General features: G+C 43.6%; 39 protein-coding genes and 1 tRNA gene. 16 read left to right on the top strand and 24 right to left on the bottom strand.

Annotated elements, in window-relative coordinates; genetic code table 11:
- From AB5542_RS03895 to AB5542_RS03860, 8 genes are all read right to left on the bottom strand, one after another.
- Positions 1 to 447, bottom strand: a 447-nt coding sequence (locus AB5542_RS03895) for a peroxiredoxin family protein (protein ID WP_368242985.1), incomplete at its 3' end; no start/stop codon positions are given.
- 37 nt (positions 448 to 484) lie between these two features.
- Complete coding sequence (locus tag AB5542_RS03890) at positions 485 to 2,437, bottom strand: protein-disulfide reductase DsbD domain-containing protein (protein ID WP_279037408.1); 1,953 nt, start codon at positions 2,435 to 2,437, stop codon at positions 485 to 487.
- Positions 2,438 to 2,443: 6 nt separating this feature from the next.
- Positions 2,444 to 4,774: a zinc-dependent metalloprotease gene (locus AB5542_RS03885; RefSeq protein WP_279037411.1), complete on the bottom strand. Its 2,331-nt coding sequence runs from the start codon at positions 4,772 to 4,774 to the stop codon at positions 2,444 to 2,446.
- A gap of 60 nt (positions 4,775 to 4,834) precedes the next feature.
- Complete coding sequence (locus tag AB5542_RS03880) at positions 4,835 to 7,234, bottom strand: zinc-dependent metalloprotease (protein ID WP_279037413.1); 2,400 nt, start codon at positions 7,232 to 7,234, stop codon at positions 4,835 to 4,837.
- A gap of 111 nt (positions 7,235 to 7,345) precedes the next feature.
- On the bottom strand, positions 7,346 to 8,320 hold the full coding sequence (locus AB5542_RS03875) for a hypothetical protein (protein WP_279037415.1): 975 nt from the start codon (positions 8,318 to 8,320) through the stop codon (positions 7,346 to 7,348).
- A gap of 33 nt (positions 8,321 to 8,353) precedes the next feature.
- Complete coding sequence (locus AB5542_RS03870) at positions 8,354 to 9,940, bottom strand: RagB/SusD family nutrient uptake outer membrane protein (RefSeq protein WP_279037417.1); 1,587 nt, start codon at positions 9,938 to 9,940, stop codon at positions 8,354 to 8,356.
- An 11-nt stretch (positions 9,941 to 9,951) separates the two neighbouring features.
- Complete coding sequence (locus AB5542_RS03865; protein ID WP_279037418.1) at positions 9,952 to 13,677, bottom strand: SusC/RagA family TonB-linked outer membrane protein; 3,726 nt, start codon at positions 13,675 to 13,677, stop codon at positions 9,952 to 9,954.
- Between the two features lie 84 nt (positions 13,678 to 13,761).
- Positions 13,762 to 14,931 carry a FecR domain-containing protein gene (locus tag AB5542_RS03860; protein ID WP_279037419.1) on the bottom strand — a complete coding sequence of 390 codons (1,170 nt, stop codon included), beginning with the start codon at positions 14,929 to 14,931 and terminating at the stop codon, positions 13,762 to 13,764.
- Between the two features lie 419 nt (positions 14,932 to 15,350).
- Between AB5542_RS03860 and AB5542_RS03855 the strand changes: the two genes are divergently transcribed.
- Positions 15,351 to 15,995 (top strand): hypothetical protein, encoded by a 645-nt coding sequence (locus tag AB5542_RS03855; RefSeq protein ID WP_279037421.1) that lies wholly within the window; start codon positions 15,351 to 15,353, stop codon positions 15,993 to 15,995.
- 47 nt (positions 15,996 to 16,042) lie between these two features.
- A complete protein-coding gene (locus AB5542_RS03850; protein WP_279037423.1) occupies positions 16,043 to 16,681 on the top strand; it encodes a hypothetical protein in 639 nt (212 codons plus the stop codon).
- On the opposite strand, the gene AB5542_RS03845 is transcribed toward AB5542_RS03850, so the two are convergent.
- From AB5542_RS03845 to AB5542_RS03830, 4 genes are all read right to left on the bottom strand, one after another.
- Entirely contained in the window at positions 16,682 to 17,257 is a 576-nt protein-coding gene (locus AB5542_RS03845) for an RNA polymerase sigma-70 factor (protein ID WP_279037424.1), read from the bottom strand. It abuts the gene before it with no gap.
- A gap of 135 nt (positions 17,258 to 17,392) precedes the next feature.
- Entirely contained in the window at positions 17,393 to 17,764 is a 372-nt protein-coding gene (locus AB5542_RS03840) for a hypothetical protein (protein ID WP_087420486.1), read from the bottom strand.
- 35 nt (positions 17,765 to 17,799) lie between these two features.
- Positions 17,800 to 19,086: a DUF4261 domain-containing protein gene (locus tag AB5542_RS03835; RefSeq protein WP_279037426.1), complete on the bottom strand. Its 1,287-nt coding sequence runs from the start codon at positions 19,084 to 19,086 to the stop codon at positions 17,800 to 17,802.
- A gap of 22 nt (positions 19,087 to 19,108) precedes the next feature.
- On the bottom strand, positions 19,109 to 19,360 hold the full coding sequence (locus tag AB5542_RS03830) for an Imm17 family immunity protein (protein ID WP_118258263.1): 252 nt from the start codon (positions 19,358 to 19,360) through the stop codon (positions 19,109 to 19,111).
- Between the two features lie 134 nt (positions 19,361 to 19,494).
- Here AB5542_RS03830 and AB5542_RS03825 point away from each other — a divergent pair, with 134 nt between their 5' ends.
- The 4 genes from AB5542_RS03825 to AB5542_RS03810 all read left to right on the top strand — a co-directional run bounded on the left by AB5542_RS03825 (position 19,495) and on the right by AB5542_RS03810 (position 23,396).
- Positions 19,495 to 20,181 (top strand): response regulator transcription factor, encoded by a 687-nt coding sequence (locus tag AB5542_RS03825; protein WP_087420487.1) that lies wholly within the window; start codon positions 19,495 to 19,497, stop codon positions 20,179 to 20,181.
- Positions 20,178 to 21,446 (top strand): sensor histidine kinase, encoded by a 1,269-nt coding sequence (locus AB5542_RS03820; protein WP_118302138.1) that lies wholly within the window; start codon positions 20,178 to 20,180, stop codon positions 21,444 to 21,446. Before AB5542_RS03825 ends, AB5542_RS03820 begins: the two co-directional genes overlap by 4 nt.
- 214 nt (positions 21,447 to 21,660) lie before the next feature.
- Positions 21,661 to 22,491 (top strand): PepSY-like domain-containing protein, encoded by an 831-nt coding sequence (locus AB5542_RS03815; protein WP_279037431.1) that lies wholly within the window; start codon positions 21,661 to 21,663, stop codon positions 22,489 to 22,491.
- A 59-nt stretch (positions 22,492 to 22,550) separates the two neighbouring features.
- Positions 22,551 to 23,396, top strand: a complete 846-nt coding sequence (locus tag AB5542_RS03810) for a PepSY-like domain-containing protein (RefSeq protein ID WP_118302136.1) — start codon at positions 22,551 to 22,553, stop codon at positions 23,394 to 23,396.
- Between the two features lie 202 nt (positions 23,397 to 23,598).
- Here the strand turns inward: AB5542_RS03810 and AB5542_RS03805 are convergent, their stop codons facing one another.
- Genes AB5542_RS03805 through AB5542_RS03795 form a run of 3 tightly spaced genes read right to left on the bottom strand, consistent with a single transcriptional unit; the run spans position 23,599 to position 26,498 of the window.
- Positions 23,599 to 24,780 (bottom strand): transglutaminase-like domain-containing protein, encoded by a 1,182-nt coding sequence (locus AB5542_RS03805; protein WP_087420491.1) that lies wholly within the window; start codon positions 24,778 to 24,780, stop codon positions 23,599 to 23,601.
- 3 nt (positions 24,781 to 24,783) lie between these two features.
- Entirely contained in the window at positions 24,784 to 25,779 is a 996-nt protein-coding gene (locus tag AB5542_RS03800; protein ID WP_087420492.1) for a dihydroorotate dehydrogenase-like protein, read from the bottom strand.
- A gap of 38 nt (positions 25,780 to 25,817) precedes the next feature.
- Positions 25,818 to 26,498: a YggS family pyridoxal phosphate-dependent enzyme gene (locus AB5542_RS03795; RefSeq protein ID WP_279037433.1), complete on the bottom strand. Its 681-nt coding sequence runs from the start codon at positions 26,496 to 26,498 to the stop codon at positions 25,818 to 25,820.
- 265 nt (positions 26,499 to 26,763) lie between these two features.
- On the opposite strand from AB5542_RS03795, the gene truA reads away from it, so the two are divergent.
- From truA to AB5542_RS03765, 6 genes are all read left to right on the top strand, one after another.
- Positions 26,764 to 27,510, top strand: a complete 747-nt coding sequence (truA, locus tag AB5542_RS03790) for a tRNA pseudouridine(38-40) synthase TruA (RefSeq protein WP_279037434.1) — start codon at positions 26,764 to 26,766, stop codon at positions 27,508 to 27,510.
- Positions 27,511 to 27,521: 11 nt separating this feature from the next.
- Complete coding sequence (locus AB5542_RS03785) at positions 27,522 to 28,676, top strand: DUF4105 domain-containing protein (protein WP_279037435.1); 1,155 nt, start codon at positions 27,522 to 27,524, stop codon at positions 28,674 to 28,676.
- A gap of 76 nt (positions 28,677 to 28,752) precedes the next feature.
- Positions 28,753 to 28,825, top strand: a tRNA-Phe gene (locus AB5542_RS03780).
- 520 nt (positions 28,826 to 29,345) lie between these two features.
- Positions 29,346 to 29,861, top strand: a complete 516-nt coding sequence (locus tag AB5542_RS03775; RefSeq protein ID WP_279037437.1) for a hypothetical protein — start codon at positions 29,346 to 29,348, stop codon at positions 29,859 to 29,861.
- A 196-nt stretch (positions 29,862 to 30,057) separates the two neighbouring features.
- Positions 30,058 to 30,975, top strand: a complete 918-nt coding sequence (locus tag AB5542_RS03770; RefSeq protein WP_279037439.1) for a DMT family transporter — start codon at positions 30,058 to 30,060, stop codon at positions 30,973 to 30,975.
- Positions 30,972 to 31,514 carry a DUF2500 family protein gene (locus AB5542_RS03765; RefSeq protein ID WP_117722522.1) on the top strand — a complete coding sequence of 181 codons (543 nt, stop codon included), beginning with the start codon at positions 30,972 to 30,974 and terminating at the stop codon, positions 31,512 to 31,514. Before AB5542_RS03770 ends, AB5542_RS03765 begins: the two co-directional genes overlap by 4 nt.
- A gap of 2 nt (positions 31,515 to 31,516) precedes the next feature.
- Here AB5542_RS03765 and AB5542_RS03760 read toward each other — a convergent pair whose 3' ends face one another.
- Entirely contained in the window at positions 31,517 to 32,536 is a 1,020-nt protein-coding gene (locus AB5542_RS03760; protein WP_279037441.1) for a helix-turn-helix transcriptional regulator, read from the bottom strand.
- A gap of 113 nt (positions 32,537 to 32,649) precedes the next feature.
- On the opposite strand from AB5542_RS03760, the gene AB5542_RS03755 reads away from it, so the two are divergent.
- The 3 genes from AB5542_RS03755 (at position 32,650) to ung (ending at position 36,734) form a co-directional block, all read left to right on the top strand.
- On the top strand, positions 32,650 to 34,230 hold the full coding sequence (locus tag AB5542_RS03755) for a TROVE domain-containing protein (RefSeq protein WP_279037445.1): 1,581 nt from the start codon (positions 32,650 to 32,652) through the stop codon (positions 34,228 to 34,230).
- Positions 34,231 to 34,678: 448 nt separating this feature from the next.
- A complete protein-coding gene (locus AB5542_RS03750; protein ID WP_279037448.1) occupies positions 34,679 to 35,989 on the top strand; it encodes an RtcB family protein in 1,311 nt (436 codons plus the stop codon).
- A gap of 82 nt (positions 35,990 to 36,071) precedes the next feature.
- Positions 36,072 to 36,734 (top strand): uracil-DNA glycosylase, encoded by a 663-nt coding sequence (gene ung / locus AB5542_RS03745; RefSeq protein WP_279037452.1) that lies wholly within the window; start codon positions 36,072 to 36,074, stop codon positions 36,732 to 36,734.
- 46 nt (positions 36,735 to 36,780) lie between these two features.
- On the opposite strand, the gene AB5542_RS03740 is transcribed toward ung, so the two are convergent.
- From AB5542_RS03740 to AB5542_RS03705, 8 genes are all read right to left on the bottom strand, one after another.
- The gene (locus AB5542_RS03740; RefSeq protein ID WP_229128240.1) at positions 36,781 to 37,383 is read right to left on the bottom strand and encodes a GNAT family N-acetyltransferase; all 603 of its coding nucleotides are present in this window, start codon (positions 37,381 to 37,383) and stop codon (positions 36,781 to 36,783) included.
- A gap of 250 nt (positions 37,384 to 37,633) precedes the next feature.
- Positions 37,634 to 38,158 (bottom strand): hypothetical protein, encoded by a 525-nt coding sequence (locus AB5542_RS03735; RefSeq protein WP_279037456.1) that lies wholly within the window; start codon positions 38,156 to 38,158, stop codon positions 37,634 to 37,636.
- 10 nt (positions 38,159 to 38,168) lie between these two features.
- On the bottom strand, positions 38,169 to 38,810 hold the full coding sequence (locus AB5542_RS03730) for a hypothetical protein (protein ID WP_279037457.1): 642 nt from the start codon (positions 38,808 to 38,810) through the stop codon (positions 38,169 to 38,171).
- A gap of 24 nt (positions 38,811 to 38,834) precedes the next feature.
- A complete protein-coding gene (locus AB5542_RS03725; protein WP_279037459.1) occupies positions 38,835 to 40,379 on the bottom strand; it encodes a RagB/SusD family nutrient uptake outer membrane protein in 1,545 nt (514 codons plus the stop codon).
- 4 nt (positions 40,380 to 40,383) lie between these two features.
- A complete protein-coding gene (locus tag AB5542_RS03720) occupies positions 40,384 to 43,944 on the bottom strand; it encodes a SusC/RagA family TonB-linked outer membrane protein (protein ID WP_279037461.1) in 3,561 nt (1,186 codons plus the stop codon).
- A 109-nt stretch (positions 43,945 to 44,053) separates the two neighbouring features.
- Positions 44,054 to 45,199 (bottom strand): FecR family protein, encoded by a 1,146-nt coding sequence (locus AB5542_RS03715; RefSeq protein WP_279037463.1) that lies wholly within the window; start codon positions 45,197 to 45,199, stop codon positions 44,054 to 44,056.
- 300 nt (positions 45,200 to 45,499) lie between these two features.
- Positions 45,500 to 46,090, bottom strand: coding sequence for an RNA polymerase sigma-70 factor (locus tag AB5542_RS03710; RefSeq protein ID WP_279037464.1), 591 nt, complete (start codon positions 46,088 to 46,090; stop codon positions 45,500 to 45,502).
- 126 nt (positions 46,091 to 46,216) lie between these two features.
- A complete protein-coding gene (locus tag AB5542_RS03705) occupies positions 46,217 to 47,053 on the bottom strand; it encodes a PepSY-like domain-containing protein (RefSeq protein ID WP_279037466.1) in 837 nt (278 codons plus the stop codon).
- Between the two features lie 151 nt (positions 47,054 to 47,204).
- Here AB5542_RS03705 and AB5542_RS03700 point away from each other — a divergent pair, with 151 nt between their 5' ends.
- Positions 47,205 to 48,404, top strand: a complete 1,200-nt coding sequence (locus AB5542_RS03700; RefSeq protein ID WP_118302117.1) for an MFS transporter — start codon at positions 47,205 to 47,207, stop codon at positions 48,402 to 48,404.
- Positions 48,405 to 48,817 lie beyond the last annotated feature (413 nt).

Here is a 48,817-nt window from a genome sequence, read left to right as displayed (position 1 = left end):
CCCTTTCCTGTCAATCACGAAATAACGGGGTATTCCCCCCTCGAAAAACAAATTGGCAATCTTTCTATCTTTATCCTTTCCAAAAGGAAAATCAAATCCGAAACGTTCCTGAAACTTTTTTATATCCTCCTCATTTTTATACTTCACGATAACAGGAACAACCACCAAATCTTTCCCTTTAAAACGTTCGAATATTTCCTTCTTGAATTTTTTCAACCCCGCGATACAAGGCGTACACTGCGTACCCACAAAATCCAACAACACCACTTTTCCCCGCAATTTTTTCATTTTAATAGCCTTACCATTCGTCATCATCACCTCGAAATCAGGTACATCATTTCCCGTCCATACTTTAAAACCATACTTCTCCGGTTCCGTTTCAATCTGTCCGTTTGCCAAATTCATTCCGGCGAACAACACGACCAATACTAAAATAATTTGTTTCATCAGATTCATTTTTTATTATCAAATATCATTACACTCACTAAAGATTCATCACCTCAATCTCTTCCGTCACCGGTGGCATACAAATCATATCATCACAAGCCTGGTAAGTCACCGTACAAATAATCACACCTTTATTATCGGCCGGGGTAACCTTCACGGGCTGAACAAGCGTTACTTTCTTCTCGTAAATTTTCACCTTGGGATCTGCCTCATACGCTTTCCCTTCCGGCACTTTCAATTTACCATCCGGCTCAATACCTCTAGGGTATTCAAACTTAACATCTGTCAACACGTAAGCTCCTTCCTCTCCCGAATTGGCATAAATATGGAAACCCTCCTTCATTGTAAATTGCACTTGAATCTCCTTCCCAATCCTCATGGCAAGCACGCTCACGGGGTTATCCTGCTGTACACCCCCTTGTGTCTTATCGATCCGATTGATAGCCATCCCCTTAACTTTATCAACAAATTTATACCCGCACGCCTCCGAAAAGATCAAACGGTCCCTCACCTCATCCAACCATGTTTTCCATTCCGCCACGGTCGAAAAATTTTCCGTAGAATAGCGAGCCAACAAACGTTCTCCCTTTTCCCGTTCTTCCGGAGAACCCTCCAACAACTCGATAGCCCTCTCCAATCCTTTCACGTCCCCCACGGCAATCCCCAATTGTTTCAAATCCCGATCTACCCGGAAAGAAAAATTACCCGTCCCCCCGTAGAAATAATCCATATTCTCCTTCAAATACACACGATACTCTTCCGCATCCGAACATCCGGCTCTTTCCCGATCTCTTTTCAAATAGCTATTCAGATACTCCTCGTACTCCATCACCTTCTGAGGCTGAGGCCACGCCTGTCCCATCAAATCACCCGGCACCTCTTTTCCCGCGGCATTCAGATCCTCGACTTCCCGTTTCAACTCCATCAATTTCTCGTTATAAGCCTTTCTTGCCTCCCGGTAATGTTCAAATGTATCTCGTTCGAATAAGGCCAGTTGCTGCCGTAACTTTTCCCTCGTCACATAACCACTCTCGTACTTTCTCGTCACAGGAACTTTTCCATCGAACTTACTGATATAACATATCGCATTAATAAACACCCTTTGTGCCGTTTCCGTCATATAATTCGGGTCTGCCGCAAATCCCCACATGAAAAAATTACCATGTCGTCCGATTGCCACCGCATTTCGGTATTTATCACTCACCCCTCCGGCAATCCGTTCCCCGTCACCATTCTCTTCAAAACCATCTCCGAAAGCCACCAATCCCTGCCGGTAACGTTCCCGTCCTCCTTCACGATACCCCTCCGTTTGCACCCGCCACATATCCATCACTCCCGGTGTAGTCACACCTTCCACCCCTGAAATAGCCGACGAGGGGGCTATTCGTCTCTCGTACTTCATATCCACGGACAGTGGTCCTTGAAAAATCGGGTGATCCACCCGAACATCATAAGCATGGGCATCCAGACAACGGCAATACCAGTTCAGTTTCAACCCCAGTGCAGCCCCTAAAATTCCTGTTTTATCACCAACCAACAAAGTCGGTTTACTATACTGATCCGAAAAATAATGTGCAGCAAACAAAGCTTTCGTGTCCACCACGTCTGCCAACTTTTTTGCAACAGGAGCAAGCTCGGTTTCTACTTCTTCCTGTTTCGGGTAGACAGGCTCCGGTAGCCCGTCAAACACGATCACATCAAACTCTTCCGTCATACTCTCTTCATAATCCCGGGCATCCACCGTTTGCACCTTTACGAAATACTGCTTCAGCAATTTTTCAAATGCAGGCATTCTCTCCCTCATATCTTTCTCGTAACGACTTTTCGCGATTCCCGCCCCGTGAGCAAAATTCCTAGGAGGTAACTCCCGGTCTGGATTAAAACCCACATACAAAACCTTCAACCCCTGTTTCCCGTCCGTGCCCCGGTGGCATCCTCCTGCCACCAGAAACAACGTCACGAACATCAAACATAAAACAATTCCTTTCATAACAGATCACAATTTAAGTTTTGCCGCCAAACTTCTGAAATACGCTCTTTCCCCCTTATCTCGATGAGATTCACCCAATTGTTCCAATTTCTCCTTCATTTCCCGGGCGTGCATTTTCATCACCATCATATACTCTTCGGACTTGGGCTTTCCCTGCACTTCCACCATACCATCCGCCATACCCTTCACGTAGCTATACTGTACATTTTTCCGATGTACACTCGTCACTTCGGTAACTCGATAATCATTAAAAATCATACGATCCAAATCGTTAAAGAAATTCTCTACCGTGTACGCATTCTTCCCATCAGCTATTTCCCCTTGCAACAAAATACCGATACATCCCTCGTCCAATTTCTCTTTCATCCAAGAACCCACGAACCGCCTAACCATCTCTTCAATCGTCAGCCACCCATTCTTCAAGTTTAAACTACTGTCAAACCATGCCGGAATCCCCGCGAACAAATAACGATTCATAAACTCCATTGCCTCCTTCTGCTCTTCCCGGGAAACAAACGTAACCGGTCTTTCATCACTTTCCTTTATCACGGGAGCGGTATACCGCCCGCCAATCAATCCCCCGACCTGTTTCAAATAATCGCAATACAAAGATTGAGCCTTAGAATACATTTTTTCCAACTCACCCCATCCCTCTCCATCTATTTTTGCCGTAATCTCTTCCAATTTCGGGTACATTCTCTCCAAATTCTTCATTCCCAATTCTGTCACTACAACCCGGTCTTTCCCCAAATCACCCCGTACACCCATTGAATTATTACTATCAAAACCTCTATAACACAACACTTTTGCCTTTTTCACAGAACCGCATAATCGATTCAAGATCAATCTATCCTTCTCCGCATCGGTCACCGCTGAATATTGTTTGTAACCCCACATAATCGCCCACCGATCATAAGATCCCACCCGCGGGATCAAATCTTTCACGTTTACGCCATCTCCCGGTTGAACCGCATAATTAAAAGGCAATTCATCCGTCACGGAAACCGTGTACCCGTTCTCGGCAACCCATTTCGGATTTCTCATCTGCTTGGCTGAAAACGCCATACTAGCCGCATAATTCGGGAGCATCCCGAAAACATTCGCCACTTCCGAAGACACCTTATAACGCAACAAATCCATCACCAGCTCCTCGTCAGCCAAATCCTTTATCACACGCTCATCCACATTCCCACATTGTAACAAATACTCTCTCATATCATCCGACATGAAATAATACGGAACATTCACCCGACACTTCAAAATCTCCCCCGTCCTCGGATGTACCAAAATAGAAGAACTCACATTTCCACTCCCCGGATAACAACACACAACAGCATCCGCTAACGCTAAATCCACATTCTGATCCGCATCCTTCACCTGTATTGCATCCTTAAAACCAGCCTGCTCAAAAGCCGCCTGCCAAGCCAAAATTCCTTTCCGAATAGCCGGACGAAAACGTTCCGGTACCTCCGGGGCAATGTAAAACACAATCGGCTTCTCCGGTTCAACCAACTGATTTCGCTGCAGCAACTCCTGATCTTTCGGGTTTACCGAAAGATTCCATTTATAAATCAACGACTCTTTCTTCACCCCCTGCGGGTTACTCCCGTAATCCAAATAACTCAACGTCCGGTAACCGACACGAGGATCAGCGTAACGTACCACCATCGACTTTTCCGGCAACACCCGTATAATACATTCCATTTCAATCGGCACGATTCCCTCTTTTCCCGGCACTCCTAAGAATCCTTGTTTCGCGAACGAATGAACTCGTACCACAGAAAATTTCACCCCGTCCTCCAACTTCTTCACTCCCGTAATCTCTGAACTAGATGCATCAGCGGCACCTCTCTCGGCACTACCAAACCATTCCGGACTCGTTTTCACCAGTGAGGTAATCTCAATAATCGGACTCGCCCCATCCGTTCCTCTTGCCACAACGGGATACATGACATGAACTGGCTCCAGCATCCGTTCCGCCATCAACTTATACATCCCAGAAGTCGTATCGGAAACCCGTTCCCCCAAGATCCCTTTCGACAATGACACCCGGTTTCCCGGTTCTGCCTTGAACACGGCAACCCCCATTCCTTCCGTCATCGCGTAAGGAATCCCCGTTCCCCTCATCACTACCCCGGAAAAAAACATCTCCCGTCCCAACAAATTCACAGGAATCTCCAAATAATACTTATCTGCCCCCTTGTAAACCGGTAGAATCCCTTCCGCCTTCTCCATCCCGTTCTTAAAAAAGGCAGTAAACGCCATCGGTTCCTTCCCCTGTGCGAAACCACCAATCGCAACCAGCAACAATACTATACTAATCAAATATCTTTTCATCATCAATCATTTAATCTAAAAATCAACAATCACTCAATCGGCAATTCTTCAATCGTAAATCTAAAATTTAAAATTATTCCAGTACGCCCTCGTCATAAAATCCCTGCTCTTCTTTCCGGCCTTCCGGGCATCCGCCTTTATCCTTTCCAACTGTTCAAAAATCAAAGAAGTAATTGCCGGGTTATCCACAAAATCCCGTTCCATCACGCCTCTCAAACTCGCCACGTACATCCGTTGTAACTCCCTGCGGCACGGTGTCACCGGTTGATTATTCAAGGCCTCTGTAAAAATCATTCCATACAAATCGTCCAAACACTCCCGCAAAGTATATGTACACTCTTCCATCTGTTCCTGTTCCGACATTTTTAAGAAAGAACCGGTCAACTGCTTGCATATCATCCCGTACAACATCCGCATCACCCGTACTTTATTCATTCGAGCAATATCCGTCAAATGCTCTTCAAACAACCACTCCGGGGCATGGAAAAAATGCTTGTCCAAAAAAGCCAATGCCTCCTTCTGTTGTTCCCTGCCGATAGGCATATCCATACCTGCCCCCTCCAAACGTGATTTATCATACACGAAATGTCCTCCGATATTATTCACCACATGAGTGATATATTTCAAATACTGATCACATACCCCCTTGTACATCTCTGCCTGAATGGAACCAAATGTATCATCTCCTTCCGTCCAGACCGTTATATTTTTCACGATCTGTTTCAGATTTTCCATTCCCAGCTCATTCGCTTTCATATTATTATTTCCCAAATCCTCACTCTGGCAACGGGGATTACGAGCATCATACTCCGTACCAAAGAAACGACGCTCGTTCTCAGTCCTTTGCCGAGTAGTCCACGCCCGCAAATAAGCTTTTTCCTCCTGCTCGTCCTTCATCTCCGGGAAATAACGGTATCCCCACTCAATAGCAAACAAATCATACTCGCCCAACCTCGGAACCAAATCTTCCAACGCAATTCCATCACCGGGTTGCGCCACGTAATTAAAGCGGGCATAATCCATGATCGATGCCGTGTGTCCATGTTCTTTTACGTAATCCTTATCCCGGATCTGTTCGACAGAATAAGTACTGCTACTATAAAAATTATGTCGTAATCCCAACGTGTGCCCCACCTCATGAGAAACAAGGTAACGTACCAGTCTCCCCATCACCTCTTCCGGGAAAGGGAAATGATGCACTCGTTCATCCACCGCACCCGCTTGGGCAAAATACCATTTCTGCAACAAATCGCGTACACAATGGAACAAGGAAATACGGGCTCCTAGAATCTCCCCGGTTCTCGGATCACTTGTTTGCAACCCGAAAGCATTCCCAATCGGTGAGGCCTTGTACGAAATAATTGAATTCCGTGCATCCTCCGGTCGGAAATCCGGATCTTCTTCAGGTTGGGGCATCCGTTTCGCCACGATCGCATTCTTGAACCCCGCCCGTTCAAACGCCTTCTCCCAATCCCGTACTCCCTCGATCAAATGAGGGATCATAAATTCCGGAATATCATAATCTATATAAAAAACAATCGGTTTCCGGGGTTCCACCAATTCCCCCCGTTTATATTTCTCCACCTCTTCCGGCCTAGGTTCCATCCTCCACCGGCAGGCGTATGTCGCTTGTTTCATCTTCAACGAATCCCCGTACTCCGTACCCTTCACCACGAAATACCCAACCCGTTTATCCTCGTATCTCGGACGCATCGGCTCTTCTGGCAACAAACGTAAAGACACCGCCAATTCCCACACCGTCGGATTCTGTTCCACCTTCTCCTCCCGGGCGAAAGGTGACAATTGTGGTGCGGCTCCCGCCCCGTAACATTTAATCATCCGAAAAACCACATTATCCGAAAACACACTACATCCGGCCACGCTCGCCCGATCGGCTTGATAACCACCCAGACCAAGCGTTGCTTTCATATCTTTTAATGAAAATATATTATTGTCCGTCAACAAGACCTCCGTCATATCAATCAACACACTCTCATCCCCCGTTGCCTTCACGTCAAAAATCATGGCAACAGGCTTACGTTCCGTCGTTTTCATCAACCGGACAATCTCGCTTGTCGTATCCTTTACCCATTTATCAGTTTCCGGCTCCACCAGCCACACCTCATTCTCTCTCCCAACCTCGAAACGAATTAACCGGGTAGACAAAGGATCTCCCGCATACCCCAGCAATTGAGTATCCGCCCTTTTATTTTGGGCAGATCCCTTCGCCAACACCTGCATCGCTGCAATATCCCGTCCCAATAACCGTTTGGGAATCTCCACGAAATACCGCCCCTCCTGCACGTAAACATTAAACATTCCCTTATATCGTTGCGCCGTCGGCTGCACGAACTCCCCGATAGTAAGTCCTTGGTGCTCCCGTACCTGTCCGATCCCCTCCTCCACGCATAGCCCCCAACAACACACGCACAACCCGATAATTCTTAAAATCTTTCTCATACACCTGTAATTTTTATACAATAAACTCCCGTAGTATCGGCTAACCGACACTAAACATACATACAAGCAAGGGAGCCGGAAGATATTTTCGGCTCCCTGTATTACAAACAACTATTCTATATCGTACTTATTTTTAAAATAAGACAGAATATTTTTCATAACCATATACTTTTCCACACATTTATGATAACTTCCGTACTTTATCCGAAACTCCTCTTCTGAATAAGCATATATGGCCGCAATATACATCGTCACATCCACCGTTTTCGAAGGAGTATTCTTGTACAACAACTGCATCGTGGTATACCGATCTGGTCCAGTAAGCATCCAATCTAAAAAGCCCAAATCCTTTGGATCAGCATTGTATAAAGGTTGAATAAGTCCATTTTGAGTATTCCAATAATACTTTTGCGAGTAAAAAGAATTTGCTGCTGTATCCGTTATCACGTAAAAATCTTCCAGCTCTTCAGCACACAAACTCGTAATCCTTTCCACTAAATTAGTACCTAAAACCATTCCTGCCCAATAAGATTTTTCATCTGTACTCATACTTAATATGTCTGCAAGTCGACCAACAGTAATGCCCAACATACTCTTGTAAGCATAATCGGGTCTATAATTAGGCATCCGTCCCGCTGTCGAATTCCAACCATACGTGGGCGTGGAAAGAGTGTCAACCAACAGAATAGCATAAGGCCTATATTCACGCTTTCTGGGTAAATTCGGGATCACCTTCTCCTCTATCACACGAGCAGCCTCAACCATTGCATTCGTGTCTGCAGATAACGCTATAGCTGTAGGCGAAGTTGTAAAAATATTATAACCAACAGCGAAGATTTCATAATGATAACGTGGATTTCCATACGCATCAACCCCTTGCTCCACTTTCGCAACCGTATCGTTCACAAAGATCGAAACACCTGTTTCCTGGTATATCTGATACGCCAGCTCGTTAAACCGTCCTGTCTTATTCTGAATAGCAAACAAATTAGTATCCATGCCCGACGGATTCAAATCATCTTCTTTCTGACAAGACATCAAAAAGAACTGCAACAAAACACTATATACAAACAAAAATTTTCTCATCTCTATATTCTATTAAATTAGAACTCAATCAACTTACAACGATGGAATCGGTCTATCTGGACGTTCTTCATTGTCCACCATATTTCCCTTGTTAAAGTCTATCTCGTACGTCGGAATTGGCATAACCCAAGCCGCATCCTTTCCATACTCCTTCAGTACCGCATCCCCCATTAGCACACCTTCCGCAATGCCGGGACCCAATAACTTATGCGTGATCTCCTTCATTTCCGGGTATTTCTCACATACGGCATAACGACGTAAATCAAACCAACGATGACATTCAAAACACAACTCTCTCCGACGTTCTTCCCGTATAAAACGAACCAGTTCCTTACCATTCAAACCGTCAATCACGTTAGGAGTTTTGCCATTCTGAAAACGATTTTCAAGCAATATCTTTATAGTCCCAACTGCTTCCGGTCTTTCTAGCATTGCTTCCGCTTCCGCTTTATTCAAATACGCCTCAGCAGTACGAACAACAAAACAATCGAACACGTCAATCTCCTGTGCCAAAGATCCATTCTTGCGAGAGTAACGATAAGCAGTATTTGATATTGCAGGGGTAAAATAACAAGTATCACGCAAATCCCGAACTTGTTCTAGCTCGTTGTATTTACGATACAAGGCAAACAACTCATCCGACACCCGGTATCGCCCCTTGTCACTATTATCATTTGTCAGTAAATTCATTGCGTTCGTACCTTGTGTGAATAAAACCTCAGGGGAACCTGTCGAGTTCATATAGTTCGCTTTCGTGTAAGGGGCAGACGAACTTCCTCCTTTAATATCTGTCGCATTAAAATCATTCAAATCCCACAAAGGACATCCCAAGGCTATCGCCTTCTCACTCTCTGCAATTGCAAGCTCCCATTCTCCCATGTACAAGTACACACGACTCAACAAGATATGGGCTGTTTTGGCATTCACACGATAGATCGTAGATTGCTGAATCCCTTCCAAATGCTCCGTTGCATTTTTTAAATCTCGTACAATCTGCTCATACACATCCGCCACTTTATCACGACTAAAATACTTATCCTCAATTTTTTCAGTTACATTTAAAGGCACACCCAAATCATCCTTTGCAGAAGCCTTCACATACGGTTTTGCATACATATTTACCAACAAATAATAACATGCCCCTCGCAAAAATTCCGCTTCCCCTTGCACTCGATTCCGGTCTTCTTCCGGTTCATGAGTAAACTCCTTCACTTGAGCAATAATTACATTTAAATAGCCTATATGTTCATAAAGCTTTTTCCAAGTCGGATCATCAAAGGGAAGTCCTTTCGGATCCTGAAAAGGAACTTGCTGCCAAGCATAAAAGGGACGTAAATTATACAATGCTGTTCCCGTACCAAACTCGCCAAAACTATATTCTTCCAAATCATCATCCATAACTTGTAACCAAGGGTAATAAAAAGTCCCTTTTTGAAAAGAAGATGCGGTAAACGTTGAACTTACCCCGGATGTAAAATACCCATTACCGATTAATATCTCATCCAAATCCTTGCACGATTGTGCGTAAGTCAATTCTTTAGAATACTCTTTCAGGAAATCCCCACATGCCCCTAGCAATAAACATCCTGTAATCACTAATAATAAATTAAATGTTCTCATCCTTGCAACTATTAGAAAGTAAGATTCAATTGAAAAGAATATTGAGGACGAATAGACAAATTCACCAAATCCGATGTTCCGGACTGAGAAGGATCTTGTCCTTTTAACTTTTTACTACAAAACGTATATAAATTAGTACCACTCAAACTTACGTAAGCTGATTTTAATAACAATTTATTACATATTCTCGTTGGAATATTATACCGCAACGACACATTCTGAATCCGCAGGTAGTCCCCAGATGCCACACGCAAATCCGAATTATCATACATTTTCCATATATTTTCAGCAAACTTATTGACACTCATCTTTTGGAACCACTCTTTATTGAGCGTTTCCCCATATGCAGTAGCATCCAAGAATCCCGGAACTGTTGTTACACGTTCATCTCCCGGAGATCTCCATCGGTTCACGAATTCCTTTCTCATATTCGTTTCCGGACCAGGAGCGAAAGTATTTGCACTACCATACATCTTCATCAACCGAATTTTAGATCCGATACTATAAGACAAATTAATGTTCAATCCGATATTCCTCCAACCAAAATAGTTCCTGATTCCTCCCTGCAAGAAAGGCTCTCGACAACCAGAACGAGTCAATACTTGCTCGTACACCTCTTCTTGAGTCATTTTCTCATATACATCCTTTGTGTCCACTTCCTGTCCATCAACCATCATTTTCTCGTCCGCCCCATAGAACATTGGGCGACCATCCACGGGACTTAATCCCTTGAAACGGTAAGAATAAAATGTATTCACGGGACGTCCCACGATTTGCACCGAACCATCTAGATAATTCGTATAAGTAATTTCGTCCTGCAACACTTTATCCTTGGACTTCAATTTATCAATCAATTGATTGAACACCGAACCGAAATTGGGATCAAACCGCCAAACAAAACCACGTGTTTCTCCACCAACAGAAGTAACCGTATTTATCGGAACAAAATTCAATGTAAACTCATATCCTTGGTTCGTTAAAGTTCCTTTATTAACTGTATATTTTCCAACACCGTTCACAAATGAAACAGTCTTACTTAAAAAAGCATCTGAAGTATGCCGATAATAATACCCGACAGAACCGTTCAACTTATTGTTAAAGAAAGAAAACTCAACATCAAGATTAAATGTAGACGTTTTCTCCCATTTCAAATCCGGATTAGGATACTGCTTGATTGTCGAGAAATACTCGTTAAAATATTTATTCGTCGTTCCTTTTTGAATGATCAATTTCGGAGAATCCTGTGCGGACATATTTCCTTGCCAACCATAAGACATCTTCAATGCCAAGACATTCACCTTCGCCGAATTCTTCAATACATTCTCGTGCAGATTCCAACGTCCGGAAACAGACCAAATCGGCAATAAACGGTCGTTACTAGCATCCCCAAATTTATTGGATCCGTCAATACGCATATTAGCATTCAATATATAAGAATCCTTATAACTATACGATGCTGTCAAGATTAATCCCACTTTCCTTGTCAAATTATCTTTCAACATCCCGCGAGCATCATCTGACTCCATCCATTCATAATACTTCGGGTAACGCAATTTTTTATAAGTCGTCGTCCCGATATTGACCATCTCGATAGGAACCTTATCAAAAAATAATCCTCGGTCCGGAATATATCCCCGATGTACAATTTTTGATCCCCCATACAAGCCGGAACTTAACTCCCCAATCGCAGAAGCCGTCACTTGATGTACGTTATCCTTATCTAAAAAACGATTAAACGTTAATTGACCTCGCAAATTATAATTATCATTTTTCGTATAATCCAAACGTAATTCACCACCACTTATCAATTCCGTATTATCCTCATTAATACTCTCTGTGACTAAAGAGTATTTTCTTAATCTAGCAGCATACCAGGAATCAGCCCCAAAGTAAGTTTCCTTGTCCGTACGGGAAATATTATACGAAAACTGCAAATCAGCTTTTAACCATGAAGTAAGCCGGTATCCCAAAGCCACAACCAGATTCAATTGATTCGTTTCAATTTGATCGTAGGTATTATTCCTCTCATTAATAATACTGAACGGTTGGTCATAATTTTTACTATCACTTCCCTCGTGACGTTGATAAAACCACAAATCTCCCGTTTCATCATAAGCTCGAATCGTACGACTCGTATTATAAGCATACTCCATCAAATTTACTTCAGAGGGCGTGTATTCCTTTTTTTGCACGTTTCCTGTCATCGAGAATTGCATGGTAAATTTGTCATAATTCACGTTAATTTTCGCCATACCCGTATAACGCTTATTACTCTCTTCCCGAATATTACCATTTTCATCACTGTATCCCAAGGATGTATAATACCTAATATGATCCGTTCCTCCTGAAAGACTCAAAGAATGATTATGCGAAAAACTATTTTGTAATAAAATTCCAAACCAATCCGTATTACAAGTTTCCATATCAGTCACTCTTCGAGAAAATTCATCACGATCAATCACACCATTATAATAATCCTGAGCCGCCGCTTCATAACCGACCCAACTATTTAAACTTCCTATATTCAAACGTCTGTTAACAAGTTCCCTTGACACGTCTATTCGTTCCTTTGAATTCATCACATTCACGGCCTTATCCGTATAATACGGACGACGACGATACGTTCCACTTACAGAATAAGACACCGAAGGAGCTCCAATCTTACCCTTCTTCGTCGTGATCACGATCACGCCGTTAGAAGCCTGTGGCCCGTAAATAGCTGTCGCTGATGCATCCTTCAACACGTCAATTTGCTCTATATCATCCGGATTTAAGCCGGAAATAGCGTTACCCAACAGATTCACGAAATCCAAATCATTAATCTGTTGCGGATCGACATTCACCGGATCAGTCAAAATAACTCCATCCAGTACCCATAACGGAGCGGTTGACCCTAACACTGTTGTTGTCCCCCGGATTTTCAACTTCGGTGCAGCACCCACCTGTCCCGAATTTTGCATGAAAATCATTCCGGGAACGTTCCCTTCCAGCATCTGGTCGATCGTGCTTACTCCCGGCATCATGATATCGTCCATTTTCAGCGAGGTCACGGAACTTGTCAAGTGACGCTTGTCCACGTTATAATACCCCGTGGAAATCACGTTCACCTCGTCCAGTTCCGTGGCATCCTCCTCCAACGTCACCTTCATCGGCTCCCCGAATTGGGCGGGCACCTCCAAACGCTTCATCCCGATAAACGAGAACACCAGCACCGTATTCTTATCCTGAGGCACCAAAAACTTAAAATTCCCGTTCACGTCCGTGGCCGTTCCCACCGTCGTTCCCTTCAACAACACGGCCACACCGGGCAGCGGACCGCCACTTTTGTCCGTCACCTGACCGGACAACATGGATTTCTTGCTCTCCGCCTGTTCCGTCTTCTTCTTGATCACGATCGACTGCATCTCGAACTTGTACTCGAAAGCCGACCCCTCGAACAATTTCGTCAACGCGGCATCCACCGTAACCTCCTTCACGTTCAGCGTCACCTTCTGCATCGTTTTCAACTGATCCGCGTTGTACACGAAATTCAGGTTCGTCTGTTCCTTTATCTGTTTAAACACCACCTGCACGTCAACGTCCTTCACGTTGATCGTCACCTTTTGGTTTTGAGCTGAAACCACGAAAGGCAGTCCCAGCAACATCAGCGCCATTAATCCCCACCTTCCCAATAGTAGTCTCATCTTCAACGAGCATAAAAAACTCGAAAAATCAAACGACTTTCTGATTTTTTTCATAGATTTGTTGATTAATATTAAACATTATGGATGTACACACAACATCCGTTATCAAACCGCGACTCGCGCCAACGATTCGCGGTTTTATCTTGAATCACTTACCGTGATTGTATTTCCTTTCAAATTAAACTGTACCGTTGCCGTCTCCCCGATCAGGTGCAACACGTCCGCCACGTCCGTGAAACGAACGATAACCCCCGTGAAACGCTTCCCTCTCACGTCGTCATTCGCGTAGAAAACCTCCGTGTCATACCAGCGACACAAACGATCCATGATCTCCTCGATCGTCTCGTTCTGGAACACGAACTCCCCCGCCCGCCAAGCCGTGTAGTAGTAAGTATCCACGTCCGTCACCTCGACTTCTTCCTTTTCGCGATCAAACTCGGCCATCTGGTTCGGTCGCAGGATACATTCCGCCCCCGTCGATTTCACCCGAATACCCACCTTCCCTTCCACCAGTGTGGTCAGGATCTTCCCTTGATAATGCGTGTTCACGTTAAACGATGTCCCGTACACCTTCACCTCCATACCGTCCAACACCACGTAGAACGGGCGTTCTGCATCCTTCTCCACCTCAAAATAGGCCTCCCCGGATAAAAAGACCGTTCTCCGGTCCTTCCCGAAAGCCACGGGATAACGAATCTCCGAATCGGAATTCAACCATACCCGCGTCCCATCCGACAACGTGAGAGAATATTCTCCCGCCCGGGGAACCATCACTTTATTATACACCAGTTCCTCGGCCTCCTGTTTCGTGTAAACCAGCGATTGCTTTTCGGCTTTCGCCAGATTTCCCTCTATTCCGGTTTCAACCACCCGGGTCGTGTCCAGAAAATAGGTTCTCCCATCATGCAATTCCAGCACGGCACGCCCGCTACCCGGTTGCACCCGCTGGGCAATCACCACGTTTTTCTCCCGTCCTCCCATGTTCACCCACATCCCGACAGCAATTGCCAAGGGCAAAATGACCGCTGCAGCATACCACACGAACCTCAGCGCCCTCCGGGGTTTCACGTCCCCCTTCATCACGCGGGCCCGTCCCATCAACTCGTTTTTCTTTGCTGCCAACACGTCTCGATCCACCCCGACCGTGGCGTCCGTTTTTCCCCCTTCAAGCGCCCGGCGATAGAAATCCCGATGCCGGGAAGACGCCTCCAACCAGCTTTCCAACCTCTCCCGCTCCTCCCCGGACAACTCGCCCCGGAAACTTTTCGAAATGACTTCCCAATCAATATGTATATTTTCTTTCTCCATGACTTTTCATCTTCATTACACCCTAAAGACAAACTCCCCCTCCAAAATGTTTACAAGAAAATGAATTATTTTTCAAAAAAATGATCTCGGACAAGAATAAGATCATATACAATACTGATAATAAGAATATTAAAATCAAGTAAATATTTTACTTTCCAAACAAATCACATCCTTATAAATACCCATTCCTCACGGATACAATCCCCCGTTACCAGCCTGTTGCCCGACAGATAGGCGGTAAATAGGCGCTGTCGCCCCATGCTCGCCCCCTTGTCGCCCGATCATCGCCGCCATTTTAAGGAAAGAAAAGGATATTTAACTTGACAAACGGTCATTCCTGTCGTATCTTTATCCTCCTATTTAGTTTGCAACACGAATGAAACGGGGAGTAATAGGTAATTATTAATAATAGTAAAATTATGGTAGAAATTAAATCCGGTTTATTAAAAGACGCTCACGGGCGATACGATGGTATGGTTATATACCACAAAAGAGGAAAAACGTTCGGTCGCAAATTTCCCTCGTATGATGGCAACGCGGGTTCACCCACCCGAGCCCACCAAAACACCCGGTTGTCATCGGTGGTAACCCTTTATCAATCCGTGAAGAACACGTTTTTGGTTTACTCGTGGAACAGGGAGGCGAACAACAGGAACATCGCTTCGGGATACAACCTTTTCGTCAAGGAGAACATCAACGCGTACGACACGGACTACAACATCGGGGATTTCGCCCTGTTAAAATTTACCGTGGGGGACTTACAGATGCCCTTTCATTTCCGGCAACAGGATGCTCCGGAAGGAGTTCTCTCGATCAACTGGGAAACCACCCCGTGGATTCTTGACCGCAGAAACAAGGATGAACTCGTACTCGCCGTGATTTATGACAACGAACCTTTCCGGGTCCAAATCATCGAGAACACGGGCATCACCCGGAATGACGGGATCGCCAACATTCCTCTCGAACAACCGGATGCAACGGAAGCTCATGTCTATGCCTTCTTCACGAATGCGGACAGGGACTCGTTCACGAATAGCCTTTACTACAAGATTAAGCTAAAGTGATCTGAATCCTTCAATCCAAAACCGTAAATCATAAATCTAAAATCAGTATGGCTATATTTCACTCACATATTTTCGATAACGCCTCCGGCTCCGTGGGGAACGTCACGATGTGCAAGTACAAGGGGAAAAGCATCGCCAAGGGAAAAATCTTTTTCAAAAAGAAAAAACAATCCCCGGCACAGGTCATCCAACAAACCCGCTTTAAGGCACTTTCCGACCTGTCCTACCATTTCTACGCGGCCATACAAGCCGGATTCCCCCGTCAATCTTGGTCCACCGCCCGAACCCGATTCATCGGGATGAATCAAAATGCCGTGGAAATTGACGCGGAAACCCTCGACGTCACGATCCGTCTGGAACGAGTGACCTGCACGACGGGAAACCTGACACCACCCGCGGTAGAGGTTCATATCCAGGAAAACGAACGCATCGTCCGTGCGGAGTGGTTCCGTCAACCCCTCAGTCCCCTCGCCAAAGACGAGGACGATATATATCTAGTCATCCACGACACGAAAGAACAGGACACACTGGCCTACCCGTTAGGAAAACGAGGAGTTCCCGGAACGAAAGAATTCCCTTTACACAAGGATTTTACCCCGGCCAACTGCGTCGCTTACGCGTTCGCCCTCTCCCCGGTGAACACGAGAGCCTCCGTGTCCAAATACACGAATATCATACTGGAATAATCACCGGTCCATGAAAATCCGACCGAGAGCGCAAAGAACAAGCACGTAGTCATACATGGCAAACGCTTGTTTCAAGCGCTCCATTCCCCGGTGCAACTGGGCCTTCACGGTGTTCTCGTTCATATCGAGCCGGGCTGCAATTTCAGCATACTTGTACCCCTCGACGAAACGCAGAAGACAGACTTCCCTGCACTTTTCGGGCAACTCGTCAAGCACTTGCCGAATACGGGCAAGGAGTTCTTCATCATCTACCATATCCACGTTCTGCGACTCGATATAGGCCTCCATGTACTTACGATTATTACGATCTTCGATTTGCAGACTTTTCAGATAATTCAAACAACCATTACGAACGGATGCAAAAAGATAATGTTGAATGGAAGATGTTAACTCCAAACGTTCGGCATTCTCCCATATTTTCAGAAAAACATCCTGCACGATGTCATGCGCTTTATCAGAATCATAGATATACTTTTCCGCGAAAAGATACAACTTCTCGTAATATGTATCGAAAAGAACAGACAAAGCTGTTTCATCCCGACGTTTCAACCCCATAAGTATATCATCACTATCCATGCACTATTTTCACCTATTCCAAGGATTTATTACTCGCAAAGATAACGAATCATCAACAATATCAAACTTCTACACCTTATAAAATACGATACACCTTCCACTCTCGCCTAAAATCACGTTACTCCGGTCAAAGAACTACCATTCTCTCCACTCTTCCGTCACGTCCTCATCGGTCTTCAACCCGGCCACATTTACGGCCGTAATGATAAATTTACAAATATCTTCCCGCTGATCCGTCTCGATCAGTTCATACTCGCACTTCTCGTTCAAAACATTCAAAGCCAGCACAGTTTCTTTAACCTGTCCCATGATGATCTCCTTGTTTTCATCAGCCCGAGACAAAGCATCAATAAATTCCAACAGAATCTCCTCACAAGTCTTCACGTCTTTCTTCCCGTAAGCCGGAACAAATCCTTCCATCTCGTCATCTTCCTCTGGGATCAAGTACTCATACATTGAAGTCAATACATCTTCTCCCAAACTATTCTTTAAATCTTCCAAACTCATATCGTTTCTTATTTCAAATACTATGAACCTCCCAATTAATATTCAATCTTCAAAGTCATACCCTCCACGGCGCCCCCTCTTGACCGGGTAATTGGAAATTTTTGTTCTTCGCTGACACTTAATGTCTCTCCTTCTCGTAACGTCACGTCCGAACCGATAACATAATAGGCTATTTCAAGCATGAATCTTTGTAACTCGGGGAAATTATGTTTACTTCCCAATATCTCGATCTCTTCTTTCCCGAAAGCTGTCATCCCGTACGTGTATATATTATTTCCCTCCTCGCTCCGGTACAGGCCCAAATACACCCAAGTCAACACGGGTAAGTTTTCCTCATCCTCCTTCATCATATTGGCCACCTCGATATAAAATTCCGGTTGAAACACTGTCCCGGAAACATAAACGCCAATAGCATTGGGCTGTTTCAAACAAGTAGCGATCACTTTCACGTGTAACTTACCTGCTTCCACCGGGGTCAAGCCATGGGCAAGAACAGCTACCAGCACGTGAGCTTTATGCGTCTTCGTTACCTCTACGGCTTTCGGCCACATATAATTTGTCTCTGCATAATACTCGGCCTCTCCACCCGGAACTCTTGCCGGCATGAGACTGATAGCCACTAAAGTTTCACCGAGATAAAACACCCGGGTCGATTCGTCTGCACTCGCATCATCACTGGCCATATCTCCCGGCTTATCGGATGGCTCTATTCCCCACTCCGTCTTCAAATCTGCCATGACCTTATCCACGTCGAAACTTACCGAGTTTAGCAACACGGACCCGCAAAAGGTCCCGGCCTTCTCTTCCCCGTTCTCCACTTTCCCATCGTCTTCCTCCACACCTGTAACTTCAAAAAATGACAGGCCGTTAGAAATATCCTCAATCAATGAAGTAAATTCTTCATCCCCCGGCATCAAAACTAATCCCTTCTTGGCAGCCTCCAACGCCTCTTCGGTTCTTTGACATCCATACAATAATTTGCTATACACCAACCATCCCCACGGGTAACCAGCCTCCACCGTCACCGCACGTTCGGCATACGGCAAAGCCTCCTCTAATCGCATCTGATGCATCAACGCAACAGCCAACCGGTAATTCCAAACACCACTCTCACGTCCTTGGTCTTCCACTTTACGTAACCACTCTTCCGCATCATGGTAAAATCCCTGGTTCAAATAAGCATAAGCCACGCATAACACCGCCTCGTAATATTGCCCGGGAGTTTTCAATTCCGGCAACACCTCTATAATTGCATCGTAATCTTCCTCTTCCGCCCAATCCCGGATCTGTTTCATTAATGCCTCTACACTCGGATATTCCATATTTCTATTGTTTAAATTATTATTACATCAAAAAAGCCAATAACAGCCCGCAAATAATAATGATTATAGAAAGTAAGATCATCCCTACACGATACCCTTTCTCTCCCCACAAGTATCCTAACCAATACAGGAAACCAAAGGGGCGAGTACCTTGCATTTGCAACACCCATTTCCATTTCTGAATAGCCCCGACCAGCATAACTATCCCAAACAACGGGACGAGCCATACCGTATATTCGGCCGGAATGTCCGAAGACAGGTCTTTATCCTTCATACAACCTCTTTTTGCATCGCAGCAAATATAAAGGAATAAATTGGAAATGTACTCCCGGAAGTCTCTTATTTAAAATTTATTCCAGATTCTTTCCAGAATAAATTGCTATTTTTGTTCTACAAAATTTCAACGCCATGAAGATATTAATCATTGAAGACGAAAAAGACTTGCGAGAAGTGATGACTCGATCACTGGAGAAAGAACGTTTTGTCGTGGAGACAGCGGCAGACTATTCTACAGCCCTGCAAAAGATCAATGATTACGACTACGATTGTATCTTGCTGGATATTATGCTCCCCGGGGGTAGCGGACTTTCGATTCTGGAAGAGCTGAAGAAATTAAAGAAACGGGAAAGCGTGATCATCGTGTCGGCTAAGGATTCCATTGAAGACAAGGTTACGGGGCTTGACCTCGGTGCTGATGATTACCTCGCAAAACCATTCCACTTGGCAGAATTACACGCGAGGGTGAAATCCGTGATCCGACGCCATCAAACCGACGGGAATACCGAGATTGAAATTGAAAACCTAACCGTCCGTCCCGACGATCACACCGTGTTCATCAATGGAGAAGAGCTGAAACTCAATCGAAAAGAATTTGACTTGCTCTACTATTTTGTCACCAATCCGAACCGATTGATCAACAAAACGACATTGGCTGAATCCGTGTGGGGTGATAACATTGATCAAGCCGACAGTCTCGATTTCATCTATTCCCAGGTGAAAAATTTACGCAAAAAGATGAAAACCGCTGACGCTATCCCGGAAATAAAAGCCGTGTACGGGTTCGGCTATAAACTAATCACAACACCGGAAGCATGAAACTCATCCACCACACGATAAGCAAACTCTCGATCGTGATGATTATTATCCTCACGTTCTGGGCTGGCTTTTTCTTTTTTAGCATACTGGATGAAATTCTGGACGAGACGGATGATAGCTTGGAAAACTACAAGCATCTTATTATTCAACAGGTTTTGAGGGATACAGCCGCGATTAATAATAGTAGCGATTTAATGAGTCAATACTTCATAAAAGAAATACCTGAAGAGCAGGCTATTCATTACAAAGAACGATACTTTGACTCGACACGTTTTTACGAACTTGAATACGATTTTGATCCTGTACGAGTACTAAAGACAGCCTTTCGGGGAGAGGATAAAAAGTTTTACGAGTTAACGATCATGATCTCAACCCTGGAACAGGACGATATGATCGAGGCGATATTATGGTCGATCGTGATTCTGTATGTCTCGCTACTTGTTTGTATACTGATCGTTTTTGAGGTCGTTTTCAGAAAAAGCCTGGCCCCATTCTACAAACTACTGGGCTGGCTGAACAAATTTACCCTGGGCGGGAAAAATCCCCCATTGGAGAACCCTACCAAGATAAAAGAATTCCGCCAACTAAACGAGACGATACTTAAAATGACCCGGCGAAACGAAGAGATGTATTCCCAACAGAAACAATTCATTGAAAACGCATCCCACGAACTCCAGACCCCGTTAGCAATCTGCCGGAACAAGCTGGAATTATTGGCAGAACGGCCGGATTGCACGGAAGGACAACTGGAAGAAATCGAGGACATCCACCGGAATCTGGGACGTATCGTGAAACTCAATAAATCCCTGTTGCTCCTTTCCCGCATCGAGAATGGCCAATTCCACGAAACGAAAGAAGTGGAATTCAACCCGATCATAAAAGAACTCGTGGAAGATTTTCAAGAAATTTACGAGCATAAAAAACTGCACGTGGAAGTGGAAGAAAATGCCGCTTGTAAAGTTCACATGAATGAATCACTAGCAAATATATTAATCACGAACCTGTTAAAAAACGCCATGATACACACCCCGAACGAGGGAAGTATCACTATTCGCGTACAATCAACCGGAATCACTTTCACCAACAGCACGGATGGTCCCTCTTTGGATCAATCCCGCCTTTTCACTCGTTTCTATCAAGCCGACAACAAAAAAAGTGATTCCACCGGGCTAGGATTGGCAATTATCCAAAGCATCGTCCACCTTTACCATTTTCACATTTCCTACTCCTTCGATGGGAAACACCGATTCGATTTACGATTTTAATATATCATTCTGTGATTTTCGATTCAATGATTCCGTGATTAAAAAAGGCACACATTCACGGGGAAAAAATCACTTAATCGGCAATCATCAAATCACAGAATCTTCAAATTTTTAAATCTAAAATAATTTCGATTCCCAAATCTTTCCCAAATCACCCCTTTACTTTGTTCTCAGAAATTAGAACAAAGAATACAAACATTAAAATTTATATGCCATGAAAACAAGAATGACCATTTTCGTTTCTTTATTGTTAGCCGGATTTGCTTTCACTAGCTGTGATGATAGTGACGATAACTACACGCCGGATGAAAAAATCGTGAACGTGCTATACGAAAAATACCCGAACGCACAGCGTGTCGACTGGGAATTACAACACGACCACTACGTGGCAGACTTCTATGACAACAACATCGAGAAGGAGGCATGGATCACCACCAAAGGGGAATGGGTGATGACTGAAAGCGACATATTGTTTAACAATCTCCCGGATGCCGTACAAACCGCATTCAACGAGTCAGAATACAAAGACTGGCGAGTGGATGACGTGGATATGCTGGAAAGAATTGAAATGGAAACCGTGTACGTGATCGAAGTTGAAAAAAGCAAACAGGAATTTGATTTATTCTACGCTGAAGACGGAACTTTAATAAAAGCGGTAGAAGACATTGACAACAACAACAATTATCAACCGAACACGGTTCCTGAAGTCCTGAAAAATTTCATTAACGAGAAATATCCACAAGCAACCATCGTGGACATTGAAGTCGAAAAAGGAATTACCGAGATCGACATCTTACACGAAAACAAAGCAAAAGAATTACACTTCAATAGTGCTAACGAATGGTTATACACGACTTGGGATGTTAGAGAAAGAGAGATTCAAGACATTGCAACCAAAGTGCTGAATGACAACCCAGGATTCAAAATTGATGATATTGATTACAAAGAAAGCGCAGACGGAAGTGAAGTATACATCTTCGAATTGGAAAAAGGCAATCAAGAAATTCACGTAACAGTGGATATGGAGGGAAATGTTGTAAAATGATAGACAGGTAACATTTAAATTACAGTAACGTAAAACAAGAGGATCTTAAATTAGAAATTATGAAAACAACATTAGTTACCGCACTAATCCTACTCTCCACCACGTTTGCTTTCAGTAGCTGCAAAGACAGCAGCTACACGCCACCCAAAAACGTCGTGAGTGCCTTTAAAGCCAAATATCCCTCGGCAAAACGAGTAGAATGGGAAGTGAAAAACACGTATCAAGTGGCCGAATTCCATATCGACTTCACGGAAGTCGAGGCGTGGTTTGACAACAACGGTCAATGGGTGATGACCGAAAGTGACGTTAAATATAACTCCCTGCCCGTGGTGATCCGCAATAGTTTTAAATCCGGAGAATACGGGAGATGGGAAGTCGAAGATGTTGACAAGCTGGAAAGAGCCGGGATGGAGACAATTTACATTATCGAGGCAGAACTCGGGGAACAAGAAGTTGCCTTGCACTACTTGGAAAATGGAACGCTAGTAAAAACCCTCATGGATAACGATGGACGGGGATATCAACCGGAGAGCGCTCCCAAAACAGTCCTACAATTCATTCAGCAGAAATACCCACAGGCCAATATCGTGGAAATCGATCAGGATAAAGGGTTACTAAAGATTGATATTATTGATCAACAAATCATGAAAGAAGTCGTGTTCAACCACCAGAATCAATGGGTTGTCACCACTTGGGAAGTTTCACACAATAATGTACCAACCAACGTGATGAATGTACTGAAAACTTCTTCCTACGCAAATTACCGGATTGACGACATTGATTATGAAGAAAGAGCAGACGGTTCGCTCGTTTACATTTTTGAAGTTGAACAAGGGGATCGGGAATTCGATGTCACGATAGATGCCAACAATCTCAAAATTGTATCCGCAATACCAAAGAATTAATAAACGAAAGGGTGCAAAAGTTCGTAAGGTTTGTAAAGTTATAAGGTTTATCCCTCAGACTGAATCCATCGGCAACAAAGTTGCCGTAGATAAGGCGCCCGCTAGGGTCAATGGACTTTATGAACTTTTAGAATCGAAGGTTCTACTTTATAAACTTTACAAACGAGGGGGGCAAAAGATTTTTGCCCCCCTCTTATTTTTCTTACAAGTGTAATTTCACTTCTACCGGTTTCTCTTTCACTTTCACTTCTTCACCAACCCACTGACCGTTTTTATCGAAATAATTCAAAGTATACACTTTATTTTTTTCCACCATAAATTCCAACACGTCATTCATATCCTGTCTAGGTCCGGCAGTACGTCCACCACCGATTTGATCTTTACCGCAGAAAATATCCACGTTGGCAGCTACCCGATCATCAGATTTACGCATATTGCGTTTATCTTTAAACATCATGACTTTTAGAGGTACGTAATTTCCTCCGGCCAATTGAGATTGATAAACCTCTTGATAAATATCCAAATACCGTTGAGTGACATTGATAGCAGGCACGTACTTAATATTAAAATCCCAAACTAACGGGAAACTCTCCCCTGTCGGTTTAAAAGAAGAGGCCCAGATTGCGTGCATACGATCTTTGGGATCAGCTTTCCCGGCATCGGCAAGGAACCAAGAACGATCGAGCTCGTTCGGGTAATACTCGGTAAAATACCATTTACCGTCCAACCAAACCTCGCACCAGTTATGATTCCCTCGGTTATCATGCCAGTTGGCAGTCCCGGCAATACGGGAAGGAATACCCACCGACCGCAAAGCATCCGTCAATAAAATAGACAAACCGCTACAAGAAGCCATTCCCTGACGAATAGACTCCGAGGGATTCTGATCAGGTTTCTCGCGGGCCGTGTTATAATCCACCTTCACTTCATCCCGGATGTTCTTGTTCACGGCTTTAATTGCCTCTTCCAATGTTTTACAATTCTCCACGTAAGGAGCGAATCTCTTGTAGAAATCGGCACGCCATTGATCTCTCTCCTCGTTCAATGAAGCGTAAGGCAACACGTCATTCAAGAAAATAGAATCCGGCACGCTCTTCGCCCAGGCAAAACGGTTACGAGCTTCATAGGCCAATTTCACATTCGACAACAAATCATCCCCTTTCATCGTTTTCAAATCCCGCTCCGGCATATAAGAAATCAAAAAGGCCACCCCCTCCTTCATTTCCGGAGTAGCACTTTCCAACGCCTTTGCCAATTCCGGCTGATTCGTTCCCGACGTTTCTAAAGCTTTGTCCAACAAAGCATGATATTTTTCCGGCACTCCCGGATACTTCGCACATGCAAAGCACATGCAACACAACAACAAGATAAATGTACTTCTCATAAATTAATATTGTTTATTACTAAAGTATTTCATGAACTGGGCTCTTTCATAAAGATCCGGGTTCTCGATAGACGAATAGGAAAGCATTCCCCGGTAATCCCCGATTGTCTTGAAAGCTTTCGAGTCCATCCATTTCCCGATAAAATTATTTATATCCTCGATCACGTGAATACCCTTCTCGTAAAGAACAGAACAAACTTGAACCGTTGTCGCACCTGCCAACAATAACTTCACGGCAGCCTCACCACCATGCACGCCCGTGGATGCAGAAATTTCCAACTTCTTATCCTTCCCGGCCAAAATACCGGTCCATCTCAAGGTTGTCCTCAATTCAGCAGCCGTACTAAACACGGATGCGGCCCCCATCTCCAATGTATTGATATTAATATCCGGCTCGTAGAAGCGATTGAATAACGTGGTCGCGTTCGCCCCGTAAGCCTTGATTTTATCCACGAAAGCGGAAAGGTTCGTGAAATAATGACTGATCTTAACGGAAACAGGTATCTTTATCTGGCTCTTGATGGATTTCACGATCTCGAAATACACGTTCTCCACTTCCGCACTCTCCTTAAACTCGTTCACCGGCAAAATAAAAACATTCAACTCCAGTGCATCCGCCCCGGCCTCTTCCAACTGGCGGGCAAACGAAACCCATTCTCCACCACTAAAGCAGTTCACGCTGGCAATCACGGGTATCGTCAAACGACTCTTGGCATTACGAACCAATTCCACGTACTTCTGTATCGTGTTGGAACGAATGTACGCCTTGATATAATCCTCGGCCTCCGGATAAGCATCACCCATCCCGTAACCGGCCTTGAACACACCGGAAGTCTCCTCGTTAATCTGTTCCTCGAAAATAGATTTCAACACCACGGCTCCCACTCCCGCTTTCTCCATCTCGACCATCTTCTCCACGTCGGACGTTAAACCGCAACTTCCCGCGATAATCGGACTCCGTAACTCCAGTCCCATGTATTTCGTCTTCAAATCTGCCATAATGATTTATTTAAATAGTTAATAATGAATCTTTCAAATTATATATGCGCGTAATTTCTCGCCCCGAAGATGGAACTCCCCACGCGTACCATCGTACTTCCTTCCTCCACGGCTATCCGGTAATCACCAGACATCCCCATGGATAATTCCTTGAATTCCGGGTTTTCCGCAAAATAAGTTGCCTTCAACTCGTCAAAAATCTCTTTCAGGTGATGAAATTCCCGTCTGACCTGCACCTCATCATCCGTGTTCGTCGCCATTCCCATCACGCCCACGATCTTCACGTTCTTCATATTCTTGTAATCGGCACTCTCCAAAAGAGCTTTGGCCTCTTCCATATCCAACCCGAACTTGGTTTCCTCACTGGCTATATAAAATTGCAGCAGGCAAGGGATCACCCGATCATGTTTTTTCCCCTCCTTGTCAATAGTCTCCAGCAATTTCAAGCTCTCCACGCCATGAATCAAAGAAACGAAAGCGGCCATATACTTCACTTTATTCGTTTGTAAATGCCCGATCATGTGCCATTCTATATCTTTGGGAAGTACTTCGTACTTCTCCGCCAGCTCCTGTACCCGGTTTTCCCCGAATACTCTCTGTCCAGCCTCGTATGCCTCCACTATCGCCTCCACAGGCTTTGTTTTCGATACGGCAACTAATTTTACTCCTTCCGGCAAACTACTGGCAATCTCTTTCAAATTTTCTACAATACTGTTCATTCCTTTTCAACATTTAACATGCCCTTGCAATACTACGGACTTACAAATATAACGTAAAATCAGGATATAATGTCAGGATACAAGCGTTAAAAATTAACGTTTATATCCTTCCGTTACAGGTTCTCGGGTCACAAGTTGCAAGTTAATTGAAATTTACCCGTGGATGGCATTCCCGCAGCCCGAAGAACAGACAAAGTAAAAAACGTTTCATGTTCTTCTACTCTCACGGAATTTTGTTAATTTTGAATCTTGAAAAAGTGGAAACATGCACAGGTATTTTATTGAATTAGCATATAACGGAAGTGGATATAACGGTTGGCAGATACAACCCAATGCCCCCTCTGTCCAAGAAGAAATCAACAAGGCTCTCTCCCTCTTGCTGAAACAGGAAATCAACGTGACCGGGGCCGGACGAACGGATACGGGAGTACACGCCTCGTTTTTCGTGGCCCACTTCGAGAGTGATGTTGCCATTTCTCACACGCAAGCCTTGGCTGACAAACTCAATCGTTTCTTGGGAAAAAACATTGCGATCAAAGATATTTACGCCGTACAGCCTGACATGCACGCTCGATTTTCGGCTATCTCGCGTACGTATAAATATTATATCAATAAAAACAAGAATCCGTTTACTTACCCGTTTGCCTACCGACCGCACCCCCTACCGGACATCCGGTTAATGAATAATGCTTGTGAACTTCTCCTGCGTTACGAGGATTTCACCAGCTTCTCCAAATTGCACACGGATGTAAAAACGAACATCTGCCATTTGATGGAGGCCAACTGGGAAGAAACGGATGAACAACTTGTATTCACGATCAAAGCCGATCGTTTTCTGCGTAACATGGTACGTGCCATCGTGGGAACATTGTTGGATGTAGGGCAAGGACGTATCACGCTGGAACAATTCCAACAGATTATTGAAAGCAAGGATCGATGCAAAGCAGGAACTTCCGTTCCCGGCAATGCCTTGTTTCTTTGTGACATTGAATATCCCCCGTGTAAACTATAATACTGAAACACATGAAAACAATACTATTCATCATATCTTTTTTCCTGTTTTTACTCACGGCGAGTACCTCGGCCTCTATCAAGTTGTCCAAAGACGCCACGATCAGCATTCTGACGTGTTCCCCGGGTAACGAACTCTACTCGCTGTTCGGACACACAGGCATCCGGGTGGTTGACAAGGCAAACAACATGGATATTGTTTTCAATTACGGGACGTTTGATTTTGCAACCCAAGGATTCTATTTCAAATTTGCACGTGGACTACTTCCCTACCAATTATCGTGTTCCGAGTTTCGTCGTTTTTTATCTTCCTACATTTACGACGAGCGCAGTGTGTATTCCCAAACCTTAAATTTGGATTCCATTCAAAAGCAATACTTGATGGACTTGCTCGTTGAAAATTATGAACCTGCAAACCGGGAATACCTCTACAACTTTCTATATGACAATTGTTCGACCCGGGTTCGGGACATCATTGAGAAAAGTACAGGCAATCAAATCACATGGATTGCTCAGCCTTCCACGAAAAGTTTTTGGAACCTTCTGGATGAATATCTAGGTCGTTCCCCGTGGATTCAATGGGGGATTCACACGATCCTTGGCTCTCCTGCAACCTCCACGGCTACCATTCGGGAACAAATGTTTCTTCCCGATTACCTCATGTATCGTTTAGATTCCGCAGCATATAATGGAACTCCACTCGTGCAACCGATAGAGACAGTATACGAGGCTCCGGAACAAGACCTTTCAACACCTTGGTATTTCTCCCCGTTCTTTGTTTTTGCCATTTGTACGCTTGCACTCATTTTACTTTTACAAAAGGTAAAAAGCCGCCGTTTGCTAAAAGCTATCGCTATTCCCTTCTTTATCGCGACAGGCGTTGTCGGGTGTCTCATCGTCTTTTTGTGTTTCTTCACGAAACATCCCACGATGTTCCCCAACTTCAATGCCTTCTGGGCAAATCCGTTAAACCTCATCGCCGCATTCTTCCTCGGTAAACGCACTCTACCGTGGATCATCAATAAATACTTGTTCATCTACCTCTACCTCTTGATCATCGGTTTTTTGCTATGGTTCCTGCTCGTTCCGGCAGTTCCCTATGCTTCCATGGTCATCATGGTATGGATGATATACCTCTGCATCCGTCTTCGACAAAGCGGAAAATAATATTTTTCGAGATTCTTTGCTTCAGCTCTTGCAGATTGAAATAAAACCTCTATATTTGCACTCGCAATTCAGCGATGGTACCATAGCTCAGTTGGTAGAGCAAAGGACTGAAAATCCTTGTGTCCCCGGTTCGATTCCTGGTGGTACCACTGAAAATGAGAGAGTTTCGAAAGTAACTCTCTTTTCTTTTTGCCTCAAATACCGACATTTTAAGATCAAAGTTAAACCAAGAATTAAACCGAAAATCAACATGAGCGAAGGTATTAACATCTTGTGTTACAAATCAAAAACACTTGCAAATGGAGAACACCCTTTAATGGTTAGAGTTGGAAAAGCCAGTCTGCTTTGACCCTTTTGGCCAAATAGGATTGACCACTCTTGGCCGCAATATGATTGACCCTTTAAAGTCCTGGTGATGGGGGGCAATTACATTGGAATTTCCACCTAAAAACACATTTCGCTACAAAGTGGTATATAAATGCTTAAAATAAACAGTATATACATGTATTTATTATATATACTTTCCTTTGACATTTCTATTCCAAAAATAGCTTTCATAGCTATATTGCATTATTTCATTTTGCTATTTCTAATTTTATTTATATATTTACAGTATGCTAGAATTGACGTAAAAAGTACATTTAATAATTTCTTTAAATCATCATGACCATGAAAAGAACATCGCTCTCATTTTTGACGATAATCATTCTTATATTGTCATCGTCATGCGCCTCGCTAAATCAAAATTCAGCGAAAAAAGCAGTTACAACAGCTGTCAAAGCAAAAATCGACAGCCGGAACTACGTTATTGAAATGCCCAAAACACTTACGACCAATTACAAGCGTATGTTCATACCGGAATATATCCACGTGAGCGGAGACTCCCTGCTCTCTTTCACAGAATACGATAATCAAGATGAATTAAACTATTACCAGAAAGATTTTGTCGAGCAAATGCAAAGTGCCAAGTATAAAATCTTTGATTACACGCAAACACAGCACCGAGGAGGTCGAATAGAAGTCAGTTTTTGGTATAATTCTGTCTACAAAGAGGATGATCCGCAAATTGTGGTGATAAACCAAGGAAATCTAATCCCCGTACGATACAAGTTAGTGTTTGGACGTTCCAATAAAGTTCGCATTTATAGGGATTCATATGCTATCGCCGGAATATTGAAATTATAATTAAGTTTTCATATTCCTAATATATTTCGTTCGTGATGTGTTCACGTGCGGTATAGTGCTATTAATTTAGGCTAGTTTACTACTTTTACAAAAAGTAGTAAAGAACATTCTAGAAAACAGAAAAAATTAATCCGAATTATACTGGAAAAAATTCTTTCTTATTCTACTTTTGTACCCGCAAAATGAATACAAGAAGATGAAAAAGGATGAATTAAAAGGCCATTTATCCATGACCACAGCCAATATGATGTGGGGATTGATGTCTCCCATCTCGAAAATGGTGCTTCTTACCAGTATTATAACACCTTTTATTATTGTCGAAATCCGGGTTATCGGGGCGGCTATCTTATTTTGGATTGCCTCTATTTTCACCAAACGGGAACACGTGTCCCCCCCTGACTTGTTGAAACTATTCTTCGCTTCCATGCTGGGAGTACTTTTCAATCAGGGATTGTTCACCATAGGACTTGGTATGACTTCGCCGGTAGATGCGTCAATTATCACGACAAGCACTCCTATTCTAACGATGATCATTGCCGCGATCTACTTGAAAGAGCCTATCACAAGCAAGAAAGTATCGGGTATATTTCTAGGTGCCTCCGGAGCCTTATTATTGATCGTAAGTAACCAAAATACCGGAGGAACAACTCATAACAGTAATATTTGGGGAGATATTGTTTGCCTCACAGCCGAACTTAGTTTTGCCCTATATCTTGTGCTATTCAAACAACTCATCAGTCGTTACTCTCCTATCACACTCATGAAATGGATGTTCACTTATGCGGCAATATGTATCATTCCATTTTCTTTTCAAGACATAACACATCTGGAATGGTTGTCACTTGAACCCAATATATGGTATGGTCTCAGCTTTATCCTGCTGGGTAGCACGTTCGTCAGTTACTTGTTGGCACCTATCGGGCAACGCTATTTACGTCCTACCGTGGTAAGTATGTATTGCTATGTTCAACCGATTGTCGCAAGCTGTGTTGCCGTTTATTGGGGTATGGACTCGTTCAACCTGTTAAAAATCATCGCTGTTATTTGCGTTTTTTCCGGAGTTTTCCTGGTAACACGTAGTAAAAGTCGGGCAGACATGGAGGCAGCCGTATGAAAGCGTTATTCTCCAAAATCATCCCTTACGTAACTGTGCTACTCGCCATGCTGGCCTGGGCTTTCGGGTCTGTCCTTTACAAAGAAACACTGATTGCTTGGTGGGAACCACTCTCGATGGCTCTTATACTCGCTATTGCAACTCTGTTTTTCGCAAAAAAATGGCAATGGCTAACTCGTTCCGATAATAACATATTGAATGGTATATGCCATCTATTTCACGCAAGCGCTTTCTGTTATCTCATGATCTTGGGCGGAAACTTCATGCTCGCAGATCCGTCTTCTACCCGGGAAGAAAAAGTAACCGTACTATCAAAACATATCGAAACACACAAGCAAACCCGTAGAGTCGGAAACCACCGTTATGTTCCAGCCGGGGAAAGAAAAGAATATTACCTGCAAGTAATTTTCGAAAACGGGACACGAAAAAAACTCCCGGTTTCACTCTCCACCTATAACAAGACACGTACTAACGCAACCAGAACTCTAACCTTGGAAAAAGGATTCTTTGGTTATACCATCATCAAAAAAGGAATATAAAATCAGTTCTGCCGGTATAGATCATTTGCCTGTTGAAATTTGGATGCCATCTGTTGCACCAACATAGGTGGTGATAGCACCCGAATCCCTTCGGCAAATCCACAAATCTCCCGTCTTAGCTCTTGATTTATAACCACCTCTATCTCGAACACGATAGACCCGTCTTTTTGTCTTTCCACCACCCGTTGCGACTTATGCAGGGGTTTGGTTTCCACGTATGGAGCATTGAGTCGATCTACCCAAAAACGAACCACTTCAGCCCTTGATCCCGTGTTTTTAGTTACCCCGACAAGATCGTCAAAAAACGTGACCGGATCAAACACCGTGTTTTCCCTATAAGATTCCTCTTTAGCGATTTCAAGACTATGAATACGGTCAAGGGCCAAATTTACAAGCACAGACGTTCCCTGTTTTACCCCGAACACGAACCAACGATTCCGATACTCTTTCAGTAAATAAGGATAGAACAAAAACGATGATGCGGATCGGGCCTTGAAAGACCGGTATTTCATCCGCAGCACTTGTTTACTCACCACCGCGTGATAAATCATATCCAGATAATCAATCCCCTTCAGACTCTCGTTCTTCTCGAAATCAATCACCGGGATTGTTTTCTGACGGGCAGAAGTCACATGATCCTCCAAACGACTGATAATATCCCCCATATTCGAGAAATAAGAGAACCCTTTAAACTGGCGCAACACCTCCACGGCCTCCGACATCACTTTCAAATCCTGCTCCGACAAGGGAGTGTTCGTGATACTATACTCCTCGTCTTCGTATTTATAGTATTTGTTATCATATACCACGATCGGGGCATTATACCCCAATTTCTCGCTACGCATCATCTGTATGTCCATCTGAATCGTGCGTCGACTGATTCCTTTCGTGATCCCCTCGTACTCGTACAAGGCATCGGAACACGCATCAATCAAATCTTCAAGCGTCCATCTTCTATATTTGTTACACAGGCAGTTATCTATTGTTTTATAACGGATTAGGGCATTACGATTCGCTGGCATAAGAACAGGATAAAAATTATTTTTTCAAAAATATGAAAATAATTTCAGTTACGCAAAAAGCTTGCGCACCTACCTATGCATCTTTGTGGTGTAAAACGAAAAAAGATACAATTATGAAATTCAATTTTACAAACAAAGGAAAAGACACTACCGTGAATTACATGGGAGCCAAGGCTTACAAAATGACGCCGGAAATGGAACTCTATTCAACCGTAGTCACCTGCGTGGTCGATGATTCATACTACGAATCAAACACGGACAGGATTTGCAGAATCAAAAACCTGATCGCAAAATGCAGTCCCGAGTTTGTAGCCAGGCTAGCGGTGTATGCTCGCACGGAAATGAACTTGCGTTCAGTACCTATGATACTGGCTGTTGAATTGGCAAGATTGTATTCCAGTAACGAAATTGTGAAACGTGCCGTTGCGGGTGTAGTAAAACGAGCTGACGAAATCACCGAGATTCTCGCTTATTACCAAATCGCCAACAAACGGGAAGGGAGCAAAAAGTTGAACCGATTGTCAAAACAAATACAAAAAGGATTGATCGAATCGTTCAACAGGTTTGACGAGTATCAATTCGCCAAATACAATGCTGACTCGGCTGTAAGCCTGCGAGACGCATTGTTTCTAGTTCACCCGAAAGCAAAGGATGAAGCACAACAGGCTGTATTTGACAAAATCGTATCGGGTAACCTAGCTATCCCCTACACGTGGGAAACCGAATTATCCGAACTGGGTAAACAAGCGTTCGAAAACGAGAAAGCGAAAGCCCAAGCCGTTTCCAAAAAATGGGAGGAACTCGTGTCAAGCGGTCAAGTGGGTTACATGGCTTTATTGCGAAACTTGCGGAATATCGTCACGAAAAGCTCTGATAAAGCATTAGATATGACCTTGAATATCCTGACAAACGAATACCGGATCAGAAAAGCAAAACAAATGCCTTTCCGTTATTTGTCAGCATTCCTGGAAATAGACAAACTGGCCAAAGAAACCTCTATATTCGAAGGAGAAAAAGCGAAAATAAAGAAAGCCTTGGCAGCTTTGGAAAAAGCGCTGGTAATCAGTTGTGACAATATCCCGACCCGCAAGGGAAAAACCGTGATACTATCCGATAACTCCGGAAGCATGTACGGGGACCGGGGTGGGAAATCCCTAGTGTCAGCCATGAGCGAACGGAAAACTTCGGATATTGCCAACTTATTTGCCGTGTTGTATTGGAACAAATGCAAAGACACTTACGTCGGGCTGTTTGGTGATCGGTTAATTGATGCGAACTTGAGTCGCTCGGTAAACGTGTTCGAGAATTTCAACATCATTAACCAAGCTGCCAAGAAATGCGGCCCGGCAACGGAAAGAGGAATATTCGACTACATGGAATATTTGATAAAATCAAAAACGATTGTAGACAGAATCGTTATATTCTCTGACTGTCAAGTTGGTGACGGATGCAACTGGTACGATCACAAAGGAAATCGGGGAGAAAACTTCAACCGCCTTTTCCAGAAATACCTGAAGATCAACCCGGACGTGAGGGTCTATACGGTTGACTTGAGAGGTTACGGGAACAGCATGACCAAAGATAACGGCAACGTGATCCTCGTCAGCGGGTGGAGTGAAAAAATATTCGATATGATATATTATATCGAACAAGGTTCCTCGGTTGTCAACGAAATAATGAAAATAGAAATATAAAAGCGTTCTTTGAAACAACAATATAAAGCAAGTGCCGTAGACAAGAGTTACTTCGCATATAACGCCCGGGTCGCAGGTTCGAATCCCGCCACTTCCACGATCTGTAAATCACGAACAAGGGAGTGTAGCTCAGTGGGTAGAGCAGGAAACAGTCTCTTATCGCTTGTAGCCTTGCTTTTAAATTACTAAAACAGGATGTCGTAGAGAAGGGTTACTTCGACTCAATTTAGGGGAGGAATAGTGAGGTCGTAAAATCGACGAGACTATCCGGTTCGACTCCGGCAAGTCATGCCCCGTTTCCTTTCTCGCTTGTTACTCCTGTTTTTTACAAATGAAACTCACGCGGATGCCGTAAAACAGGGTTACTTCGTTAAAGTGGTCACCACGGGTTCGAATCCCGTACGATCCTTGTTTGCCCGTTGCTCCGCATATATTAAAAACAAAAATTATGATAGAATTAAAAGGAACATACAATCAAGATTGTAAAATTTTCATCGACGAAGTGGAAACCGAGGCCATCGAGTTGGTCCGGAACATTCTAAACCAGGAAATCTCTGCCGGAGTACAAGTACGAATCATGCCGGATACCCACGTGGGTAAGGGTATCGTGATTGGATTCACCATGCCCGTGACACGAATGGTCAACCCGAACTATATTGGCGTGGACATCGGTTGTTCCGTCACCACGTTCAAATTAAACCAGCGAATCGAAGAGGAAAGATTCCCGACATTGGACCATGCCATCCGGCGTTCCATTCCCATGGGAATGCATATCCGAAAGGAAAAGAATTTGGAAGACTGGTGGATTACCCCCTATTTTGAAACCGTGAATAATAACCTTCATGCCTTTCAACAAAAATGGTTCCAGCGATTCGGGGAAACCAAAGATTCCATTCAAGTCGATAAAGAATATATCTCCCGCTTGTGTAAAAAAATCGGTATCAAAGAAAGTACCTTCTATTGTTCCGTGGGAACATTAGGCGGTGGAAATCATTTTATCGAATTGGGAGAATCTACCAAGGATGGATCACATTACCTGACCATTCACTCCGGTTCTCGTCATTTCGGGTTGAAGGTGTGTAATTATCATGCCAAAAAAATGCATAAAACGACCGTTCTTCCGGAAGAGTACCATGAAGAATTCAAGTGTATCACGCGTGATACACTACCGACAAGCGATATTCCCCAGAAACTGGAAGAGTTAAACAAACGTTACCACGTCGGGAAAAGGGAGTATATGCTTGAAGGAGAAGATATGTATGAATATCTTGTCGATATGGTTATTGCTCAAACTTACGCACAATTCAACCATAAAGCCATGGCAAAAGCCATATTCAAAGACTTGGGTGAAAATTACCGAGCTGTGGACACGGTTTACTCCATGCATAATTTCATCGACACGACCGATTGGATCATTCGAAAAGGAGCCATTCGAGCCTATCAAGGTGAAAAAATGGTTATCCCATTCAACATGCGTGACGGTTTGTTGATTTGCGAAGGAAAAAGTAACCCGGACTGGAACTGTTCCGCCCCTCATGGAGCCGGAAGGGTACTTGCCCGGAACAAAGCACTGAAAATACTGGATATGGAGGAATTCACGAAAGAAATGGAAGGCATTTATTCCACCTCCGTCTGCCGACAAACCCTTGATGAATCCCCGATGGCGTATAAAGATAAAGATTTGATCATACTGGCGATACAAGACACGGCAACGATCGTCGACACGATCAAACCAATCATGAACATCAAAGCTTTGTAAACAATAAAATTCTGAAAAAATGGAAATAAACGAATGAAAAATATGTTTACTTTTGTCTTCGTTTAGCAACCCCAACGCATCTATGAAGGTTCAAATAGAAGAAAGTTGGCAACAACGCTTACAGGATGAATTTGACAAACCCTATTTCGAGAAATTAGTGGCGTTTGTCAAGAGTGAATACAAGAAAGCTCATGTACTTCCTCCGGGACACCAGATATTTCATGTATTCAACGCCTGCCCCTTTGAAAAAGTAAAAATTGTCATCTTGGGACAAGATCCTTATCCTAATCCGGGTCAATATTACGGGGTATGTTTTTCCGTACCGGATGGGGTAGCTATTCCCGGCTCTCTGGCAAATATTTTTAAAGAAATACACATGGACCTGGGGACACCCATCCCGACCTCCGGGAATCTGGACCATTGGGTAGCCCAGGGGGTATTCCCCATAAACTCGGTACTCACGGTTCGGGCGTACGAAACGGGATCTCACAGAGACAAAGGCTGGGAAATTTTTACCGATGCCGTGATCAAAAAATTAAGTGATGAACGGGAGAACTTGGTTTTCATGTTATGGGGAAGTTATGCCAAACAAAAGATGTCACTTATTGATACTCGTAAACATCTTGTGTTAACCACCGTACACCCCTCTCCCCGTTCTGCCGAGTATGGTTTCTTCGGTTGTAAACATTTCAGTAAAGCCAATGCTTTTCTACGAAGTAAGGGTATTCAAGAAATCAACTGGTAAACATGAAATTAAAAAAGCAGCATCCTCACGGATACTGCTTTTTTAATTAATTCTCTTTCATGATACTGTAATAATAGAAATCTATCACCTTCCCATTTTTCACGGCCGCCTTGTGCAACACCGCCTCCAATTGATACCCTGCTTTCTCCAATACACGCATGGATCCCGGATTGTAATCAAAAACCAAAGCGTAAAGTTTTTGGTAACCGAACGTTTCAAACGCATATCGCGTGACGGCAGCCACGACTCTAGGCATGATTCCCCGTCCCCAGTAAGGTTCTCCCAGCCAATAACCGATTTCGGCTGTTACCCGTTCAATGTCACCTTCTGAACCAAACCCGATACTTCCTACTGCTTTCCCATCCACCTCGATCGCGAATCGCATCGGGGGAGCAGGCATGGCATGAACCATACTGATATAATCAAAAGCATCTTGTTTCGTGTATGGATGCGGAAAGTGATCCATAACATTATTCCAAATCTTCTCATTATTGGCATTTTCGGCTAAAGAATCACAATCCGAAAAACGCCATTCACGCACCACGAATCCCTCACCTTCAATCCTAACCCTGTGCTTTTTTTCCCGTAACATTAAGAACTCATTTCCCTGATTCATCGATCGGGGCAAATCGCTTACACCTGTTTTCATAATTGCTAGATTCCTTGGAATCTCTCCTTTATCATTTTTTGTTTTTGTATATTAAAACTACGCAAACATACGTAGTTTAATAATATCTTGTTCCGTCCCCCTCAAATAAATTTTTCAACCGTCAATCTCACAGAACAACCAAGCCAACACGAAGATAAATCCCGTATTCCAACAAAGAAAACAACAAAAGTCGGGCCGCATATTATGCTAACCCGACTTTCAAATCTACCACGTCAAAATTAAAAACACACTACTTTACGATAATCGTGAAACAATTATCCACGTCTTTAGAGTACCCCTCGTTCGAAAACGTAAGTGAAATCACATAACGTCCCACGGGAATATCATGATGACAAGGCACATTCAACATACCATCCCCTTTCACGGTCAACACGGCTTTCAATTTCCCGACATCTCCATCATTACTCGCCACGCTTTTAATCGAAACATAAATCGGTGCCGTTCCGTCCACTCCTTCAATCGGGGTACTCGTCCATGGGATGTTATATTTATCCCGTGTATAATCCTCGCCTCCTCCTATTTCAAGCGTGGGATAAATTCCCATTTCAATACACCTTTCAGGATCAAATCCCATATCAACATACCGCTCGTATTCCGGGTTAGGGATAATTTCCGGGACAGCATTATCCAAAACAGCCTTTACCTCCAATGAATCAATTTCATAACCGGCCTTCTCAACATTTAAGAACCCAATGGTCACATCCTGACAAGAAACCAAGACCGCCACAAACAATATCCATATTATATTTCTCATAACCATCCAATTAAATATGTCCTAATCGATACGAGTAATTCAATGCGTGTACCACGCCATTCGTCGGTTGAATATCCGGTGAAGACATGGGAATCTTTCCCCATGAAAGCGACCAGCATTTCAAACTGACTTCTCCGGCATCCGGTACCCCGGCGTAATCGCTACCCTCCCGGTAAGCGATAAAACGATTCCCCGCCAAACAGGTAATCCAAGTTCCCCCGTCCTGCCCCGATTCATTGATCTCGAATTCTTTATTTTTATAAGCAATGTCCTCCTTTAAAATCTTTCCTTTCGTAACGTGCTTCAACAGGAATTCCCTACAAAGCGATTTCGGAATATCCGAAACCTTCGTGTACACCTTCGTCAAATCTTCATTCTCGTGTGAATCAAAAATAAAACGTTGTATGGAATAAGAAGGTATTCCCCAAAATGTGATCACCGGCATCGAGTCCACTTTTCCCTCGAACAAATCCGTCAACCCGGCATGTTCAATCATTTGTACCGTCAATTCCCAATTATAGGTATCTCCACGCATATAATCCATCATGTTACAATCATGGTAAGGTGACGATACTCCCGAATTAATCACATCCTGTTGCGTGCAAGCACTCAATATCCCCACACAACACAGTATCAATATTATAGTTCTCATCATTCTAAATTTTAAAATTCTAAATTACATATACCGCAACCAGTATGAATTCTGACGCATCAACGTATTTTTATTAAATGCACCATTTCCAATTGCATTAAAGAAACACCCGTCTATAAAATCCTGATCGGAGGCTTTTCGGAAACCCTCTTCCAACTCCGTCCGCACGTATCCATTCCGGATCACGTCATAATAGCGGTATCCCTCCATCAACAACTCTTTCTCCCGTTCCTTAAAAATTGCATAACGTAAATCCCCGCCATATTCTGAAGAAGAATAGAGTTTAGCATTTGCCCGGCGACGAATCGTGTTCAAATCCTCCATCGCTCCGGCAATATATTCCCCTCCCAAACGGGCTCGACATTCTGCTCGTAATAGGATAATATCAGCTAAACGCCACCAGATTTTGTTTTGATTAATATTACTCAAAAATTTCATCCATCCATCATCTTGATAGTAACCATATCTCCATTTATAGGGATAAGCAAAGCCATGAGTTATTTCCACGCTATCCGGATGGGCCATTTCCTCAAACTTATAAAAATAAGCGTCTTTACGCAAATCACCATCCGGGAACATCTCCCGTACAGTCGTTGTTTTAATATTAAAAGTATTCCATTCATTATCCGAAGGCGTGGCAAGATTATTAATCGGCCAATTCTCGTACTCTCTTGCAGGATTAAATTTCAACATTTGCCACATACTTCCCAATTCTATCCACTGATCCTTATACACCGATTCAAAAATACTCTCTTTACTACCCCCAACCATGACCTCCGTGCAAACCTCTTCCGGGGACAAGGCCAATTGATAAACAGATGAATCGATTACCCACGAACAAGCCCGTTCCGCTCTTAGCCAAAGTTCCCGTTCGTCATAATTTCTTTGGTCTTCCCGGGCAAAATACTTTCCCCCGGCTTTCCACGCGCATAAATGAGCCAACAAAGCATTCGCTGCTCCCTTACAAGGAGTTGACTTATAACTAGCATATTGTCCTTTGGAATCCTTTATTTCCGAGAAATCAGGTAAAGCGTCCACGGCCTCCTGTGCCACTTCTATCGCATAATCTGCAATTTCCGTCCACGGGGATTTAGCCACTGGCTTGGGTTCGACCTCATCTTTAATCAACACGCACTCGCCCCATTCTTTCAATAAGTCATAATAAATAAAAGCCTTCAAAAAATACCCTTGACCAAGATACAAATTCTTCCGATCTTGATCAAGATCACTATGTTTCGCTAAATATATCGTCCGGTTAGCCACGGAAATCACGTTATAGTGTTGTCCCCAATCTCCACCCGGAATTACTTGCGGGTCCAGATTCCGTCTCAAAGAAAGGGTATATTCTACTTCATCAGCGTAACTACCATTCACGTAATTTGAACCATTATTATAGTGCATCATCATATAAGTCCTGATAATCGCTTGCGCCCCCCGAACAGATGCCTCCAACTCTTTCTCCGTCATGCTATTCCCGTAAGTCAAGGAATTTTTGGGTTCCATATCCAAGAGATCCTCGCACCCGACAAGAAACCAAATACTTGTTATTAAAATAATAAAATATCTCATCTGCTTAAAATTTAACCGTTAAACCCAATGTAAACTTACGTGCCAAGGGATAATTTTTCCCCGTATCGAATCCCGTACGCACATCCACGATTTCAGGATCGAGACCGGAATAATTGTGCCAAGACAAAAGATTCTCCCCACTCACGAAGAAACGTACCTGTTCCAATTTACAAGATTTCATTAAAGATGCCGGCAACGTATACCCGATAGACAATGTTTTTAACTTTAACCAATTCACCTTTTCCACATCCCGATCTGTAGTATTATAATTCCCTACCCCTTGATCGGTTTGCCATTGTGTATACCTTGCACCCGTATCTCCCGGTTGCTGCCAGAAATGCTGTTTATTCATATTCAGCAAAAATGGGTGTAAAATATTATTCGGATAACTTGTCTTTAGAGAGGAATTTGCCAGTGTATTCACGATATGTCGGCCGATTTGGAAGGTAACCGACATATTCAGATCGAAATTCTTCCAACGTACCTCGTTCACGATACCTCCCGTCACGACAGGTAAGGCACTCCCTTGGTAAATCCGATCTTCTTCACTGATAATTCCATCCCCATTTACATCTATAAATTTATAATCTCCCGGCTTATAAAATGTACTTTTATCTCCATTATTCAAATAAGAACTGATTCCCGCATTATTGTAAGTAACAGGCAATTCTTCCTGTTTGTTCACAAAGCCATCCGTAGCCAAAGTGTATATTCCATTTAATGCCTTTCCGATAATACCAATTCGGGGAATATCCTCCCCTGTATATGACTTCTCAAATCGATTCCAATTCTTGGCCCCGTTCACTGAAATTTTCCAGTACAAATTATCCTTCCGGAATATCTCGTACCGGATCAACAATTCAATCCCCTCGTTAGATACCGCCGCTGCATTTCTCCATTGATAAGCAAAACCGTTATAATCCCCCGGCAATTCAATCTGCCATAATTTATCACTTGAATAGCGATAGTAATAATCTAACGTCAAACCCAAGCGATAATTGAACATATCCATATCCAACCCGAAATCATACTGATCTGTTTTCTCCCACGATAACTCCTCGTTATACAATCCGTTTCCCCACGACAATGTACTCTCTCCCATAAACGGCTGCCCGGAATATAATGATCCCAATGCCAGGTAACATTCCTCGAAATGCATCCCGGAACGTCCCCAACTGGCCCTGATCTTTCCAAAACTCAACCATTCCAAATTATCCTTGATAAAACTCTCCTCGCTGAAATTCCATCCCCCGGCAATGGAAGGAAAGGTTCCCCAGCGATTTTTCGCCCCGAAGGTTGAACTTCCATCTCGACGAAAACTTGCTGAAATGAAATACTTTTTCTGATAATCATACTCCAAACGGGCAAACCAGGATAGTAAGGATTTTTCTTTCATGTCTGATTCGTATGCCTGTAAGGGAATTACCTCCTTATAATCGTAAATTTCTTTTTCCGCCAACGTCGGGAAGCCACTTGGTACATACTGGATCTTATCACTGGGAGAATTCCGGCCACTTCCACCATTATATTCCTCTTGATCATATTGGTAGGAAAAACCGGCAAGTAAATTAAACGTGTGATCTTCTTTAATCGTCTTCGTGTAGGTTAACATGGTTTCGCTCAAAGCCATCACGTTAATTCCGGTCTCTCCTATACTCATGGAATACCCATCCGTATCCAGGTAAGACGGAGAGAAATAATGCCGCCTATGAATCGAATAATCCGCAGCAAGAGAGGTCGATACGTTCAAGCCATCCAACACATCATACCCGATCTTTATGTTGGCCCTTCCCCTCACAGATCGATTTTTTTCCTTTATCCCCTGAAGAGATTTCAACACCTCATCCCACACCACGCTCCCTTTACCGGGAAGTAGGGTTGTCAATTCAAAAGGATCACCGGGAATAACATCCACGCTCGCGCTGGTTTGAAAGCCCTCCATTTGATTCTCGGAACTTCTTTTACGATTCGTCAATGAAAGATAGAAACGCAAATCCACGTTTAAACGATTCGCCGGGATTACATTCAGATTGGTAGTCAAATCAATACGATTAAATCCAGTTCCTTTCAACACGCCTGCCTCATTATAATATCCCAAACCGATACCATAATTTATTCTGTCCGATCCCCCGTATGTCTGTATATTCGCGTTCGTCACTTTTCCCGTTTCAAAGTACATCGGAAAGAAATTCGTAGCATGATTATAAAACGCATTCAAACTATCCTGAAGAATAATCCCGTCTACCGGTTGTACATCACTTTTGGGATAAAACCAATCCAAAAAAGACAATCGATTCTTTTCCATCTCGGATATAGAACTCGGATATTTATATTGCCTGTTTTCCCAATCCAGATAAGCTTTAGGCATATTCCGCAATGCCTTTATCCGCCACCATCGTTCAGCCCTTCCGACCATCAGCGTCGGTAACTTGGGTAACACGCTCCACGTTTGGGAAACATTTACTGAAAAAGTAGCCTTTTGATTCGCTCGTCCTTTTTTCGTTGTCACGATAATCACGCCGTTTGCGGCACGAGATCCATAAATAGAGGCTGCCGAGGCATCCTTCAAAACCTGCACGGATTCAATCATATCGGGATTAATCTCGGCCAACAGGTTCGTACCCGTAATCGGTGAAGTAAACGAATTCAATGGCACCCCGTCAACCACCCACAAGGGATTCGAAAACTGGCGACTCTTCTGTTCCACGTCCAAAGAATTATATCCCCGGATAGTAATAATCGTTCCACCTCCCCCGGGCGCCCCGGTAATGTTCGTCACGTCCATTCCCGCGACCCGTCCCTGCAACAGGCTGGCAATACTCCCCGACGGAATTCCCCTCAATTCATCCGCTTTAATCACCGAGATAGCCCCGGTTGCCTCCCGACGGGTTGTCGTTCCGTATGCCACCACAACCGCCTCATCCAAAGCCTGTATATCTTCTTGCATCACGATCCGAATCGTATCTCGCATGGTTGCCGAAAAAGTCAAGCTCTGCGTCTTATATCCCACGAAAGAGAATTCTAACGCCCCCTTCGCCAAAGGTAACATCATACTGAAAATTCCCTTGGAATCCGTTGCCGTTCCCAAAGTCGTTCCCGTCAATTTCACCGTCACGCCGGGCATGGCCTGTTTTTTCTCGTCAACGACTCTCCCCACGATCCGCAATCCTTTTTGAACAGAATCTTTCCCCCACATCGAAGTACGTTCTTTTATAATCACCAGATTATCATCGAAAGTAAATCCCAGTCCCAATTTTGTCAACAACTCGTCAAGAACCTGACTTAACTCTTTATCAACAACTTGAATACTCACCCTACCCCGGGCTTCCACCACCCGGTGATTGTAAAGGAAACTACAATTAGATTGTCGTTCCAACTCTTGAAACACCTTTTCCAACGACACGTTCCGAAACTCCACAGACACTTTCGCCTGCTGAGAATACACCGCTGCCTGAATCTGAAAAAGACAACACATCATAAAAATAAATACAAATTTCATCATCAACACGCATTTTCGGACAAAAATCCAACCATCGGATCTTGTGCCGATTCGATTTTTTTTCATACTTTTATACTTTGAAAGTTACACATAGCATACAGGGTTTGCATGTACCACCAGACTTACCCTCATGCTTTACTTTTAAGAGCTGTTCCCGTCCATCGTGAACAGCTTTTTATTTCAACTGAATAATAACGTTATTTCCTTTTCGATTAAATACCACGTTCTCCGTCTGTTCAAATTTTCGAAGTAAATTCCCGACATCCTCGTACCGTTTCACTTTTCCCGTAAACTCCAGCCGCTTCGCCTCCTCATTCTGGTAAAAGACCTCCAAACCATACCACACGGAAAGAGTTGTCATAATCTCTTCCAACGGGGCTTGCCTGAATTTATAGTACCCGTCTTTCCACGAAGTGTATAACTCGGTATCGACTTCCCTAACACTTGCCAATTTTAGCCCTTTACGGTATTCGAATTGCTCACCCGGAACAATCCGGTATGATTCATCATTACACGTGATTTCAACACTCCCTGTCACGAGCGTTGTGGCTATCGATTCCATCCGCTCGTACGCTTTCACGTTAAAAGACGTTCCCAGTACCCGAACGTCCATTTCTCCCGCATGTACCCGAAAAGGACGCACGCTATCTTTCGCCACTTCAAACCAAGCCTCTCCCTTTAAAAAGACTTCCCTCTGCCCGTCACGAAAAACTTCCGGGTAACGTAACTCCGAACCGGAATTCAAAAACACCATTGTTCCATCAGATAGAATAACCCGAAATTCCCCACCGACCGGAACCGTCAACACGTTGTAAGTATCTTCCTGCACCTCACCTTGCATCACGGAATACACGAGAGTATTCCCCTCGTTAGTAACACGCAACACGGTATCAGCCACGATCACTTCCTTCACATCCCTTTTCAACGGAACCACTTCCCCATGTTTCAATGTAAGCATCACCTGCCCGTTCCCCGGTCTGAACGGCTGCTCCATCGTCCCCTTCTCTCCAAACGGTAGTCCCCACCACGTCAAGGCAATTCCTATCACCAGCAACACTCCCGCAACCGCAGAAATATACACGTACCGTCTGATCTTCATTTCTTTACCCCGTTCAAGCCGCCTTGTTACCCGTTTATAGGCGACTTCCCGAACAATTCCCCCTCGTTCCCGAATAAATCGCACGGGTTCTTCCAACCGGACCAACAACTGATACTCCCTCTCGTGTTCCTCCCTCCAAACCTTCAAATCTTGTCGCTCTTCGTCCGATAGCGTCTCCCCGGCGACCACTTTGGCTATAATTTCATAAATCTCATCTTCCATGATCTGCAATATTTCCCATAAAACACCGCAGATTCAAAATCATGTGACAGGAAAAGTGATTTTTTTATAAAAAATATCAATCCTATTATTTGATTTACTCAGAGTATTGAGTAAATTAGTCACCTATGTTTGAAAGAACTCATTTACAAATCATTAAGAAAAGAATTAATGAATCAAGAAAATTTATTCAAGTTATATTAGGCCCAGACAAGTAGGTTTGGGAATTAGCCCGATTGCAAATGAAGGTATTACTCGTAGGCACAAGCGGGATTCCGTATGCTGATTTTCTAAAAATAAACCCTATCGAATTGTTTTAAATTGTTTCTTCACCTTCAACCAGAAACAAAGCAAAGAAGAGAACACCTGATCTTTCAATTTTTCCCGAAGAAATTTCATAGAGCGTCCCATTTGCGTTCGCACGGTATTAATACTGACACCCAACGTATCCGCAACATCTTGATACTTCATACCTTCGGCACAAATCATCATAAAAACCCGACGACGTTCAAGGGGCAGCTGATTAATAGCTGCATACAGAATTTCCATTTCATGTAGCTCACCTTCTCCCCTGTTTTCATTCTCAGAGGCCATTTCCGCCATGACCTTTTCATGTCGTAACTCCCGACGTTGAGTCCCTCGAAGATCATTTAACGCGGCGTTCTTTACCAGATGAAACATATAACGATCCAACCCGTCCGAGAGCTTTTCAAAATGGCGATTCTCCCAAACATTCACGAAACAATCCTGCACCACGTCCTCGGCAGCATCCACGTCTTTCAATATCCCCGTGGCAAACAAGACCAGCACCTCATAATACTCCGAGAAAAAAGCCTGAAACGCGCTCTTTTCTCCTTTTTTCAATGCGGCCAATATTTCTTCTGATCGATTCATTCACATAGATTGATTCCACAAAATAAACAATTATATTACAATAATATATGATTTCATTCTAAATTTTAAAATAAAACAAAAAACGGAACCTTTTCAGGCCCCGTTTTTCCCATTAATCATATAGTATCAATCTAAAACCAAATTCCCTTGAGGATCTATTTCTACACTTATATCCATCGAATGCTCTTTCTGCAAAACAAAATGGTAAACATCACTACCGGAAGCGTATTCTATGTATTGCACGCTGGCAATGGAAAAACTGTTATACGCCTCGCCCTTCAACACGTCAAGCACCACCTGAGGTACATCGGCCTTCAACACCGGCCAAGAAGTCTTCATCCAACCGTTATTCCGGTCAAACAAAACTTCTTTTACCAAGCTACCATCCAGAATACCGACTTCCAACATACCATCCTGCCAACGGTCAACCGTAACAACCAAGGCCTTCGGGTACTGCTGGGTAATGAAACTACTCACGGCCGTCGGTAAAGTAGAAGCCTCTTCATTTACCTCCTTTACCAGTTCCCCCTTCTCGTTGAAATAAATCAACATCTCCTCGTTTCCCTTCTCGATCTCCAAGCGGTAAACCGTGGGCATATTCAACCGCTCCAGTACGTCGGCATCTTCCACTTGCCAAGCGCTATACATGCTCTCGTTGAAACCCGTCTTCACCTCCGTAGGGAGATTGGCAAACAGAATGTCCGTCTCCGTCATCATCCATTTTCCGGATGCATCAAACCAAGCATCCACTTCCTGCCCGTTCTGATGAAATTCCGCCTTTTCATACTCTCCTTTTTTCTCCCAGCTCACGGCCCCTGCATTCGGGAACTTCACCTCAAAAGCGGCCACGACACTCTTTCCCGGGGTGTACCCCTTATCATCATCGTCGTCATCATCATGACAAGCGGCAAAAACAAACAATGATGCCATCCATAGCGTCACCATTAAAATCCTTCCTCTCATAATCTTTCTCAAATTTATCTGTTTAACAATTTTGTTTTCTGATACTCATTCTAACGAGAAAAAGTAAAAGAAAGTTTCCGATGAAAAACTTCTCCGCGAAAGAATAACCTGCTCATAGAATACGTACTTTTGCACCGGATAAAGAAAAGTCATGAATACAAGTCAAGTAATTATCACACCGGAGAATATGACCAAGGACCGCAAGATCTCCATTTGTGTCTTCTTGTCCGGGTTCTCTTGTTTTGCCCAGTTATACTATTTCCAACCTCTCTTGCCCGATCTGGCCCAAGAGTTTGGATTATCAGCCAGCTACAGTAGTCTGGCCATATCATTCTCCACGCTGGGAATGGTAGTAGGACTGTTCACGGCAATGTTCGTGGCAGACTCGATTCCAAGGAAGAAACTGATTAGCGCAGCGCTATTATCGTCGGCCGTCTTTTCGGTGATCTGCTCTTATTCACCCTCCTTCTTCTTGTTGGTCGCGTTAAGCGCCCTGAAAGGATTCTTGCTATCGGGAGCCACTTCCGTGTCACTGGCTTACATATCTGAAGAAGTTCAACCCCGGAATAAAGGAAAAATTACCGGACTCTACATTGCCGGAAACGCCCTGGGGGGAATGGGTGGACGAGTAATTTCTTCCTACCTCAGTAGTGAATTCTCGTGGCGCATCGCCTCCGTCTCCATAGGTGTACTATGTGCCTTATTCGCCATATCATTCCTGATATTCAGTCCCCGTTCTGTCAATTTCAAGCCCAAACGGGAGAATTTCAAATCATTGATCGTTTCCAACCTTCACTTGATCGTCTCCGTGAAACTGATCCCCTTCTATCTGATCGGCTCCCTCATGTTAGGGATATTCGTGAGCTTGTACAACTACCTCGGTTTTTATCTGGTAAAAGAACCGTTTAACTTCTCCCCGTACTTGATTCACTATATCTATTTCATGTACCTGTTCGGGGTATTCGGCTCGATCGCCACGGCAAAATTAACAGCATTGTACAACCACTTCAAAATACTGAAAACAATCATCGCCCTTTCCGTGGCAGGATTGCTTTTGCTATACATTAACAACTTCTGGATCGTCACGCTCGGACTGGCCATTTTCACGTTTAATTTCTTCGTGGTACACGTGATCTGTAACCGAATCGTCAGTGACTACAACCTCCAAAAACGTTCGGTCACCATCTCCATCTACCTCCTGTTCTATTACATGGGGTCCAGTGTTTGGGGATCAGCCACCGGGGTCGTTCTCGACCACTTCGGTTGGCAATGGTTTATCGCCGGATTGATTCTACTCACGTTCATCCTGTACGCCATCGCTTATAAAGGCTCGAAATTGATGGAGAACTAACAAAGGTGACCATCTGCTCTCGCCCATGCAAACCGCAAGGGAAAGCGAGGTTTTATCCTCGTAAAATCAACCGTCGGGTAAAGTTTCTACCGGATAGAGCTATATTCACGTGATCAAGTTACTATTATAGATCTATCCGAATGTTAACATACCCTATAACTCTACAATATTTCATTATTTTGATAGGAGCGGAATAGGGGAGGAATGGGAGCGGAATGGGAGCGGCTAACAATATGATAAGAATTTGATGATCATTTAATAACCATATTTTAAATTATTTTAGATTTAGCAAGCCTAGAATATTCCTTCAACCACGGGTATGCAGTTTTCATACCCCCAAAATCCCAAGAGGACGCACGGGGACTCCCCAAATAAAAAAAGACTGAATAACTTTTATAGCTAAACAGTCTTTT

This window comes from Butyricimonas sp. RTP31003st1_G1_RTP31003_210430, from assembly GCF_040920905.1.
GTDB classification, from domain to species: Bacteria; Bacteroidota; Bacteroidia; order Bacteroidales; family Marinifilaceae; genus Butyricimonas; species Butyricimonas paravirosa.
The sequence above is the reverse complement of the archived record's forward strand: the minus strand, read 5'-3'. Positions and strand labels throughout refer to the sequence as shown.

Bases quoted from the DNA above. Each gene is read 5' to 3' on its own strand.
- AB5542_RS03890 (WP_279037408.1), bottom strand. From the start codon at position 2,437: ATGAAAGGAATTGTTTTATGTTTGATGTTCGTGACGTTGTTTCTGGTG.
- AB5542_RS03885 (WP_279037411.1), bottom strand. From the start codon at position 4,774: ATGAAAAGATATTTGATTAGTATAGTATTGTTGCTGGTTGCGATTGGT.
- AB5542_RS03880 (WP_279037413.1), bottom strand. From the start codon at position 7,234: ATGAGAAAGATTTTAAGAATTATCGGGTTGTGCGTGTGTTGTTGGGGG.
- AB5542_RS03875 (WP_279037415.1), bottom strand. From the start codon at position 8,320: ATGAGAAAATTTTTGTTTGTATATAGTGTTTTGTTGCAGTTCTTTTTG.
- AB5542_RS03870 (WP_279037417.1), bottom strand. From the start codon at position 9,940: ATGAGAACATTTAATTTATTATTAGTGATTACAGGATGTTTATTGCTA.
- AB5542_RS03865 (WP_279037418.1), bottom strand. From the start codon at position 13,677: ATGAAAAAAATCAGAAAGTCGTTTGATTTTTCGAGTTTTTTATGCTCG.
- AB5542_RS03860 (WP_279037419.1), bottom strand. From the start codon at position 14,931: ATGGAGAAAGAAAATATACATATTGATTGGGAAGTCATTTCGAAAAGT.
- AB5542_RS03855 (WP_279037421.1), top strand. From the start codon at position 15,351: ATGGTAGAAATTAAATCCGGTTTATTAAAAGACGCTCACGGGCGATAC.
- AB5542_RS03850 (WP_279037423.1), top strand. From the start codon at position 16,043: ATGGCTATATTTCACTCACATATTTTCGATAACGCCTCCGGCTCCGTG.
- AB5542_RS03845 (WP_279037424.1), bottom strand. From the start codon at position 17,257: ATGGATAGTGATGATATACTTATGGGGTTGAAACGTCGGGATGAAACA.
- AB5542_RS03840 (WP_087420486.1), bottom strand. From the start codon at position 17,764: ATGAGTTTGGAAGATTTAAAGAATAGTTTGGGAGAAGATGTATTGACT.
- AB5542_RS03835 (WP_279037426.1), bottom strand. From the start codon at position 19,086: ATGGAATATCCGAGTGTAGAGGCATTAATGAAACAGATCCGGGATTGG.
- AB5542_RS03830 (WP_118258263.1), bottom strand. From the start codon at position 19,360: ATGAAGGATAAAGACCTGTCTTCGGACATTCCGGCCGAATATACGGTA.
- AB5542_RS03825 (WP_087420487.1), top strand. From the start codon at position 19,495: ATGAAGATATTAATCATTGAAGACGAAAAAGACTTGCGAGAAGTGATG.
- AB5542_RS03820 (WP_118302138.1), top strand. From the start codon at position 20,178: ATGAAACTCATCCACCACACGATAAGCAAACTCTCGATCGTGATGATT.
- AB5542_RS03815 (WP_279037431.1), top strand. From the start codon at position 21,661: ATGAAAACAAGAATGACCATTTTCGTTTCTTTATTGTTAGCCGGATTT.
- AB5542_RS03810 (WP_118302136.1), top strand. From the start codon at position 22,551: ATGAAAACAACATTAGTTACCGCACTAATCCTACTCTCCACCACGTTT.
- AB5542_RS03805 (WP_087420491.1), bottom strand. From the start codon at position 24,780: ATGAGAAGTACATTTATCTTGTTGTTGTGTTGCATGTGCTTTGCATGT.
- AB5542_RS03800 (WP_087420492.1), bottom strand. From the start codon at position 25,779: ATGGCAGATTTGAAGACGAAATACATGGGACTGGAGTTACGGAGTCCG.
- AB5542_RS03795 (WP_279037433.1), bottom strand. From the start codon at position 26,498: ATGAACAGTATTGTAGAAAATTTGAAAGAGATTGCCAGTAGTTTGCCG.
- truA (WP_279037434.1), top strand. From the start codon at position 26,764: ATGCACAGGTATTTTATTGAATTAGCATATAACGGAAGTGGATATAAC.
- AB5542_RS03785 (WP_279037435.1), top strand. From the start codon at position 27,522: ATGAAAACAATACTATTCATCATATCTTTTTTCCTGTTTTTACTCACG.
- AB5542_RS03775 (WP_279037437.1), top strand. From the start codon at position 29,346: ATGAAAAGAACATCGCTCTCATTTTTGACGATAATCATTCTTATATTG.
- AB5542_RS03770 (WP_279037439.1), top strand. From the start codon at position 30,058: ATGAAAAAGGATGAATTAAAAGGCCATTTATCCATGACCACAGCCAAT.
- AB5542_RS03765 (WP_117722522.1), top strand. From the start codon at position 30,972: ATGAAAGCGTTATTCTCCAAAATCATCCCTTACGTAACTGTGCTACTC.
- AB5542_RS03760 (WP_279037441.1), bottom strand. From the start codon at position 32,536: ATGCCAGCGAATCGTAATGCCCTAATCCGTTATAAAACAATAGATAAC.
- AB5542_RS03755 (WP_279037445.1), top strand. From the start codon at position 32,650: ATGAAATTCAATTTTACAAACAAAGGAAAAGACACTACCGTGAATTAC.
- AB5542_RS03750 (WP_279037448.1), top strand. From the start codon at position 34,679: ATGATAGAATTAAAAGGAACATACAATCAAGATTGTAAAATTTTCATC.
- ung (WP_279037452.1), top strand. From the start codon at position 36,072: ATGAAGGTTCAAATAGAAGAAAGTTGGCAACAACGCTTACAGGATGAA.
- AB5542_RS03740 (WP_229128240.1), bottom strand. From the start codon at position 37,383: ATGAAAACAGGTGTAAGCGATTTGCCCCGATCGATGAATCAGGGAAAT.
- AB5542_RS03735 (WP_279037456.1), bottom strand. From the start codon at position 38,158: ATGAGAAATATAATATGGATATTGTTTGTGGCGGTCTTGGTTTCTTGT.
- AB5542_RS03730 (WP_279037457.1), bottom strand. From the start codon at position 38,810: ATGAGAACTATAATATTGATACTGTGTTGTGTGGGGATATTGAGTGCT.
- AB5542_RS03725 (WP_279037459.1), bottom strand. From the start codon at position 40,379: ATGAGATATTTTATTATTTTAATAACAAGTATTTGGTTTCTTGTCGGG.
- AB5542_RS03720 (WP_279037461.1), bottom strand. From the start codon at position 43,944: ATGAAAAAAAATCGAATCGGCACAAGATCCGATGGTTGGATTTTTGTC.
- AB5542_RS03715 (WP_279037463.1), bottom strand. From the start codon at position 45,199: ATGGAAGATGAGATTTATGAAATTATAGCCAAAGTGGTCGCCGGGGAG.
- AB5542_RS03710 (WP_279037464.1), bottom strand. From the start codon at position 46,090: ATGAATCGATCAGAAGAAATATTGGCCGCATTGAAAAAAGGAGAAAAG.
- AB5542_RS03705 (WP_279037466.1), bottom strand. From the start codon at position 47,053: ATGAGAGGAAGGATTTTAATGGTGACGCTATGGATGGCATCATTGTTT.
- AB5542_RS03700 (WP_118302117.1), top strand. From the start codon at position 47,205: ATGAATACAAGTCAAGTAATTATCACACCGGAGAATATGACCAAGGAC.